At 44.9% G+C, this 51,361-nt stretch carries 26 protein-coding genes and 1 pseudogene; 12 read left to right on the top strand and 15 right to left on the bottom strand.

Annotated features, from left to right (window positions below):
• Nucleotides 1-268 (top strand): annotated as a pseudogene (locus C234_RS17660) (IS982 family transposase); the annotation flags it as partial.
• Nucleotides 269-565: 297 nt separating this feature from the next.
• Here C234_RS17660 and C234_RS0109265 read toward each other — a convergent pair.
• The 3 genes from C234_RS0109265 to C234_RS0109255 form a co-directional block, all read right to left on the bottom strand.
• Nucleotides 566-1,588 (bottom strand): hypothetical protein, encoded by a 1,023-nt coding sequence (locus C234_RS0109265; RefSeq protein ID WP_051290223.1) that lies wholly within the window; start codon nt 1,586-1,588, stop codon nt 566-568.
• A 47-nt stretch (nt 1,589-1,635) separates the two neighbouring features.
• Entirely contained in the window at nt 1,636-3,990 is a 2,355-nt protein-coding gene (locus C234_RS0109260) for a TonB-dependent receptor (protein WP_027325533.1), read from the bottom strand.
• Between the two features lie 147 nt (nt 3,991-4,137).
• The gene (locus tag C234_RS0109255) at nt 4,138-4,464 is read right to left on the bottom strand and encodes a hypothetical protein (protein ID WP_027325532.1); all 327 of its coding nucleotides are present in this window, start codon (nt 4,462-4,464) and stop codon (nt 4,138-4,140) included.
• Nucleotides 4,465-4,666: 202 nt separating this feature from the next.
• Here C234_RS0109255 and C234_RS0109250 point away from each other — a divergent pair, with 202 nt between their 5' ends.
• The 7 genes from C234_RS0109250 to C234_RS16215 all read left to right on the top strand — a co-directional run bounded on the left by C234_RS0109250 (nt 4,667) and on the right by C234_RS16215 (nt 15,489).
• Nucleotides 4,667-6,568 carry an Ig-like domain-containing protein gene (locus C234_RS0109250; protein ID WP_027325531.1) on the top strand — a complete coding sequence of 634 codons (1,902 nt, stop codon included), beginning with the start codon at nt 4,667-4,669 and terminating at the stop codon, nt 6,566-6,568.
• Nucleotides 6,516-7,388 (top strand): DUF3108 domain-containing protein, encoded by an 873-nt coding sequence (locus C234_RS0109245; protein WP_027325530.1) that lies wholly within the window; start codon nt 6,516-6,518, stop codon nt 7,386-7,388. The genes C234_RS0109250 and C234_RS0109245 overlap by 53 nt, the downstream gene beginning before the upstream one ends.
• Before the next feature lie 202 nt (nt 7,389-7,590).
• Nucleotides 7,591-8,799, top strand: coding sequence for a glycoside hydrolase family 88 protein (locus C234_RS0109240; RefSeq protein WP_027325529.1), 1,209 nt, complete (start codon nt 7,591-7,593; stop codon nt 8,797-8,799).
• A 221-nt stretch (nt 8,800-9,020) separates the two neighbouring features.
• Nucleotides 9,021-10,550 carry a sulfatase family protein gene (locus tag C234_RS0109235; protein ID WP_148295198.1) on the top strand — a complete coding sequence of 510 codons (1,530 nt, stop codon included), beginning with the start codon at nt 9,021-9,023 and terminating at the stop codon, nt 10,548-10,550.
• Nucleotides 10,551-10,671: 121 nt separating this feature from the next.
• Complete coding sequence (locus C234_RS0109230; protein WP_027325527.1) at nt 10,672-13,596, top strand: chondroitinase family polysaccharide lyase; 2,925 nt, start codon at nt 10,672-10,674, stop codon at nt 13,594-13,596.
• 283 nt (nt 13,597-13,879) lie between these two features.
• The gene (locus C234_RS0109225; protein WP_027325526.1) at nt 13,880-14,449 is read left to right on the top strand and encodes an RNA polymerase sigma factor; all 570 of its coding nucleotides are present in this window, start codon (nt 13,880-13,882) and stop codon (nt 14,447-14,449) included.
• A gap of 62 nt (nt 14,450-14,511) precedes the next feature.
• Nucleotides 14,512-15,489 carry a FecR family protein gene (locus C234_RS16215; RefSeq protein ID WP_051290221.1) on the top strand — a complete coding sequence of 326 codons (978 nt, stop codon included), beginning with the start codon at nt 14,512-14,514 and terminating at the stop codon, nt 15,487-15,489.
• A gap of 126 nt (nt 15,490-15,615) precedes the next feature.
• On the opposite strand, the gene C234_RS0109215 is transcribed toward C234_RS16215, so the two are convergent.
• From C234_RS0109215 to C234_RS0109190, 6 genes are all read right to left on the bottom strand, one after another.
• A complete protein-coding gene (locus C234_RS0109215) occupies nt 15,616-17,199 on the bottom strand; it encodes a glycoside hydrolase family 31 protein (protein WP_027325525.1) in 1,584 nt (527 codons plus the stop codon).
• Nucleotides 17,200-17,219: 20 nt separating this feature from the next.
• Nucleotides 17,220-18,980, bottom strand: a complete 1,761-nt coding sequence (locus tag C234_RS0109210; RefSeq protein WP_027325524.1) for a hypothetical protein — start codon at nt 18,978-18,980, stop codon at nt 17,220-17,222.
• 17 nt (nt 18,981-18,997) lie between these two features.
• Nucleotides 18,998-20,158, bottom strand: coding sequence for an acyltransferase family protein (locus C234_RS0109205; protein WP_027325523.1), 1,161 nt, complete (start codon nt 20,156-20,158; stop codon nt 18,998-19,000).
• Nucleotides 20,155-21,594: a DUF4832 domain-containing protein gene (locus C234_RS0109200; protein ID WP_027325522.1), complete on the bottom strand. Its 1,440-nt coding sequence runs from the start codon at nt 21,592-21,594 to the stop codon at nt 20,155-20,157. Before C234_RS0109200 ends, C234_RS0109205 begins: the two co-directional genes overlap by 4 nt.
• A 259-nt stretch (nt 21,595-21,853) precedes the next feature.
• Nucleotides 21,854-23,404, bottom strand: coding sequence for a RagB/SusD family nutrient uptake outer membrane protein (locus C234_RS0109195; RefSeq protein WP_027325521.1), 1,551 nt, complete (start codon nt 23,402-23,404; stop codon nt 21,854-21,856).
• A gap of 60 nt (nt 23,405-23,464) precedes the next feature.
• Nucleotides 23,465-26,908: a TonB-dependent receptor gene (locus C234_RS0109190; RefSeq protein WP_034538290.1), complete on the bottom strand. Its 3,444-nt coding sequence runs from the start codon at nt 26,906-26,908 to the stop codon at nt 23,465-23,467.
• 971 nt (nt 26,909-27,879) lie between these two features.
• Between C234_RS0109190 and C234_RS17485 the strand changes: the two genes are divergently transcribed.
• The gene (locus C234_RS17485; protein ID WP_152532484.1) at nt 27,880-28,077 is read left to right on the top strand and encodes a hypothetical protein; all 198 of its coding nucleotides are present in this window, start codon (nt 27,880-27,882) and stop codon (nt 28,075-28,077) included.
• A gap of 777 nt (nt 28,078-28,854) precedes the next feature.
• On the opposite strand, the gene cysS is transcribed toward C234_RS17485, so the two are convergent.
• The gene (cysS, locus tag C234_RS0109170) at nt 28,855-30,336 is read right to left on the bottom strand and encodes a cysteine--tRNA ligase (RefSeq protein ID WP_027325518.1); all 1,482 of its coding nucleotides are present in this window, start codon (nt 30,334-30,336) and stop codon (nt 28,855-28,857) included.
• A gap of 243 nt (nt 30,337-30,579) precedes the next feature.
• Here cysS and C234_RS0109165 point away from each other — a divergent pair, with 243 nt between their 5' ends.
• Nucleotides 30,580-33,660 (top strand): SusC/RagA family TonB-linked outer membrane protein, encoded by a 3,081-nt coding sequence (locus C234_RS0109165; protein WP_027325517.1) that lies wholly within the window; start codon nt 30,580-30,582, stop codon nt 33,658-33,660.
• A 27-nt stretch (nt 33,661-33,687) separates the two neighbouring features.
• A complete protein-coding gene (locus C234_RS0109160) occupies nt 33,688-35,232 on the top strand; it encodes a RagB/SusD family nutrient uptake outer membrane protein (protein WP_248596498.1) in 1,545 nt (514 codons plus the stop codon).
• Between the two features lie 225 nt (nt 35,233-35,457).
• Here C234_RS0109160 and C234_RS0109150 read toward each other — a convergent pair whose 3' ends face one another.
• From C234_RS0109150 to C234_RS0109130, 5 genes are all read right to left on the bottom strand, one after another.
• Nucleotides 35,458-37,119 carry a RagB/SusD family nutrient uptake outer membrane protein gene (locus C234_RS0109150; RefSeq protein ID WP_027325514.1) on the bottom strand — a complete coding sequence of 554 codons (1,662 nt, stop codon included), beginning with the start codon at nt 37,117-37,119 and terminating at the stop codon, nt 35,458-35,460.
• A gap of 15 nt (nt 37,120-37,134) precedes the next feature.
• Nucleotides 37,135-39,891: a SusC/RagA family TonB-linked outer membrane protein gene (locus C234_RS0109145; protein WP_027325513.1), complete on the bottom strand. Its 2,757-nt coding sequence runs from the start codon at nt 39,889-39,891 to the stop codon at nt 37,135-37,137.
• A 38-nt stretch (nt 39,892-39,929) separates the two neighbouring features.
• Entirely contained in the window at nt 39,930-41,768 is a 1,839-nt protein-coding gene (locus C234_RS0109140) for a RagB/SusD family nutrient uptake outer membrane protein (protein ID WP_027325512.1), read from the bottom strand.
• Nucleotides 41,769-41,789: 21 nt separating this feature from the next.
• Nucleotides 41,790-44,987: a SusC/RagA family TonB-linked outer membrane protein gene (locus C234_RS0109135; protein ID WP_248596497.1), complete on the bottom strand. Its 3,198-nt coding sequence runs from the start codon at nt 44,985-44,987 to the stop codon at nt 41,790-41,792.
• 161 nt (nt 44,988-45,148) lie between these two features.
• Nucleotides 45,149-46,387 carry a glycoside hydrolase family 88 protein gene (locus tag C234_RS0109130; RefSeq protein ID WP_027325510.1) on the bottom strand — a complete coding sequence of 413 codons (1,239 nt, stop codon included), beginning with the start codon at nt 46,385-46,387 and terminating at the stop codon, nt 45,149-45,151.
• 234 nt (nt 46,388-46,621) lie between these two features.
• On the opposite strand from C234_RS0109130, the gene C234_RS0109125 reads away from it, so the two are divergent.
• Entirely contained in the window at nt 46,622-50,635 is a 4,014-nt protein-coding gene (locus tag C234_RS0109125) for a hybrid sensor histidine kinase/response regulator transcription factor (RefSeq protein ID WP_027325509.1), read from the top strand.
• Nucleotides 50,636-51,361 lie beyond the last annotated feature (726 nt).

Raw genomic sequence — 51,361 nt, 5'->3', positions numbered from 1 at the left:
CGCTAACATTACGCTGGAAGTTCCCTATCGGCTGAATCAGAAGAACCGGAAAGAGCCCACATCATGGGCTTGCAAGCGGTTTAGAAAACGTATCGAAACCGTATTCTCCCAACTCAACGACACGCTTATGATGATACGAAATTACGCAAAGCAATCCTGCGGACTTTTCACCCGCATGGCAGCAAAGATTGCCGCTATGACTTTCATGCAATATGTCAATTACGCTAATCATCGTCCGATTGGAAAGATAAAATATTCGCTAATTTAATTCAACCAACGGGTTATATATACTCATGGTCGGTGACCATATATAGCTACCGCGGTGGCAATATATAGTCACCGGACTGACTATATATACTCACCAAGGTGAAAATGAATGCTTATTCCGATGTTGATTTAAATGGTTGATTTATAGTGATTTCCCCCGAATTGGAAAAATGGAAGTGAAGTCGTTGCGGCTATGCGTAAAAAAGGTTGGCTATGGGTAACCCGGATGTCACCCATAGCCAACCGCACCGTTCGCTTCGGAGGACGCCCGAAGAAACTTCAATCCGGAGAACTAACTTTAGAGCCAGATACTGCCCGCTTCGCCATCTCCTGATTGATAAGTGTAGGTGTGGAATTCTTTAACAGCTTCCTTCCAACTGATGTTGAAAGTCTTCATGATGGAACGGATCACTTTCTTTCCATCTTCGTCTACCGTTTCTTCGGTTATGGTATCCAAGTTGGTATCTTCTTCTATATCAGAAACCTCATCGTTACGCGACCAGAAAACGACAACGGGCACTTTGACGTTGATATCCCATGTGCCGCGTTGTATCAGACCGCCTGAGGGCTTGTAGAACGGGTCGAACTTATTCGTTTTGGAGTTGATCTTGGAAACGTATCCGTGGTAAAGGCGGATTTGCAAGTCGAACTCCTTGCGGTCTTTGAGGAAGCGGATGGCTCCTTTCATCCCTATCGGGTTTTCGCCTCCCGTGATTTGCGCTTTGTCTAATTTTTTTGTTTTGTCCCAAGGCGTTGTGTCTACATAGAGGTAGTCGATGAGTTTGCTCGGGTCTTGGTCGTCCGCCTCGTCCATGCCGTCGAAAGTCCTTTTAATGTTGACCGGCGTGAAGAAGTGTTGGTGAATCTTCTCTTGTCCGTTCTCCACAAACTGGTTGTTCATCAGTTCGCCTTTCACGTTGTAGTAATTAATAAACATGAGATAGATAGGAGCGGGGGTGAATTTTCCATGATTGTGGTAGTTCCCGCACTGCTGAACATAAAATTTGCTTTGGCTTCCTTCGGCAAGTTTCCAGCCTTCTCCCTGTTTCACCTCATACGTTATCTCCTGTATTCTCTTCATGTATTTGGCAGGAGATTCGGGGTTCTGATGAGGACCTCCCACTTTTTGAATTTCATTCCAGTCGGCATGCAGATGGCATTCCACCAGTTTGATGGTCATTTTCACAGGATCTTCATGAAGTTTGTTTTTTGTTTCGTCGTTAGGAATTTCGGGGTCTTTGCTGCAAGAGTTAAAACCCAACATAAGGAAACTCCCTATGAAGAACATAAGTGCTGTTTTCAGTAAATTTGTTGTTTTCATCTTTTCTTGTTTTATAAAATGAATAAAATAATAAATGGTTTTTGTTTTTAAAAGCTCCATTGCACGGAGCAACGCACGTCGCGGCCTATGTCATGGGCATAGTAGCGCGAGCGGTTGGTGTATTCTTTATACTCTTTATTGAGCATATTGTCGCCCGCCAGCAAGAAGCGTATCTTATGTTTCCTCCCTACGCTCCACTCCACGCCCGCTTCGAAGCCGAGCAGATGGTAAGCGGGAGGCGTATGGTCGATAAGGTCTGTCTTGGGGTCGAAGCGTGTCTGCTTTGCTGTGAAGCGGTGCTTCAGGGTCAGATGCGGCGCGAAGCTCCGCCTCATTGCGGGTGTCCACGTCAGTTGGTGGTCGATACGCATGGGCGGGATATACGGCAAATAGTTGCCGGAACTTTGCTCGTTTGCCCAGATGATCGACGTAATGAGACGGTACTCCAGCGAACGGAGAGGAACGAACCGGAGGTCGAGGTCTGCCCCACGGAAGAACGCCGGCGTCTGTTTGTATTGGAATACGGGATATGATCCGGAAATGACGGTGATATTCTTTCGCGCGGGTTCGTCGTAGATATAATTGTCTATCCATTGCAGGTATCCGTCGATACGAACGTTTAGCTTCTGAGTGCGATAGTTCACGGACGTAATCCATTTGTAGCTTCGTTCCGAGCGCATGGTGGAATCTCCTTTCACAAACATGCCCGAACCCAGTTCGTTGCCGTTACTGTAAAGCTCGTACACATGAGGGGCGCGCCATGCCAATCCTAAATTCGATGTGAGCCACCACTGATTGGATATCTTATATCGGGTTCCGAGACTGTAAGAGAGGTTTCTGAACTTACGCGAACCTCCGTAGGCAACTCCCGTCCAGTCGTATCCTGTGGCTCTTGTCTCTTGGTAGTCTGCACGTATTCCGGCTTCGGCGTCCCAGCGGTTGCGGTGAAACTTCTGTATGGCGTAGGCTCCCCACGATGTTTCGGTGTAATTGGGGATGACAGGAACCACTCCTGTCCCTGCCTGACTGTAGTTGTCGATAAGCATGAATTGTCCGCCTGCTTCGGTTTGCCACGCGCCGTACCCTATGTTCCATCGGACGAAGTTCTGAAACGATTTCAGGTTAAGTCCGATGGCAGGAATGTGCGAGTGGTTCATCCGGCGGATGCGGTTCTCCGTTCGCTTGTCTTTCTGCCACGAACCTTGCCAAAAGAGCTCGCCCCATCTTCCTGTGTCATATTTCACCTTTCCTATCAGCGTTTCGTGCACCACTCGCTGGCGAGGGTAAGTAATGCTGCGCGTAAAGGGATCTACCAATACGGGACGGCCTAACCGGATGCGTTCGGCCAGCAGGTCTTCACTCCCCATCTGTGCGCTCAGCATCACCCCCATCCGGTTGTCGTACCGGCTGTAAAAGCTCTCTATCCTCAAGCGCTCCCGGTCGTATCCGATACCGGCGGAAAAATTGAACTCCCGCGTGCCGGTATTGTTTAGCAGATAATTGGCTGTTGATCGGTCGCCGGAGTTGGAGTACGTGCCCTGCACCCGCCAGGCAATATTTCTGAGAAAGGGTAATGAACTTTCTATCTGTCCCACAAAGGCATAGCGGTGTCCGTTGCTTCCGTACAATGATGTTGCTTTGCCTTTCAGCTCCTTCTGCCGGAAGGGCAACGTTTTCTGATCCATTACGATGATTCCCCCCAACGCTTCCGAACCGTAGCGCACGGCGTCGGCTCCTTTCACCACCTGAATAGAGCCGCTGTTGTTCATATCCACTTCCGGAGCATGGTCTGCTCCCCATTGCTGGCCGGTTTGTCGTGCTCCGTTGTTGATAATCAGTATGCGGTTTCCGTGCATTCCCTGAATTACGGGCTTCGCTACGGTGGTCCCGGTCTGTATGGAACTCACGCCGCTGACTTGCTCCAGCAGAGATGCCAACGATTTTCCCAACGATTGGTCGATGGCGGCCGATGAAAGCTTGTTGCTCACGGTATTTACCGTAGCGCTTTGCCGCTCGCTGCTGATAACCACCTCTGCGAGTCGCTTCACCTCCGGAATCAGGCGGATGATATACACCGAGCCTTTATGCGGCAACGCTTTCAAATCTGCCACTTGTGTCTTGTAGCCTAAGCACTGTACGGCAACCTTACTTTCCGGTTTGAGCCTTTGCGGTAAGGCGGCGTACCCGTCCGGCGAACTGATAAACGCCTCTCCGCCTATTGATATGTATGCTCCGTCGATAGGAGCGTTGGTTTCGCCATCGATAACACGTAGCCTGATTTTTCGTGTGAATTCCGACGTCGGTTGTTTCCACATCGTTTGTCCCCGCAAATTCATGCAGGAGCCAACGATGAGGAAAACGACGAACAGACACACATATCTTATATATGTATGAATAATCATTTTCTATTGAATTGTTTGAAAGGGAGAATGTATTGAAAAGAAATACCGCCTCACCCCAGGGGATAAAACAATAACTTTTCATGCATTTCATGAAAAAAAAGCAGGCAAGGTTTATTTATATAAATCTCCTGCGTGAAATTGAAACAGCTAAACAGTTGCCGGCGGGGCGCGCAGGCTAGGGGAGAGTATGGTTACACAAGCTCCTTTCTCTTCCGTAACAAGGTGGATAAAAGGAACGAATGTTTGTAAATGGTGGAAAATGAAACTTTCGGCTTCGGTAAAGTCGGAAAGCACGAAAAGACAGATCTCGCAATTGTCGGCTGACCGGTTATCTGACCGCTCTGTATGATGGGCGGCACATGAAGCATCATTGTGAAAGTGTGTGGCTTTCACGACAAATAGGGGCATCAGCATTAAAAATAACATCCATGCGATGGCTGCCCTTTGCTTTTGTTTCAGTCTGATACGTTTCATTCCGGTAGTTGATGGCTGTTGCCAATTGCCGGCAAAAGTAAGAGTTTGTGCGGTTTTATGCAATACCTATTGTTAGGTATTTCTTCGTTCGGGTATGTTTTTTTGTGTTTTTAGAAGTGATTCGGATTGCAATATCTTTTGTTTTTTGATAAATTAGCGAGAAACGTACTGTTTATTGGTAAAGAACGTTTATTTTTGCGACATGTTATATCATGACACTCAAAAGATTCAGCAGATTCTTCGCAAGTCATTGCCGGCGATTGCACTGGCGGCTGCATTATATTCCTGTGCCAGCATCGGGCGACCGGACGGAGGCCCGATTGATGAGACTCCCCCGCGCTTTATCGGGAGTACTCCTCCTCCGGGAGCGGTAAACAGTACGAGGAGGAAGATCATCCTTCGGTTCGACGAGTTTATCAAGTTGGAAAAGCCGGGGGAGAAGATTGTTATTTCTCCGCCGCAGTTACAGCAGCCTGAAATTAAAGCGGCGGGTAAAGAGATACGGGTTAATCTGCTCGATACGTTGAAGGGAAACACTACTTATTCGATAGATTTCTCGGATGCCATCGTCGATAATAATGAGGGAAATCCTCTTGGGAACTTTGCCTATACTTTTTCTACCGGCGAACGGATAGACACGATGGAAGTGTCGGGAACCGTACTCGATGCATCCAATTTGGAACCGATCAAAGGAATAATGGTAGGTCTGCATTCCAATCCGGCCGATTCGGCTTTCACAAAGCTTCCTCTCGACAGGGTAGGACGGACGGATAGCCGCGGACGATTCTCTATCAGAGGCGTTGCTCCCGGAGAATACCGTATCTACGCTTTGATGGACGCCGACCAGAACTTTGCTTTTACGCAGAAGAGCGAGGTGATCGCCTTTTGCGACTCGTTGATTATTCCCCGCATGGAAGGGCGTACACGGATGGATACCGCATGGGTGGATTCGCTGACTTATGATACTATTGTAGAGAGAGCCTATACGCATTACTTGCCCGATGACATCGTGCTCCGTGCGTTTAAGGAACTCAACCGTTCGCGATCCCTCTCGAAATCCGAACGGCTCGTACCCCATAAGTTTACGCTTTATTTTGCAGGACAAGTGGATACGTTGCCTGTGTTGAAAGGCTTGAATTTCGAAGAGAAGGATGCTTTTGTCATTGAAAAATCGCAGCGTAGCGACACGATTCACTACTGGGTGAAGGATTCCCTGCTTTACAAACAAGATACGCTTTCGTTCAGCCTCACCTATCTGTATACCGATACGCTCGATCGCCTGCTTCCCCGTACGGATACGCTGAACCTGGTGTCGAAGCAGAAGCCGGTGGTGAAAGAAGAGCCTAAGAAAAAGAAAAAGAAGAGAGGCGAAGCGGATGAACTTCCGCCCGTGCAATATCTGCCGGTGGCTGTGAATGCTCCTCCGTCTATGGATGTATATGGGACTGTCTCTTTCAATTTCCAAGAGCCGGTAGCTCGTTTCGAGCGTTCGTTCATTCATTTGAGACAAAAAGTCGATACTTTGTGGAAAGATTTGTCTTTCGACTTCGAAAGAGATTCGTTGAGTATAAGAAAGTTTAATTTGTACTATGACTGGGAGCCGACTGCCGAGTATGAAGTTTCGGTAGATTCTGCTGCGTTTCGCGGCATATACGGCTTGTCTACAGACAAAATTAAGCAGGTTTTCAAAGTACGTAGTGAAGATGAGTATTTCACGCTTCATTTCAATATAACCGGAGCGGATTCTCAGGCGTTCGTCGAGTTGCTCGACGCCCAGGATAAAGTGGTGCGCAGACGGAGAGTAGTCGATGGAATGGCCGATTTCTATTTCTTGAACCCCGGAAAGTACGGCGCCAGATTGATTAACGACCGGAATGGAAACGGTGAGTGGGATACCGGAGATTTTGCCGGAGGACTGCAACCCGAAGAAGTTTATTATTATCCGAATATTTTGGAATATAAAGCATTGTGGGAGGCCACGCAAAATTGGGATATCCATGCTATTCCCGCAGACAGGCAAAAGCCGGATGAACTAAAAAAACAGAAAGCGGATGAAGACAAGAGACAAAAGAATAGAGAAAGGCGGGAGCGTAACCGCCGCTGACCGTATGCGACGAGTGGCGATAGGTTTGTTGTTATGGTTGGCAGGGAGCTTTTCCTTGTCCGCCAACGCTCAGTGTGAGGCAAAGAACAATGCCTTCCAGTCGGGGGAACAAGTCATGTACGATTTGTATTTTAACTGGAAGTTTGTTTGGGTGAAAGCCGGATTAGCGAGTTTGACGACTAACGCCACCACTCATAACTCGAAATCTGCATATCGGATGAATCTGATTGCGGTGGGCAGTAAGCGCGCGGACTTCTTTTTCAAAATGCGCGATACGCTCACCTGTGTCATGGGTGAAAAGCTCGAACCCCTCTATTTCCGCAAAGGAGCCGAAGAGGGGAAACGATATACGGTAGATGAAGCCTGGTTCTCATATCGGGGAGGGCTTTGTCATATCAAACAGAAACGTACGCATCGCGACGGTGAAGTGCAAGAATCGGAAGGCAGTGACAGCCGTTGTATTTACGATATGTTGAGTATTCTTGCGCAAGCGCGTTCTTATAATCCTGCAGACTATAAACCGGGAGATAAAATAAAGTTTCCGATGGCCACCGGACGCAAAGTGGAGGAACAAACGCTTATTTATCGGGGAAAGGAAAACGTGAAGGCGGAAAACGGGGTGACATATCGCTGTCTTATTTTTTCATTGGTTGAATATAATAAGAAAGGGAAGCAGAAAGAGGTGATTACTTTCTTTGTAACGGATGATGAGAATCATCTTCCGGTCAGACTGGATCTGTTCCTTAATTTCGGTTCGGCAAAAGCTTTTCTTAACTCCGTAAAGGGCAACCGCCATCCGTTGACATCGGTTGTTAAATAAAAGCTGTGTCGGTCTGTGCGTCGTGTGTAGACGCATTTACCCGTTTGTCCTTGCAAGCGCTTTTGAAGAGTCTGCGGAACGGCAATCCCTTGAAATGTACCAAAGTTGTCCTTCAATTGGATTATTTAGGAAGGTGCCTTCTGATTTTATGCTGTATTTTTGTTGCCGGAAAATTAATCACTTAACAAAATATCCGTGTATTATGAAAACAATTCTTAGCACATTAGGAATTTCATTTTTTATTTTGACGAGTTGCGGTGGACAAAAGAAGGTGGAGACTGATTTCATCCAGGACAACATCGACAATGCCGTGGCTCAACACACTCTTCAAACCGATCTGATCGAGGCATCCGGAGAGATCTTGAATCCGAGAACTGTCAAGAAAGACGGAAGTATCTCTTACATTCCCATCGACGACTGGTGCTCCGGTTTTTTCCCCGGTAACATGTGGCTCACTTACAAGCTGACAGGAGATGAGAAATGGTTGCCGCTGGCAGTAAAGTATACCGAAGCGTTGGACTCGGTGAAATATCTGAAATGGCATCACGACGTAGGTTTTATGATAGGGTGTAGTTACCTGAACGGATATCGCGTGGCAGGCAAGAACGAATATAAGGATGTGATTGTGGAAGCTGCGAAATCTCTTTCCACCCGTTTCCGTCCGGGAGCAGGCGTTATCCAGTCGTGGGACGCCGACAGGGGATGGCAAGGTACGCGCGGATGGAAATGCCCGGTGATTATCGACAACATGATGAATCTCGAATTGCTGTTCGAAGCGACTGCTTTTTCAGGCGATTCCACTTTCCATAATATTGCAGTGAAGCATGCCGATACTACCTTGGCGCATCATTACCGTGCCGACAACAGTTGCTACCATGTAGTCGATTACGATCCGGAGACCGGAGAAGTGCGTAAAAGGCAGACAGCGCAGGGATATGCCGATGAATCTGCATGGGCACGCGGACAGGCATGGGGCTTGTACGGGTATACTACCTGCTATCGCTACACAAAGGATAAAAAATATCTGGAGCAGGCGCAAAAAATATACGATTTCATTTTCAATCATAAGAATCTTCCTGCCGATCTGGTTCCTTATTGGGATTACGACGCTCCGAACATTCCTGACGAACCCCGCGACGCTTCTGCTGCTGCCTGTACGGCTTCGGCATTGTACGAACTCGACGGATACCTTCCCGGCAACGGCTATAAAGCGACTGCCGACAAAATTATGGAGAGTCTCGGCTCACCCGCTTATCGTGCGGAGGTGGGAACAAACGGGAACTTTATCCTGATGCACTCGGTAGGAAGCATTCCGCACGGGCAGGAGATCGATGTGCCTTTGAACTATGCCGATTATTATTTTCTGGAAGCGCTCGACAGAAAGAAAGAATTGGAGACTGTCTCTAAATAGAAAAATGGAAATTAATTTCTTGATAAATAGATTTCTTTAGATTCCATCCCTTTGTTTCTCCCCCTTCTGCTTCATGAAACAGGGGTAAAACAAGGGGATGTTGTATTTACAATCTATACCGGGCAAGGTCGACTCATGCCGTGCGGAATGAAGTCTGCGCTTGCCATGCTTTAATAACTCTTTAATCATTCATTATCGTGAATAAACAGATAAACTTTTTAATGAGCGGACTGACAATTTTCGCCGCACAGGGTTGCAAAGCTCCGAAACAGACGGTGCAGGAAACCGAACATCCCAATGTCATTTATGTATTCCCCGACCAATACCGCAATCAGGCTTTGGGTATATGGAATCAGAAGGGATTTCGCGATAAGGTGAACTTTCAGGGTGATCCTGTGCATACTCCCAACCTGAATGCTTTTGCCCGCGAGTCGGTGGTACTTACTTCGGCGCAAAGCAACTGCCCGTTGAGCAGTCCGCACCGGGGAATGTTGCTCACCGGCATGTATCCCAACCGAAGCGGTGTGACGTTGAACTGCAACTCCACCCGCCCCATCAGCTCTTTACGCGAAGATGCGGAGTGTATCGGAGACGTTTTCTCGAAAGCGGGTTACGACTGTGCTTACTTCGGCAAGCTGCATGCCGACTTCCCCACCCCGAACGACCCGGCACGTCCCGGACAATATGTGGAAGACAAGCGTCCGGTATGGGATGCCTATACGCCGAAAGAACGCCGCCACGGTTTCAATTACTGGTATTCTTACGGAACGTTCGATGAGCATAAGAACCCGCATTACTGGGATACCGACGGTGTGCGCCACGACCCGAAGGAGTGGTCGCCCCTGCATGAAGCGCGTAAGGTGGTTTCTTACCTGAAGAATGAAGGCAATGTGCGCGATACGAAAAAGACGTTCTTCATCATGGTAGGCATGAATCCGCCTCACAGTCCTTACCGTTCGTTGAGCGACTGCGAAGAACAGGACTATAACCTATATAAAGACCGTCCGTTGGACAGCCTGCTCATTCGCCCGAATGTAGACCTGAGCATGAAAAAAGCTGAATCGGCTCCTTTCTATTTTGCTTCCGTCACCGGGGTAGACCGTGCGTTCGGACAGATTCTGGAAGCGTTGAAAGAGATAGGGGCAGACAAGAATACGATTGTCATTTTCGCTTCCGACCACGGCGAGACGATGTGCAGTCAGCGCACGGAAGACCCGAAGAACTCTCCTTATTCGGAATCGATGAATATTCCGTTCATCGTCCGTTATCCTGCCAAGATACAGCCTCGGGTAGACGATTTGTTACTTTCTTCGCCGGACATCATGCCTACCGTGTTGGGATTGTGCGGACTGAGTGAAGCGATTCCTTCCGAAGTGCAGGGACGCAATTTCGCTCCTCTTTTCTTCGATGAAAAAGCGGATGTGGTTCGTCCCGACGCGGCTTTGTATATTCAGAATATGGACGGAGAGAAAGATTCGGAGGGGCTGGTGCAGACTTACTTCCCGGCTTCGAGAGGTGTCAAGACGGCACGCTATACGCTGGCATTGTACATCGACCGTGAGACGAAGAAACTGACTAAGAGTCTGCTGTTCGATGATCTGAACGACCCGTACCAACTGCGTAACCTCCCATTGGAAGAGCATGCCGATGTGGTGAAAGAGCTTTACCGCCGGATGGGAACGATACTGAAAGAGATAGACGACCCTTGGTATAAGGAGAAGATTCTCTCTGAGTATATACCTTATGAATAAGACGCTCGCAGGTGTCTGATGAATCTTCTGAAACAAAATCCAAAGCCTCTCTGCTTAAAAGCCTGTTTAGCAAGAGAGGTTTTGGTACATTACAATTCACACTAAAAAGATTATAATTCCGATGAAAAAGTATTGTCTGACTCTGTTGTTGTCTATTCCTGCATTCGTTTCTTCCTTCGGGCAGCTTTTCGGCTTCGAAGAGGGAGTGCCTGCCGGATTCACCGCCGGGGGTAAAGGAGAAGTAAAGACCTCTTATCTTTTTTATAAAGAAGGCAAGCAAAGTCTCCTGTGGGAGTTTCAGCCCGGCTCTACGCTGGATGTAAAGACAGCTCCCCTCTCGTTGAACGCCAAGCGCGAACAGCAGTACGGCATTACGCTTTGGATATACAATGAGAAGCTTCAGGGCGACTCCATCCGGTTTGAGTTTCTGAATCCGGCGGGAGAGGTTTCCTATGAGTTTTCGTACCGCCTTCAGTATGCGGGCTGGCGGGCTTGCTGGATTTCGTTCGAGTATATGAAGGGCGAGAAAAGAGACAAGCAGGTTGTGGCTTACCGCCTTGTTGCCCCCGAACGTAAAGGACGTGTTTTTATCGACCGTCTCACCTTTCCGGAGAAGAAGATGAACGCACGCACTACGCCCGATCGTCAGCTTCCCACCAACAATGGGCTGGCAAACCGCGACTTGTGGCATTGGTGTCTGGTGTGGAAGTGGGAGCAACAGACGTATGACATTCCGTTGCTTTCGAGGCTGAACGCTTCGCAGAAGAAAGAGCTGCAAACGGTAGAGGCCCGCTTGACGGAGTATCTGGATGTAAAGACACCGCCCAAAGGGAGTGTCGATGCTGCTTACCGGACTTTCGAAAAGGCGGGAATCGCACCTTCGGTAGCAGGTACGGGATTTATCGGCGCTCCGATAGTTGCTCCCGACGAGCAGGATAAGAAGAAGGGTGAAATGTCGTGGAACGATATAGAGACTATGCTCTCCGGCTTTGCGTATGATGCTTATTGCAATGGGAAAGAGGCTTCGAAAGCGAACTATTTTACGGTGTTCGATTACGCCATCGATCAGGGTTTCGCATTCGGCAGCGGCATGGGGACGAACCACCATTACGGCTATCAGGTACGTAAGATTTATACCACGGCATGGCTGATGCGCGAAGAGATTTACCGCCATCCCCGCAGGGATGAGTATTTGTCTGCACTGCGTTTCTGGGCTGCGCTTCAGGAAACCCGCCGGGCTTGTCCGCCCGACCGTGACGAACTGCTCGATTCATGGCACACATTGCTGATGGCTAAAACGATTTCCGCCATGATGTTCCCCGATCGACGGAAGCAGGAGCAGGCGTTGCGCGGATTATCGCGCTGGCTCTCCTCGTCGCTGCGTTATACACCCGGCACGCTTGGCGGTATCAAGGTAGACGGAACGACTTTTCACCACGGAGGGTTCTATCCGGCTTATACGACGGGAGCGCTTGCCGGCATCGGACAGTTTATCGCTTTTACGGGAGGCACTTCGTTCGAGCTGTCCGAAGAGGCACGGCAGCATCTCAAATCCGCCTTTATAGCCATGCGCAATTATAGCAATCTGCATGAGTGGGGAACGGGTATCGGCGGACGTCATCCTTTCGGCGGAAAGATGGGGGCGGACGACGTGGAGGCTTTCGCACAGATTGCCTTGTCGGGCGATTTGTCCGGTGCGGGTGATTCGTTCGATCGCGGGCTGGCTGCCGACTATCTGCGCCTGCTGCATAAGCGTGACACTCCGAACGCCCGTCTTTTCAGGGAGAAAGGAGTGAAGCCTGCCGGGGCTCCGCAGGGGTTCTTCGTCTACAACTACGGTTCGGCAGGCATCTTCCGCCGTGCCGGTTGGATGGTGACGCTGAAAGGATATACTACCGATGTGTGGGGAGCGGAGATTTATACCAAAGACAATCGCTACGGGCGTTATCAAAGTTACGGTTCGGTACAGATCATGGGTAAGGGCAATCCCGTATCGCGTGCCGGGAGCGGATTTGTTCAGGAAGGCTGGGACTGGAACCGCCTGCCCGGAACAACGACGATTCATCTGCCTTTCGAGCTTCTCGATAGTCCGCTGAAGGGAACGACAATGGCACACTCCGCCGAGAACTTCTCCGGGAGCAGTTCGCTTGGGGGAATGAACGGCATGTTTGCCATGAAGCTGATGGAGCGTAATCTGGATAACTTTACGCCCGACTTTGTGGCGCGCAAATCTGTCTTCTGCTTTGACAACCGCATGGTGTGTTTGGGCACGGGAATTACGAACAGTAATGCGGAACATCCCACCGAAACGATCCTGTTTCAAACGAAATACAATGGCAAGGCAACGGAGAAACCGGCTCCTTTGCCGCCGTTATCCCTGTCCCGGACGGATGATGATGCGAAACTCCCGCATGCGGGTGAAGATGATTATTGGTTGTACGACGGTTACGGCAATTACTACCATGTAGCCGACGGAACAGTCCGCTCGCAGATTGCCGTGCAAGAGTCCCGCCATGAAAAGACGCGCGCCAAGACCGTGGGTACTTTCGCTTCGGCATGGATCGAACACGGAAAAGCGCCGAAAGACGGCTCTTACGAATATATGGTACTTATCCAGCCGTCACCGGAGGAACTGCAAAAAGCCCGGAAGGAATCTCCCTATCAGCTTCTCTGCCGCGACCGCTCGGCTCATGCCGTTTACGATAAGCAGACAGGCATTACCGCATACGCTGCCTTCGACGATTACCGTCCCGCAGCAGGCAGCTTTGTTACATTCATTCCGGCCGAGACGATGTTGATGTATGTTGCCGAAGCCGGCGGAGTGCGCATGAGCGTGTGCGATCCGAATCTGAACATCCGTGAGAAAACCTATACGACCAAAGAGCCGAGCCGACCGATAAGGAAAGAGATCGTTCTGAAAGGAAGATGGACACTCGCGTCATCCCTCGAAAACGTAAGCCTGTCGGAACGCGACGGGCAGACTGTGGTAACGGTGACTTGCATCCACGGGCAGCCGGTGGAGATGGTGCTGAAGAAAGCGGTGTAATTCATGTGCATATTGATCTGCTCCGGTATACATATATAGTCAGTCCGGTGAGTATATATACTCAGGAATGGAGATGTGCCGGTTTTTGAATTCGCCAATCTAAGAGATAAAACTGCGTTGAACAATCGTGTGAGAATGAACCATATAACATTTCGGGCAAACAGTCAAAGCTATGGAGAGCAATAAGCCGACAAAGATTTAATAAAAATTGCAAAAACGACTAATTTAGAACAGTTTCACTCAATTTTTCATTAATTTTGTTCACATTAAACTATAGTTACGGATGTCATACGATGAAGAAAAACTGATAAAGGAACTAACCAATGATTCACAAAAGGCATTGAGCGAGATATACCGGCTTTATGCCCCACGTATCTATGCTTTCGGATTACGTTACTGCAAATCTCATGAGAAAGTGGAAGAGTTGGTTTCCGATACTTTCCTATGGCTTTGGAACAATCGTCACAACATTTATATGAAGCATTCATTGAAGTCGATTCTATTTCTTCGCATGCGGCATTTTCTCATCAACAACTATCGTGCAACAATCCATTCGCCTGAATACGAGAACTATTTGGAATATCGTGAAAGCATTGCTAACGTTCCCAACGATCCTCTTGAATATGACGACTTCGTACGTCAGCTACATGCCTGCATCAACGCATTGCCCCCGATACAAGCCAAAGTGGTAAGAATGGCAAAGTTTGATATGTTGAATAATCGCACGATTGCAGATCGATTGAACATTGCTGAACAGACTGTCAAAAACCTGTTGTCCCTCGGGCTGAAAGCTATGCGGAAGCAATTACAGGCCGCGAAATATCTGCCGCTCCTCTTATTTTATGTTAATTAATCGAGTAAATCGGTATATCCCACCGCCGGCATTGTCTTTTATATATAAATAACAAGAACAAAATGAACGATAAGCAAAGATTTTTTCTCGACGATACACTTACCGTAAACCAACTGAAAGAACTGCGTAAGGAGGTTGACAGCACGCCTGATGAGATTTTAGGGCAACGGATGTGGGATCAGTGGAGCAGCGAAGAAGCTGTCTCGGGCGTAGTCGAATACAAAAGATTGACGAAGATATGGCAACTCATTGAGAAACAAATATCAGTAGAGAAGTCGTTTTCGTGGCATAAGGCATGGCGGTACGCACAGGTGGCAGCTGTCATCATGCTACCTATTCTTTTCTTTTCCACTTACTATCTTTATCGGGAGAACGCCGCATTCTCTACCAAGAAAACCATCGTCAGCACTTCCTGTGGTGAACGTGCCAGCATCACTCTGCCCGACGGAAGTAAGGTAACGCTGAATGAAAACACATCATTGGCATACGACAGTAAGTCGTTCAATAAAAGCGTCAGGAAAATAGAGTTTGAAGGAGAGGCTTATTTTAATGTGGCAAAAGATTCCGAACATCCTTTCACAATAGGTGCCGAAGGCTTGGAAGTGTATGTTCTCGGCACCAAATTCAATCTTAATGCCCGAAACGAAAGCCTAATATCAGAGCTTATACTGGAAGAAGGAAGTGTACGGCTTTCCGCTTTGAAGAAAGCCAAGAGCGTAATGCTGTCGCCACAGCAGAAAGCAACCCTTGACAAAGCCACGGGAGACATTACCGTAACAGAAACGGAAAATGCACTCGATGATGCCAAGGCATGGAAGCGGAAAGAGCTTATTTTCAGGAATGTACCTTTGTATCAGGTTCTCAAAAGCATTGAGAAGCATTACGATGTGACTTGTAATATCAGTAGCGACATTAACGTAAACGATCGCTTTACCGGCATCATACCGGCCAATAACATCAACGATGTTCTACAGGTCATCGAGACGTCCTACCATTGCAGTACCACTTTAAAAGATAATCACGTTGAAATCTGCCGATAGACTCCCAGTTCAGCTATAAGCCTACTACTCGCTGTTGCAAACAATCAAACGGCTGCTTGCTTCTTTCTTATCACATTATTGCGTTAGATTCTGGTATCTATAGGAGGTATATATAACCCTATCGTGCTACATCCGTTCGAAATAGGGTAATCTTCCAAGTGGTGCATCTATCTTTACCGTACGGCCGCCCTCGTGTATCTTTCCTTCGTCGTCCTTCCACGTACCCCTCGGAAGCACGACATCCCGTACATCCCTTTCATCCACGACGGGTGCCACAAGATACTTCTCGCCCAACATGAACTGGTCTTTTATCAAGGCATACCCTTGGTGCGGGAATACATACTCCAAACTGCGCACAATGGGCTCACCCGTTATCGCAGACTCTTTGGCGCATGCCATGATGTAATTGGCAAAGTCGGCATGAAGCTTTGCCATACGTCTCACAATGTCTAGATTTTCTTTACTAAGGATACGCCACGGTGCAACGGAAAACTGCATCATTGACATCAAGGCATGAACTTCGGCTGAACGCACGATAAGTCGTTGGTCGAACTTGTCGGCATCAACGTTCATGAACGTAAGAAACGACCCGCCTCCAATCATGTCGGGACAGGCATAAGCATAACCCAGCAGTCCTGCAGCAATCATATCAGGTATGAGCAACCGCAAGGCATCCCACGAATAATCCTTGTCACCCAATCGTTGTACCAATTCGCGGCACCCCATCTGCCATCCTGCACGATACTCATTGAAAGTGAACTCACAACCTATTTCTGCCCAAGCGCGGGTGTGGTCTACGGAGATACTGCCCTTTCTGTACGGTACAAGGTCGGAACGGTGATAGAAATTATTGTCTCCACCGTCGAATTTGAAACCATCTATCCCATACTTCCGTTGCATATCACGCAGCTGGGTGATGAAATATGCCTTTGCTTGTGAATTGGTAAAATCGAAGCATGCGCTCTGTCCGTTCCACCATTTGATGATGGCAGGCTCGCCTGACGTATCTTGCAACAGCAGTTTTTGGGCTGCCAGTTCTCTGTACTCCGGCGTGTCTGCCGACACGAACGGACTTACCCAAAGCATAACCTTGAAGCCCATACGGTGCAACTCAGCAACCATGGCTTGAGGGTTAAGGAATTTGTCTGGCTTAAACTCGAAGTTACCGTAATACCGTTGCCAGTTGTCGTCTATCATGATGATGCCGCGGGGGAAGCCATTCCGCAGAATGTCACGGGCGTAAGTGAGGATGTCCTGCTCGTTCTGGTTATACATCAATTCTATCCACGTATTGTATTGGGGCATGGTAAAGAAGCGGTGATCCGGAAGCTTGCCGTTCGGAGCGAAATGTTTGCGTGATGCTGTGAGATATGCCTCACGCAAGGTGTTCCCTCCGTTCTCCACTTTCACTGTCTCATAATCGGACTCGATGCGGATGATTTTGTCCGAAATGCTGAAACGAAACGGGCGATCACTCCATACATAACGTCCCATACTCGAAACAAGAAGAGGGGAAACCTGATTGTTTCTGTTCTCATAGGCAAGATCAAACTCTTTTAAGGGCTCCACATAAGGCATCCTTGAACCTAAAGCCGTGGCACCTCCCCACCAGTATTCTCCTTTCTTGATGGTGATGTCAGTTGTCTGCTGTGCCATTGAGACGCAGCAGACAAACCAGAGAATGAATACAAATTGAAATCTATTACGCATAAAATCTCTATTGTAAAATGTTATTGTGGCACATAATCTAGTGTAAACTGCGAACTACCCTTGGGTGTTACCGTTCCCTCCGGGCCGATATTAATTCCTTCCTTCAGGTCGATGATCACCTTATACATTCCCGCACTGCTCGGGATGAGGAAGCTGCCGTCACCTCCCGATGTGTTGATGTAGGCGCTGTTGACGTTGGTCTTAGGTAAGCGAATGGGGGTTCCGGAGCTGGGATAAGTAACATAAAAAGCTACATCACCGCCCCAACCGAAGTTATAGAATGTAGCTTCGTAGGTTCCTTTCGACGTCCTTACCAACGGAAGCACATTGGCAGTATCCCAAGTCACGGGATTCGACGTACTCGTAAGCGCCCAACTCCACCCGTCCATGTAAAGAACGTTGGGGTAAGCACTGGTAGGACATGCATAGAAAGCTCCACTGAAGACATCCATACGGATAAGGTAGTTGTCGCTCATTGCCTTCAGCGTCCATGAGCGATTGCCTCCCCCGTTGAACAAGTCGGGGTTGGCAGTAAAGCCGGATAGATCAAGCGCTGCGGTGATAGCTTGTTTCTCTCTAAGTGCCACCGTACCTTCATAGATGTAATCAGTACCACTCTTCAGAGCAAGGTTTTTCCCGCAGAACTCAATGGCTTCACCCGCTACACTGCCATTAACCACCACTCTATTATTGCTGAACGATATCGACTTGCCTCCACCGGTAACTTCAATCGACTTGCAGAGGTCGTCCTCAAAATTAATCTTTATCGTAAACGGTCCTCCTGCCGTTATGGGGAAGCTTTTGTTTTTGTCGTCCGTATTGCTCTGCATTATCATCTTGCCATCCCAAAGAATGTATTCGCCCGCATCGTCTCGTATCAGACGGAACACGCCGGCCGCCGTACTGCCCCACATTCCTACTTCCGGATCGTCGCCATCAGGTGCCGTCCATGTGTAGTAGCGTTTGTTTCCGCTTTCAAAACCTTTCATAGCCATCTTCTTACGCTTGTCTGTAATTTCTCCGTCCTGCCAATGTCCTGATATGGAACCAAGGATATAATAACAGTCGGATTCGGCGAGCGGTGCCCAAATGTGCTTCTCACCTGTGCTAAACTCAAAGGTAACGGGATTGAAAGACACCGTGAACGATGCTTCCACATCATTACCTATAACAATTGAATCTTTTGCCATGCAGGCAATTTCTCCATTTTCCATTCCCCAATAAACGCCATTCTTGCTTGTCGTGGTGGAGACAATAGCCTTTACATTGGCAGGGAATACATTCTCGGTTGGCGTTACATACACATCGCCATTCTTGATAAGGTCGAGTATCTGACCATTGCTCAGGATGAGATATAACACAGGAAAGGTAGGAACATCTACTGCAGGTAAGTCAAAAGCTTGCACCAATTCGCCTTTACGCATATTATCCAACTTCACCTTCAAGGTCAGATTGTCCAACGAAGCATTCTTGGGAAGAGGGATGCGGATGTTGTCATCTATATTAAATGATTGTCCAAGTAGGTTCTGTTGTTTTATGGCAAGTGTATCGCCCTTACTGTCCAACAAGGTGAGGACATACTGTTCGAGGTTTATTTCGTCGGTCATCAGTCCTGAAACATTGATATTGTCGCCATAATGCAGCCCGCTTTGGGGCGATACGACAATATCCATAGCAGGTTTAGGACCATTCTTTTCATTCGAGACGTTGTTGTCATCGCTACAACCCGCAACACACTGTATTGCAAAAGCCGTTATCAGAAAATATTTCTTCTTCAACATAATCGTAATTCTTTAGTTCATGCCTTGATAAAAATCTTCATTCTGTACATCCATTTAAGGATTATGAATATAAAAATGCCCTGTATCGTAACAAGGAGTACGGGATAATAGTCTCCCATCCATTGTTCGAAGCCATGGAAAAAGGAGTTGGTAATCGAATCGAAGTTTACTGCTTCACCGAGAAAGTAAGCCACCAATGAGTTCATGCCGTATATCTTGAGCCATCCGAGGCCACGCATCCATCCCTTGATGTCGATGATAAAGTAGGACAATGCCATCAGAATGAAGCATATTCCACTTGCAAACAGCGTCATGGAACTTGACCAGATGTGCTTGATGATCGGTATGTAGGGACTCATCAGCAAGGAAACACCTATCAGGACGAGGCCCGCAATGAGCAGCTTCACAAACTTATCCAGCATGGAAAAGCTGCCTCGCAGGATGCAACCTGCCATATAGCCGAAGAATACCGTAACAACGAAGTTGAGCGAACTCATGATCCAAGTGTAGTGATAGGTCGGATCCCATGTCCAACTGTCACCATTCCATATCACACCATCCCGGAAATGTCCTAATACCCTCCGGTCTATCTCCTCACAGATGTTGGTATCTATCGTGAAATCCATATTGCCCCATATTGCAAAGATCGCGATATATGCTATGAAGAGCAGTGATACCACCACCAACTGTGTACGAAACGAAGTAAAGATATAAAGGAAAGTAACCACTACATAACCCACGGCGATGCTCTGCAACGTGTTGGAAAAGAGATGCAGCTGTCTGATGTCGAATGCCAGAAGGTTGCCTTGAATGATGGCGCCGACGATCCAAAGGACGGCAAAACGCGACAAAATCCGTATATAGAACCGTCGGTTTACCTGCTCCTTACCCGTCTTATACTTTGACATGGCAAACGGAATGGTGATACCGGACATGAACATGAACAAGGGCATGATGATGTCCCAGAAACAAAACCCCTCCCACGGCACATGCGTAATTTGAGCCATTACCTTTCCGCCGAACGAGTCTTCCTCCGGCCCAAGTATAGACAACCACACATAGAGTATGGGCTGCACAAGCACTAAGCAGGCAAGGTCGAAGCCTCTCAGGATGTCAAGAGACAGCAGACGCTGCGGAGTGTCGGTATCGGATGTTGTGTTAACAGTGGTGCTCATCATTGTTTCTTTTGGAATTTAACAGCCGATGTGCTTTGCTTGAGGTCGCCTGTGGCAGCTATTACGATGTCTACCCCAAGGTCATTATACCCCGTCATACTTTCCCATATATCCTTATTTGCCAATCTGACAGCATATTCGGGGCATGAGGCAATGCTGACTTCCGGATCGGGCATGAAGAGGAAAAGACGGTAAGTGCCTACAGGGATATCGGCAGGAAGAGCCATCTTCCGGCGTATATGCGTAATTTGCAGTGGTTTCCACATACGGGGATCGTCAGGAAGCTTAGCCCAATACTCCGTCTTAGTATTGGAAGAACGTAACACTAACTTCAAATCACGGGGGTTATACATCGGTGCATAGCCGATATTTTGCAAAGAAATATTCACGGTAAGGTCGCTTCCGGGGATATGTTTCACTGAATATTCGCCACGGGTGAGCACAATGCGATACCCCAATTTGTTCTTGATCTCAGTTGCTTTGCCGTCAAGTTCCCATTTGTTCAGCACCTTTCGATCATATGCATCGTTAAGGAACGACCACCGCAAGCGTCGCATTTCTGCCACGGCAGCATCTCCCGTCGAGGGTGTGGCTGTGGGTGTAGGCAGGCAAGTCTCTCCGCCTATGGGCACATACAACCCTTCCGTGGCAAGATATGACTTATCCTTCTCCACGTCGGTATACGTTCCCATATTGGTTTCGTCTGCCATAAAGGCATCGTTGTGATGGGCAATGCGGGCGATTGGCTGTCCGCTGAATCCCTGCGTCTCCTTTATAGCACTTGTCGAGCCTAAGAAATCCTGCTTGTATTTGGGTATACGCACTTGTATGCAACGGTCGGCGGGTAGCACTTCGAGCCACTTGTCGAGCAGTTCCTTGTAAGAAGCGGCATTGTTAAGCCCGTTGGAAGAATAATACCACTCGCCCCATGCCCCAATGAAACCTGCCTGCGTGCAAGCTATAATGTCCTTATTGACGGTGAATGCGGACTTCATTTGTTCCATGTGACGCTTGATAATCGTCATGGGAGCGTCAGCTTCTGTTACCGCAGAAGTATAGGCAAAGCGAAGAATAGCCTTCATTCCCACCTTGCGAATAACTTCCATGTCGGCGTTCAGCTTTGTCGCGATGTCGGCCGGAAGGTCTTTATCGCGATATTCCTTGAAGTAGTAAAGCACTTGTACCAGCGATTTCCCTTCGTTGCGTAGCTTCCTGATGCGGCTTTCGGATATGGCATCCGTTGCATTGCTTTCAATCTCCGTGTAGTAGCCACGTTCGGGGTTCGCAAACGTTTCGTTGGTCGAAACATACTTCACTGTCTTCATCTCGGTGGTCGATGTCGGCGGTTCGGGATTGGGGTCTTGCGGGCGATTATCGCCTCCGCAAGACGATGCGAGAGATGTGAATGCCAATAGTAACCCGTAAGAAATTCTTTTCATATCATTTTCTATTTCATCGTTAATTTACACTGTGAATCTAAGGTATCTAATCTTATTTTTGTTTGGCTTGTGTCATTTGAACCTGCAAAAGCCTTTCTTCGATATGCCAGCGTGCTATTTTCTGCAAAAGATAATTTATTTAAGTTGCTTTGCAAAAGCATAAAGCTCCACAACCCATATCTTTTATTCGGGGAACCAAGTGTGCGGTATGATATTCCCGATGCTTGACTTATTTGCCCATTCGCCTGAGATTAAGACGTTATTTGTAGCCTTCGTTTTGCTTCACTTGCCCTTTCCCATCGAGGATGACTGACATAGGTAGCGGATAAAGCTCCTTGTATTCTTCTGCATAGGGGGTCTGATTGATGGCCTTTATCCAGGATGCGAACTTGTGATAGCGTATCAGGTCTGCCCTGAACTGCCCATTCTCGCACCAGAACTCATGCCAACGTTCCAACAGCAAGGCATTGAGCACCTTATCAGGCGTGTTGTGTTCGGCATACGTCAGGTTGCCGAGCTTTGCTCTTGCACGCACCACGTTGATGAGATCCACTGCCTCCTTCAAGTCGGAGGCGGTGGATCCGGCCTTTTGGCTCAATGCCTCAGCTAAAGAAAGGTAGACGTCTGCATAACGGAAAAGGATGAGGTCGATATCGGAAAATCCGCCCGAGCCCTTCACCTTTGTATCGTAGCCCATCTTCAAGGCTATCGGACCGGCAGCCAAAGGCGATTGGGGGGTATCCTTATCGACGGTCTCCCCGGCGGAGTTAACGTAGGAAGTGAGGAGCTTGGAGCGACGAACGTCATTGCTTTCAAACGAGTCGTAGAAAGCCCATGTGCTGGTTATCGTACCCCAACCACCCGACATTCCGTTCTGCTGGAAATCGGTGGGCAACGCCATCATATGCCACTGGTTGTGTCCGGGACCATTGTATGAGCATGGAAGGGCGAAGATGATTTCCTTGTTGGCGGCACCTTGTCCGCCGAGTTCGAACATTTTGGCGTAATCTTTTTGCAATTGGTAGCCGTATTCCGGCTTCATTAACTCGCGTGCCAATGTCTCCACCTTGTTGAAGTAGTTCTTGTCTGTAGGTGTTTCGTGCAGATACAGACGGATGAGGAGAATCTTTGCCAATCCCTTGCTGAAGCGTCCGTACTCTTCCTTGCCAGGATAGGGCAGGTGCTCGGATGCGAAGAGCAGGTCGTCTTCGATGAATTTTATCATCTCTTCACCCGAGAGTCGGGGCAGAGCCTGTTCCTGCAAAGGGTTTTTCAACACCTCGAGAGGAGCTATGACTAAAGGACCGTACATGTCGTAAAGCACGTATGAGAGAAATGCCCTGGCACAGCGCACCTCGGCTTCGTATACCTTCTTCTTACTTTCACTCAGCGAACTGTTGGCAATGTCGTCCAATACCAAGGTGCAACGGCTTATTTTGTTGGCGTAACCTCCGCTGTAATCGGTGGTGTTTCGTGTGTAGTAGAACCATGTAATCTCCTCGCTGTCAGGGAAGAAGTTCAGCTCTGACGCCATCTTCTGTGCCCCGAAGGTACCGGTGAGAATGCCCGTTGTACAATCGTTGATAAACATCACGCCCCTCTCCGACGGTGTAAAGATACCATCCCACCAGTCTCCGCGGATGGGATAATAGCAAGATATGACGAGAGCCTCAATATCGCTTTCTGACTTAGGGAAGTTCTTGGGATTGATTTCCGAATAGTCTACAGGCTCGAGGTCGGCACAACCGTTCAGCATACCCATGCAAGCCGCTCCCAACAAAACTACATATATGAATTTAAGTCTTTTCATGATTATGAACCTTTAATATATTCTTTCTTGTTTTTCAAAAGCCATTTTCCTGTCATGGCATCAGAACGTTACATTAATTCCCAAACCATAGGTACGTGCATTGGGATATGTCGCTGCGTAATAGTCGGTCTCCGGATCCAGCCCTTTGTAGGGAGTGATGCAGAAAAGGTTGTTTGCACTGAGCGATATGCGTACCTTGGATATGGCCTTCGTGCGTTGCAGCCATGCCTTAGGCAAGTTCCAGCCCAACGTAATGTTGGCAAGGCGGATGAACCAAGCATTCTGATAATACCAGTCTCCATACGTGTAGTTGGTGCTCCAACCGTTGAACGAGCACGGATATTGAGTGGATGGATTGTTCCACGTCCACCTTTCCTTGATGATACGCAAGGCATTGTAGCCGTAGCGAGCTATATCGCCGCCACCAAGTCCATAGGCCATCTCGGTGGGGTCTTGCATCTTGCGGTCGAACATCCCGTTGAACTGGAGGCTCAAGTCAAAATCCTTATAGCGGAAAGTGTTGGTGAGCCCTGCCAGCCAACCCGGGTCTTGCGAGCCGATCAGCACGTTGTCGGCATCGTCTATCAATCCATCGGGTGCTCCAGTCAGTATGAATCTGCCGTCTTCGTCGACCATTGGCTGGTTGTTGGCATCCCTCTTGTAACCGTTCAGGTCTCTGATAACTACCTCACCCGGTCTCAATAAGGGTTGTGCGGCAGGAACTTCCTCACCTATCTGAAGGATATGGTCGGCTACCCGGGCGTAAATGGGACGGATAGGATCGTCTACTCTCTCGTACACACCCGGCTTCCAATCGGGCGTACGCTCCTTCCATCGGTCTTTATACTTGGTAAAGGTGAGGTCGGTACTCCATTTGAAGTCCTTCGTTTCTATGTTCTTGGTGTTCACGGTTATCTCGATACCCGTGCTTTGAGTCTTGCCTACGTTAGCCATGACACTCGAAATCTCGTGGTAAGAGTTGAGCGGCTTGTAGTTGAGAAGGTCGGAAATGACCTTATGATAGTACTCCACGCTCGCCAGAATGCGGTTGTTCAGGAATCCCATGTCCAATCCTATGTTCCATTCGGTAGTCGTTTCCCATTTCAAATCGGGGTTCTCCAACTTGTCGCGGAACACCCCTATGATCTGCGTTCCGTCTTCTTTGTTGTAAGCCGGCGATGCATAATAGCTCGCAAAGGCATTGGTTCCGATGTCCGAGTTTCCGGTCTGTCCCCAGCTGAGACGGAGCTTCAGCATGCTCATCCAATCGGCCTTCTTCATGAACGCCTCTTCGCTCACGGTCCAACCGAGTGCCACCGATGGGAAGTAACCCCATTTGTGGTTCTTGGCAAAGACACTGGCACCGTCGGCACGCAGTGTTGCCGTGAGGTAGTAACGGTCTTTCAGGATGTAATTTGCACGCAGGAAGTAAGACTCCATCTTATTCTTTGAATAACCCGAACCTACGACCTTCGTTCCCGTTCCAGCTCCCATGTTGTGGTAGAGGAAACCATCGGTGAGGAAGTTGTTGTTGCCGAGGTTGGAGGGTTCATACTCGAACTGCTCGTAGGATGCTCCCAACAAGAGGTTCAGCTTATGCACGTCTGCAAACGTGCGGTTATAATTGGCTGTGGCTTCGAGCAGATATTGGTTGTTGTCTATCGTGTAGATGTCGGCATTTCCCTGCTGTGCCTTACCCCAGAGTGTGGTCTTCGGTTCATAGGTCTTGCGGCTGATGTTGGCACGGTCGATACCCGCGTTGAAGCGAAGGGTAAGTCCATTCACAGGATAAGCCTCCACATAAACATTGCCAAGCAGGCGGTCGGTGCGTCCCTTGTCTATGTTATTGAGGAGCGAATAAGGGTTGGGTTGGGTTCCTAACAAAGGATTCACGGGATATTCGCCGGTCTCCGGATCATACGCCTTGATATGCGGCCCCATCTGTACAGCTGCACGAATAATACCCGACTTCTCGTATTGCTCCGAGCCTAACTGTGTATTGTCATTGTCTATGCGTGTAAGCGTGAGGTTGACACCCGTCTTGAAGATACCGAGGAACCGCTGGTCGAGGTTACTCTTGATGGTATAGCGTGACATTCCTGAGTTTTTGATGATACCCTTGTTGTCGTAATAGTTGAACGAAACCATGTATTGTGTATCCTTCGAGCCTCCCCGGATGCTGAGATTGTGCTCCTGTATAGACCCGTTGCGTGTGATAAGCCCCAGCCAGTCGGTCCCTGCTCCTGTCCCAGCGATGTCTGCTTCTGTGTAGGGACGCATATAGGCCTGCCCGTTTTTGGGTGCTGCGATAGCCTCTTCCAAGGTGCGATTGCCCCATGGGCTTACTTGATTTTCCCATATCCAATATTCCCATGTCGACTTGTTCTTCTCCACCATCCACTCCTTCAGCGACAACATGTCGTAGTTGTCCGAGTATTCCTGGAACGAATAGTTGTACGAATAATCCACCTGTGCCTTGCCTTCCTGCCCTCTTTTCGTCGTGATGATGACCACGCCGTTGGCTGCACGTGCTCCGTAAATAGCCGTTGCACTGGCATCCTTCAACACTTCCACGCTCTCAATGTCGTTTGGATTGAGGAAATTAAGAACGCCCTGTGTTCCCGGGTCCATGCGCTGGTTGATACCTTTGGTCTGGTCTATCTTGGCAATAGGAAAACCGTCGACGATATATAGCGGGTCGTTATTGGCATTGACTGACCCTGCACCACGCACCAGAATATCGAGACCACCACCCGGTTGTGCCGAGTTTTGACGCACATACAGGCCTGCCGCCTTGCCGGCAAGGGCGTGAGCTGCCGATGCAACGCCTGCAAGTGCCACCTCACTGCCTTTGACTGAGGATATGGCACCCGTCAGATCACGTTTTTTCATCTTGCCGTAGCCCACGATAACGACCTCGTCCAATGCTTTGTTGTCTTCCTGCAGGCGTATATCCACGGCATCTTGTGCCTTCACCTCCTGTGTGATGAAGCCTATATAGGAAATGACCAGCGTGCTGCCGGGCTGCGCTTTCAACGAGAACTTGCCATCCATGTCTGTCACGGTTCCGTTCTTCGTTCCTTTCTCATGCACTCCAGCGCCGATGATGGGTTCTCCGTTGGCATCATGTACCACGCCCTTCACGGTCTTTCTCTGCCCGTCACGTTGTGGTAACTTTACCTCGTCCCGAACCTTGTCGGATATGACAATTGTCTTTTCGGAAACGATTTTATACTGCAGATTGCGTGTAGGCAAAACCGAGTTGAGCACTGTCGACACCGGGACATTGGTGTAGGAGATGCTGACATCGCGACTATCACTGATAATCGCGTTACGATAAGAGAAACGGTAAGTGCTCTGTTTTTCGATAGCACTGAACATTTGCTTGAGTGAAACGTTCTTCAGATTGACGGTTATTGTCTGCCCTTGAGCATACGAGCCCAAACTGTTGAAACAGAGCAACAGCATCAATGCACAGTACTTAATTTCATGGCGCACGTTCATTTTAATTTCTTATTTAAGGTTAAACATAATCTCTCCATTTTCACGATATTATAAAGGTTTAAACAACAATATGAAGGTATCGTACTGCAAACATACTGAATTTAACATCTATAAACATCGAGCCTCTATTCCTTATCCTTTGCAACCTCAATCTTATTCTCAAGCATATAAACCCGTTCACCCAATAAGTTGTTGGGATTTATTCTTTACTTAAAGTTTAAATCCGTATCCTTTCCCTCATGGAATATTAAGGACTATTCTCATTGCCAGAGTTGATACTGTTTTGGAGGATTTTATCTGATTTTGATATTCTATGGGCTGAGGACAAGCCAGCTTGATTCGCATCTACCTTTAACGGCGATTACTGAAAAAAAAACCGCCGCCTTTGAAAAAAAGCCCGCGGGCTTTGCAATCAAACACGGCGGGCTTTGAAAAAAAGGCGGCGGGCTTTGAAACGGGACACGGGGATGTTTAAACTCCTTCTCGGATGATGACTCTTATATTGTGATGTGTTTGAAACGAGACATGGGGATTTTCGAACGAACCGGCGGAATGGTTGTCGATCACGGATTTTGCCGCGGTGTCTTTTTGTTGTTCTATTGTCTTAATATATTATTAGTTTTGTGTTTTCTGTGGGAGCTGATTTTTAAAGAATTCCGGAGTTTCTTGGAGACTTTTGAAAACGCCAAAATGCCAAAACGCCTATATGACTGTTTTTTTATTCAACTCTTTATTGGTATGGTTGATTACGTTATTGATTATTAGTGTTATAGTTGTTTTTATCGGCTTCTTCGGAGTAGCGTTTTTCCACTGTCCGTTTTCATGACTTGAAGTCCCTTTTTTATAACGAAAATTGAGGATTAATGGTAGAGGTTTCCGACTTTCATGTAATGAATATTTGATGTGTTGTGCGGCTGTGCCATGAGTGAGCGTGTAATCGGACGACATTGTAGTACCGAAGCATGAATGGTATGGCATGCCCGACTTCATCCTCCAGGCACTTCGGCTTCCACCTCTGCATCCCATCAGATGAATGGTATGGCGTGCCTGACTTCATCGCCGGAACAATTAACTTATTGGGGCAGCTCTACTGTTGGGATATCAAGAGAGGAGCGAATTTTATTAATACGATACGAGATTATGGAGAAAGAAAGAGCCCGGCGGCTTAGGTCGGATTCTTCTTTTTCTTAAGAATATTTTAAACAAAAATTAGAGGAGAAGAAGAACGGAACCGGTAAGTGCTCTCAATTCCGGCAGCCTCCGGATTCTATGTTATCGTTTGCAAAACAGTCATATAGGCGTTTTGGCATTTTGGCGTTTTCGAAAAAGCTTCTCCGGCGGCAATATTGTTTGCTTTCTGATTTGTTAATTCTTTGATTATAAGATGGTATGTGATTAATTCTCTCTTTGCCGAGGAAGAAAATCTTTCCGAATGAGGTAAAAAGTTTGCGTTATATGGCTTTGGGGGAATACCTTCTCCGGAAGGCTCCGAATGTCGGATTGATCAGTCGAATATGACCTTTTTGGAGACGATTGTTTTTGAGAAAAAGTATTACGTAGTTGAGGGGTGTAAAGAGGAACCGATGATGAAGGATTCGCAAAGCGTACCAGAAAAAAGAAAGAATGGGATGCCAAAACAAAACTGAGCGCTCGGGAAAGTTGCGGATTGTAAGAGACACGCGTAAAATGGCCCCGTCAAACTTCATTTTGAGGTAATGATAGGGCTATTTTTACGCATCCTCATTCAACTCCAAACGGTATAGCCTCACTCGATTTCCGTTTCTAATATCCGGTTTTCGGTTAAGCGCTCGCTTCAAAGAGAAACAGCCTGCCCCTGTTGTTTCTCAAACTGCTTATCGGACGGGCTCCTGTCAGTCCTCGCTGTCGGTAAGGCTCAAGGAAGCTAAGCAGTATGATAATTGCCTGCTGCGGCTTCCGCAATGCTGTTATTTATTCAGCTTCCACTCGAATCCGTCTTTCGTGTCTTTGATTTCAAAGCCGAGAGCGGTAAGCGTGTTGCGGATTTCGTCCGAAGTAGCCCAGTCTTTGTTGGCTTTGGCTTTCATGCGTTGTTGCAACAACATGTCCACCACTTTTCCGTAGGCTGCTTCGCGACCGTCGGACGACCCTTTCTCTTCTCTCAGTCCCATTATGTCGAAGCAGAAAAGGTGGAAAGTCTCTTTCAATGCTTTCAGATCGTCGGCGGAGAGCGTAGCGTTGCCGGCAATCACGTTGTTGATGATGCGTGCGCCTTCGAAAAGCTGCGCGATCACCATCGGCGTGTTCAGGTCGTCGTTCATCGCTTCGTCGCATTTGGCACGCAGTTCTTTCACGTCGATTCCGGCTGAGCTGGCGCTTGCGGGAGCGATCTTTTCCAGTGCCGAAACGGCTTCCATCAATCTCTGCAATCCTTTTTCGGCAGCCTGCAACGCTTCGTTGCTGAAATCTACTGTGCTGCGGTAGTGTGCCTGAAGGATGAAGAAACGGATTGTCATCGGAGTGTATGCTTGTGAGAGCAGCTTATGGCTGCCGTTGAAGAACTCGTCGAGCGTGATGAAGTTGCCGAGCGATTTGCCCATCTTCGTCCCATTGATGGTAATCATATTATTGTGCATCCAGTAGCGCACCATATCGTCGCCTTGAGAAGCCACCGACTGCGCAATCTCGCATTCGTGATGCGGGAACACCAAATCCATGCCGCCGCCGTGAATGTCGAAATGTTCGCCCAGATATTTTCGTCCCATGGCGGTGCATTCGGCGTGCCATCCCGGGAAGCCGTCGCTCCACGGCGAGGGCCAGCGCATGATGTGTTCCGGTTGTGCTTTCTTCCAAAGGGCGAAATCCGCCGGATTGCGTTTCTCGCTCTGTCCGTCCAGCTCGCGGGTGGTATTCAGTACATCGTCCAGATTTCTTCCCGACAGCTTGCCGTAGTGGTGGTCTTTGTTGTATTTCGCCACGTCGAAGTATACAGAACCTTCGCTTTCGTAGGCATAGCCCGCATCCAGAATCTTCCGCACGAGCTCTATCTGTTCGATGATGTGTCCCGAAGCGTGTGGCTCGATGCTCGGGGGCAACACGTTGAGCGCCTCCATGGCTTTGTGGTAACGGTTGAGGTAATGCTGCACCACCTCCATCGGTTCCAGCTCTTCGAGCCGCGCTTTCTTGGCTATCTTGTCTTCGCCTTCATCGGCGTCGTGCTCCAAGTGCCCCACGTCGGTGATGTTTCGCACGTAGCGAACTTTATATCCCAAATGTGTGAGGTAGCGGAAAAGCACGTCGAACGTGATCGCGGGGCGGGCATGTCCCAGATGGGCGTCTCCGTACACTGTCGGTCCGCATACATACATGCCCACATGCGGAGCATGGAGAGGAACGAAAAGCTCCTTCTTTCTATCTAAAGTGTTGTAAATGGTCAGTTGATGTTCCATAATGTTGGTTGTTTACTCTATTCAAAAGCGCAAAGTTAGCATAATTCTCTGATATATACGATAAATGAGTTTCGATGTTATTTCCTTTATCGGCTTGTGTATGTGGAGTATGTATGATTTTTGAATTATTATGTACGTTTTTACTACTTGTTGTGCAGGCTCCTGAATACATTTGCAATATCGGATAAAGTTCCGATTGAATGTAATTTTAATATGAACCTTTGTAATATTAAGTTTATTATTATGACAAAAAAAAGATTGTTTTGCAGCATAATGAGCATGTTGCTTTTTTGCATGTTATGCGCGCAAAGTGCTTTCGGGCAAAAACTGGCGGTCACGGGCAATGTGACCGATAATAACGGTTATCCGGTGATTGGCGCTTCGGTGCTTGTGGAAGGAACGACCAACGGTACGATTACCGACATGGACGGCAATTTCAAACTGTCCGATGTTCCTGCGAAAGGAAATCTTCAGGTATCTTTTATCGGGTACAAACCTCAGACAATAAAAGTAAACGGGCAAACGAAGTTTGACATCAAACTTCTGGAAGATACGCAAACACTCGATGAGGTGGTTGTGGTAGGCTACGGCGTGATGCGTAAGTCGGACCTGACGGGTTCGGTGGCTTCGGTGAAAGCGTCGGATGCCATCAAAAGCACTCCGGTGGCCAACGTGTCGGATGCCTTGCAGGGGCGTCTGGCGGGTGTATCCATTGCCGGAGGAGGCGATCCTTCCAAATCGGCTGCCATCCGCATCCGTGGGGTGAACTCGGTGACTGCCGATGTGGAACCGCTGCTTGTGGTAGACGGATTCATCGGCGGCAGCTTGAAGAATATCAACCCGAACGATATTCAGTCTATCGAGGTGCTGAAAGATGCTTCCGCCACTGCGGTATATGGTTCGCGCGCTGCGAACGGGGTGATTCTGGTGACTACCAAGAATGCGAAAGAAGATAAGGTGGTGATCAACTTCAACGCTTTTGCCAATCTCAAAACGGTGCTCGATAAGCCTGATGTGCTCAGCGCCGGCGAGTTTGCGGAGTTGGCCAACGACTATGCGAAAGAGTTTTTTGCAAACAAGCCCCGCGCTCCTTATTATACGGAAGAACAGATTGCCGACTTCAAGCAAGGCAAGGGAGGATACAACTACGTCGATCATATTTTCAACGAGCCTGCCGTTGCACAAAACTATGATTTGTCTATTGCGGGCAAAAGCGGCAAGACTTCTTATCTGGCTTCTTTCCGCTACGAAAATACAGACGGTGTGATCAAGGAATCGAACTACCAACAATACAACTGGCGTTTGAAGCTCGATACGGAACTGAAGAAATGGCTGAGTGTCGGCTTGAATCTCTGGGGCGATTATAGCGAGAACAAGGGTCCGCGCATGACTCAGTACAACGGTCTGCTGATGACTGCCATGAACTTTGCGCCGACCGTACAGCCCAAGAATGAAAAAGGCGTTTATAACAACAGGTTTGCCATCGACGGTGGTCCGGCTTATAACCCGATGGGGCATATCTGGGAACTGGACGAGAAGGTGAAGCGCCTGGACAATTATCTTCAGGGGTATGCCGACTTTAAGATTATGGAAGGGCTGACGTTCCGCAGCCAACTGGGCATCACCTTTACGAACAATCTTTCGAACGCAGCTCACAACGAAAGAAGCTACGAGTACTTTGCCAACAGCCAGACCAGTGCGATAGCCAATTCGGCATGGACTTTCAAGTTCCTGAACACCAATACGCTGAACTATACGAAAGAGTTCAACAAGAATCACCGCATCAATGCTACGGCAGTATTCGAGCAGGCACACAGCAACCGCTACCAGCATAAAGGCGCAGGACGCAATCTGACATTTCCCGATCTGCTGACGTACAATGCGCTGGATGCATCCGAAATAGGCGATGTTTCGTCCGACCTTGTGAAGCATTCGCTGATCTCTTATCTGGCGCGTGTCAACTACGTACTGATGAACCGTTACATGCTGACGGCTTCTGTGCGTGCCGACGGCTCGGCGGCTTTGGCTGACAAGTGGGATTATTTCCCTTCGGTGGCTTTGGCTTGGGACATCAAACAGGAGAAATTCATGGAGAAATACGATTGGATGGATCAGTTTAAACTGCGTGTGGGCTATGGTTCGGTAGGGAATCAGGCGGTGGAGATGTACCGCATCTTCTCTAAAATGGTGGCGAGCAAGAACTCCGACGGCAGCACTTCCTATCGTCTGGACCGTCCGGCGGCAAGATTCCTGCAGTGGGAACGCAACGACCAATGGAATGCGGGACTCGACTTCTCGTTCCTCGGCGGACGTATTACCGCCAGCATCGACCTGTACGACAAACTGTCGAAGCGTGTGCTAATGGAAGTAAAACAGCCCATTTATACCGGTTGGAACACTTTGTTGCGCAATGCGGGCGAAATCAGAAACAGAGGTCTTGAGGTTACGCTGGGAGCTACTCCGGTACGTACGAAAGACTGGGACTGGCGCACCGACCTGACGCTCTCGCACAACAAAGGTACGTTCGAGCAGATTCCCACCATCACGAAGATGCAGACACAGGGAAACGGTAAGTTCGAAAGCCTTATCTTCCGCATGATCGAAGGCGAGAAGCTGGGAACGTTCTACGGCTATACGTACGATGGCGTGTGGAAGACGAACGAAGTGAACCAAGTGGCAAATATTCAGGGAAATACCGCCAATAAAACAAATGCGGAGGTGTATGGAGTCATCCCGGGACAGGCGAAATACCGCGACCTGAACGGCGACGGCAAGTATACCGAAGAAGATATGAGCATTATCGGCTGCGGACAGCCAATGTTTAACTGGGGATGGAACAATACGGTGAACTATCGCAATTTCGACTTTACAGTGTTTGTTGTCGGCTATCACGGATTCGATATTTATAATGCTACTCGTCAGGCACGTTTCAGTATTTTGCCGGGTATCAACCTCGACAAGCTGACTCCGAACCCCGAATGGAAGAACCGCTGGACTCCTACGAACGAGAACAGCGATATCCCCGGATTTGTAAACGCCACCAAAGACATTCGCGATGCCATCAGTTCGCGTTTTGTGGAAAACGGAAGCTTTGTCAAGGTGAAGAGTGTGACGCTGGGCTACAGCCTGCCGAAGAGCTTCTGCCAAAAAGCCGGAATCAACAACCTGCGTCTGTATGCTTCCGTACAGAATCCGTTCCACTTCACAAGTTACAGCGGACTCGACCCCGAAGCGGCGCTGGGCACTCCGTTGAGTCAGGGAGCCGATTGGGGAGCCTACCCGAACGGGCGTAACTTTTTGTTCGGCCTTAATTTCTCATTCTAATTTTAACCGTATAATAAACAGAAAAACATGATGAAGAAAAATATAATGATGACATGCGCGGTGGGAAGTTTGCTGTTGGCAACCTCTTGTGTCGAACTGGATCAGCTACCGCAATCATTCCTTACGGAAGAAGAATACATCGAGACTCCTCAAACTCTGGATGTGGTGGCAAAAGCCGTGTCAGGCGTTTATAAGGATATGTGGAACGGGAACTACGGCTTCAGTTGCCGCATCCTGCGATACAGTACGGCTGCCGGCGATATTGTTCCGCTGGTCACCAAGCCCAACAACGATATGCTGTATCTCTACAACATGACTCCGACCACCAGCGGAAGCGTGAAAGACGTCACCGCTCTCTGGAAAAACTTCTGGGATGTAATCAGCAGCTCGAACAAGATCATCGGCGGCACTCCCATCCCTGAGGATCAGGCAGAGGCGGCTAAGTATAAAGCTGTTGTGGCGGAAGCACGGTTTATGCGTGCGCTGGCTTACTTCCACCTGGTGCGTATGTTCGGCGATGTTCCTTTTATTGCCAGTTCGGGGGAAACTTTCGAGGATAAGCTGCCTCGTGTTCCGGTTGCGCGCATCTATGATGAAATCATCGTTCCCGATCTCACCATCGCTTGCGCCGATCTTCCTGCGACAAGCCGTACGGGCGATGCCGGATCTCCTTCGCAGTGGGCTGCCAAAACTTGTCTGGCGGACGTAAACCTTACGATGGCGGGATGGCCTTTGAAGAGAGATACTTATGCCGAAGCTGCGCGTCTGGCCAAAGACGTTATCGAAAAATCGGGGCTGACCCTTACCAAAAAGTACGGGGATCTGTGGAAAGAGGATAAAAAGCACGAAGCTAACGAACATTTGTTTGCCATCATGAACAGTGTGGCGTATAAAACTCCGAGCCAGTACGGTAAATCGTTCTATCCCAACACCCATGCCAAGTATCCGGGATGGGGCGACTATTTCGCGAATCCCAAATTTGTGGAATCTTGCCCCAATGATGACCGCAAAGCATGGAATTTTGAGCTTGCATGGGATGAGAAAGTGGGCGGAAAGGTAAAACACGTCACTTATCAGGAAAGCGTCAATAAACTGCCGCTTATCTCGAAATACCGCGACTATAACGAAGTGAACAAAAAAGGGGTGTTGAGTCAACTATCCAACGGCCTTACCACAGTTTATCGCCTGGCGGATACGTATCTGATTTATGCGGAGGCCTCTACGCTGGCCACTAAAAAAGTGGATGATCTGGCTGCCCGCTGTCTTCGCCAGTTGCAGGAAAGAGGCAATGTTCCCGAAGCGGAACGTACCCAAACGACCGATCCGGAAGCGTTCGACAAAGCGGTGTTCAAAGAAAGAGGTATCGAGCTTTATGCCGAAGGCAAGCGCTGGTTCGACTACATCCGCCGTGAAAAGGCCGCCGAAATAAAGGAGTTTCGCTATGTGGATGAAGTGTCGGGCATCACCGATCCGTTCGCACAGTCTGTTTATAAGAAAGAAGGACATTATTATCTGCCCATTCCTCAGGACGAAGTGCAAATGGCCGGATGGGAAAACAATAAGGGTTATTGATTATTTCCTTTCGCGTCTGCCGGGCGGTTACAGTTGGTCCGCGCATGTACGGGAAAGTCGATAATGATATGAGTAAAGGCACACGGCCGGAGCGGATTCTTCGCGAATCCGTCCCGGCTGTGTTTTTTACGGACGTTATTTTTCTGCAGACTTAAGATAGTTTCGGCTTCAAAGTTGAGCACATTTACTGAATATCCCTACTTATAAAGACGCTGTTTACAACAATCACCATCCTGGATTTTGCTTCAGATTAGGATTCTTGAAACGTTCAGTGTTGGATATGGGATAGAAATACATATTGTCCGTTATTTTGTGAGTCTCAAGTAATATTTTTTCATAATTAAATGTATCATCGTCGTTCTTTGTTATTTTTACACCGTATATATTAGCTGTCTTTTCAAGTTCTTTCCAACGGCGTACATCCCAGAAGCGATGTCCCTCAAATGCCAGTTCCACTCGGCGTTCATTTTTTAAACGTTTCACAAAATTATCTTCGGTAATACCTGATGGAAATCCCGGTAGTTCAACGCTTGTGCGTCCACGAATCAAATTTACCGCTTCACGTGCACTCATTTCATAATTAGCATCTTTATAGTCAGGATCATGAAAAGCATTAATCATGGCTTCTGCATAATTAAGCAGAATCTCACCATAACGGAACAATACCCAATTATGTTGCTTTTTCGTAACAGTACTACCAGCCTCGAAACTTATCGAATTATTTACATATTTTTTTAAATAATATCCTGTTTTTGTTGCATTCTGCAGAGGGATCCCGTTAGCTCCTCCTTCCCATATTTCTATAGGATTTGCAGGCCATTTCATTTGATTGCAGACAATTGTATATTTCATACGTGGATCGCGATTATCATAGGGGTTTGATTGGTTATTCCATACAAAAGGCTCACCATTAGCCATGTCATACGCTTCCATCAGATTTTGTGTTGGACAAGTCGATGTGTTTCCTCCTTCCACACCTATGGGGAAATTAGCTCTCTCAAAGTTGCCGGTCTCTCCTACTGGACGATACAATATGACTTCTGCTTTTTGGTTATTAACTTCATTAAATATTTGGAGGTAAGAAACTAAGTCCAAGCCTAAATCATTCTTTTGTTTGATAATATCATAGGCGGCTTCTGCCGCTATTTCCCACTTTTCTTCGCTATTATCTGAAAATAAAGGGCTGGCCATATATAAGGTAACGCGTGATTTTAATGCCATGGCGGCTGTTCTTGTGATACGTCCTTTTTCTTTTGTGCTGAAATGATCATAATTTACAGGTAAGATATGGGCAAGTTCCGAGCATTCATCCACAATAAATTTGGCAACTTTCTCACAAGTTTCAGGTTTAACATTGTTAGCCTCATCTTGGGTCAAAACATCCAGTACAAGAGGAACATTATGATAACGCTTGATCAATTCAAAATAGAAATATGCTCTAAGAAAACGGACTTCATACTTGTAGTTGTTGAACTCTTTCATAATATCCTCATAATCATCTGCATATTTCCATTCTTCAAAAATCAAGCCGGCAGTTTCTTTTAAATAAAAGTTAGCTGCACGAATTCCTTCATAATAATGTCCCCATACATTATCTACCAGGTTATTGGCAGACCAAGTACCATCTACAAACCGTTGAATGTGGGAAGACTTGTAAATATGGACAGCATCATCTGTAGCCGTATCTAGCATAGCTCCATCTATGGAACAGAAATCGGCTTTTAAAAAGCCATACACATTTGTTACTAGTTGCTTAACTCGTTTATAGCTATCAAGCACTTCCTGTTTTGTGAAGTTATCAGACTCATCACAATCCATGAAATCACATCCTGTTGTCATCAATAAGAACAAAAGCAGTAGAATATTTTTTATTTCTATTTTTTTCATTTTTGCCTCTCCGAATTAGAATTGTAAATTAAAACCAAAAGTATATTGTTTCATTGCAGGATGGCTGGTCCCCAATGCCTCTGGATCAGCAATATCAATACTGTCCAAACAAAATAAATCATGACCACGAATGTAAAGCTTCAAGGATTTTATGGCATTCCATTTACGCAACCACTTATCAGGAAACTGATAATAAATTTCTAATGTGCGTAGCTTTAAAAAAGAAGCATTTGTTACCCACAATGAATTATTATTATAATTATTCTCTGAACTTAATGCGGTTAATCTGGGCAGTGTTCCGTTTGGGGTATGTTCACTCCAGCGATTCTCCCAATAATACTTGGAGATTGTATTATTGTTTATTAACGGGCGATAGATACTTCTTGTATCTAACACTTGACTATAATTGGTTACTCCCTGGAATTGGGCTGAAAAGCCTGCACCTTTGTATTCAGCTCCTAAACTGAACCCATAATAAATCTCCGGACAAATAGTATTATAGCCTATTGGCACCTTATCATATTGATCAATCCGTTTATCATCATTCTGGTCTTTGAACCTTAAATCACCAGGACGTACATCGGACAAATATTGTTTTATTTCACGCTTGTCTATTTCTTCCTGGCTTTTATAAATTCCCTCCACTTCATAACCGAATATTTGACCAACACGATGGCCTGTACGCTTCAGATAATTATATGGACGATACTCTTCATTCATATTAATAATCTTACTGCGATTGAATGAAATTTGTCCACCCACCTGATAGCTGAACACATCTGCTTGTTCATTCCAATCTACCATTAAATCTACTCCATAATTATCAACGATTCCATCATTACGCTTGGGAACAGTCATACCAAATACAGAAGAAATAGCATTGCCACCATCCACCAATATATCAGTCCGATGGTCGTAATAACCATCAATGATAAATGAAAGTTTTTTCCATGCCATGAAGTCTATACCTACATTTAATTTATGTGATTTTTCATAAGTTAGTCCATCCACAGCAATTTGTTTCTCTTTCATTCCACTCTGACTACTCGGAGTATCTTTAAAATAATAACTGCTTCCACTTCCCATATAATATTTATACAAGTTTACTCCAAAATCTGTTCTTCCGGCTATACCATAAGCTACTTTCAACTTCAAGAAATTGATATCTTTCCCTTTCAGCCAGTCTTCTTCCGAAAGAATCCAGCCAATCCCTACTGATGGAAATACTCCCCAACGATGATTCGGTTCCAAAACGCTGGAAGCAGAACCAGACAAAGCAAGGTCAAGCAAATAGCAATTCTTATAACTATAATGTGTCTGCATAACCATATCCATGTAAGCTCGCGAGGCATTCTGTCCGTCACGGTTCATCTTGTCCATGGCATATAGCATGACAGAACTTAGTCGATGTGCTCCCCATTCTTTTTTGTAGTTTATTTGTGCATTAAAATTGAAACGACGAACGACTTGTCCTGTATTGCTAGTAAAGTTTAAAGAAGACTCATTACGTAATATGTTATATTCATCTTCCTTTCCATCCCAACCCTTTGTTGCAGACTCATAAGCGAAGTTTCGTATATTTGAGTCCCAATAACTGGCATAACTGTCAAGCCCGACTCGAACAGAGGCAGACAGTCCGGGAATAAGAGCATTTAAATCCTGTTGAATATTCATATCGGCATACAAAGCACGATTTTGTGAACGCGCATATCCCTTACCGGAAATGAGGGCTATGGGATTGTTAGAATACATAATAGAACCTCCCCATATTCCATTCTTTGTTTTAATGGGAAATGCCCCTGAGGGAACTTGATACAAAGCCGTAAAAATGTCATCTATTTGTGTGCCGGGACGGTTATGTTCTGAGAAGTTACCCAACATACTCAATTGTGCTTTTGTTGTTTTAGTAGCTTGTATATCAAGATTAGTTCGTATATTTAATTTAGAAAATTTAAACTGAGTGGAATAATCTTCATTGTCATTTGCTGGTTTCAAAATTCCTTGGTCATTAAGATAATTCAACTGCGCATAATATTGAATTTTTTCATTGCCCCCTTGAATGGAGAAATTAGCATTATGCCCATAACTATGGTTCCGCAAAGCCTCTCCCCACCAGTCTACATCCGGATAAAAGTCAGAATAGGTTCGATCTCTAAACGCATCTAGTTCTCGTTGAGCATAGCGGGGGGTAAGACCATCATTCCTTAGTCCTTCATTTAAAGCCTGTGCATAGGTATATCCATTTACCATTTCTGGTAAACGAATAGGAGTCCCCATGTTAAACTCGTAATTAAAATTAATCGTTGGTTCTCTTACTTTTCCACGTTTAGTCGTAACATAAACTACGCCGTTGCCTCCCCGTATTCCATATAAAGCCAAAGCAACGGCATCTTTCAAAATGGTAACAGTTTCTATTTCTTGTACCGTCAAATCCGATATAGAACGTACTAAACCGTCAATTAGAACCAACGGACTTTTGCTGTTCGTTGTTCCCAACCCGCGTATATACATTGTGGGACCATCTGCCCAAGAGCTCCCGGCATTTTGTAAAACATATAATCCCGCAATAGTTCCAAACAACAAATTGGAAGGATTAATGCTTGTTTTGTGAAGCAATTGTTTTTCCGTTATCGTTCCTCCCGCAGTTGTAGATTCTTTCTGATCCACTGTAATCCCCCGTCCGTACTGCTGTTGTATGTTGTCTGTTTTTTGTGCCAACATATTTACTGACACCAACAAACTTATCATGACTAATTTTATAGTTTTATTCATAGTATGTTTTTATTTATTCATTGAATGATTTTTCATTATCACCACCCTGGGTTCTGTATCAGCCCGTACCCTTTATTCACTTCTTTATCTGGGAATGCACTTAGATACCATTTTGCAGAAAAGCCTCCAGGTTTTTGCCATGCTCTTTCCGGCAGTTGTGGGAAATCGAATTTATATGCTCCGGTAATTTTATGGCGGTACACATTGATTCCATGCAGATGCTTAGTAAAATCAGCTTCACGTTTCCAGCGAATCAAATCGAAAAAACGGTTTTCTTCCCATACAAACTCACAGGCACGTTCACGAAGAACAGCTTCACGAAATTCAGTTTTTACATCCTTCTCCCCTTTCAAGATAAGTTCAGGCAAACCAACTCGCTTTCTTATTGCATTGATGTATTGATAAGCTTCATCCGTTCGATTGCATTCATTCAACGCTTCCGCGTACGCAAGATAAATTTCGGCCAAACGCAAATAAGGCCAATGAATTACACGGTTGGTATATTCACCTTTCCGGTCAAGAGCAAATTTGCGCCCAGCAATACCTGTGGCTAGACTTTGGCTGTCTAAATAACCTTTTAAGCCCCAGTCCGCACCCTTTGGATAATTCTCTTTGTCTTTAGAATCTACTTTATAGACTTTAGCCTTTCGCCCTTGAAAATCGTCACCATCCAACAAAATTGTTTCACATAGACGAGGATCACGATTAATAAAAGGATTTGCTCTATGAACAGGATTATCCCAATCGAAATCATCGCCGTTTGCCATTGGGAACATATCGAAACATTCTTTTGTAGGACACCAGGCTCCCCAACGCAAACTTTGCATCAATGTATTGATGTTATTTGTCCTAAAATGCCTACGCACAGAAATTAGGCTTTCAGTAGTACCTCGTGTATAGTATGCATCTTGAAAAGCCTGTCGGAATGTATTCTTTGTTGCCGTTTCTTTTTGTACTAAAGCATAAAAACCGCCTTGATTCAAAGCTCGAAAGAAATCTTCTCCCGCTTTTGCTGCATCTTTCCAGCGCTGTTCACTATACTCTCCGAACCAAGTTAATAATCTGTCAGAAGCCTCTCCTGGGAAATAAGGTTTATCAGAATTAAACAATGGGCTAGCAACAAATAATAGTACTCTCAATTTTAATCCCATAGCGGAAGCTCTTGTCATACGTCCACTTTCATTGCTCAGGTCATCTTCGGGCAAAGCCCAAGGCAAATCTTTACATGCAATAGCCTCATCCAATAATCGAATGGTAAAATCTACTGTCTGCTGTAAGGTTGAACGAGCCGGCAAATCCATCTCTTTAGGTGTAATGGCATGATCTACAATAGGCAATGCTCCATAGTGGCGCAACATTTCGGAATATTGCACAGCGATGGTAATTTTAGCTTCTGCTTTTAAGCGAGATTTTTCTTCTGCAGTCATGTCAGGTACTCTGTCCACATTATTTATAAATATCCACGCATGGCGAATTCCTTTCCATGGGTCACGCGCATACATGTTGTATTTGGTTGCATGACTTTCTCCTGCCGAGTAATCCTCACTCCCTGCGTTGTAAAGTCCTGGATAGTATAATTTGTCCGCTCCTGCATAACCGACATATGATTGTGCCAGATCTGTTAATGATTCTATTGATCCTATCCGCATTGAGGTTGAATTATTATAACCGGTCGAAAAGCCATAAGGCAATTTCGAATAAGCATACCATAACACTCTTCGGGCGTATTCTCCTGTAGAAAAAATAGTGTCAATAGTAACATCTCCACTAGGCGGTTTTTGAAGAAACTTATTTCCCAAAGCAAAATCTTCACATGATGTAAAAGTCACATATAAGAAAAGTAGCAACAGATGAATATATTTTCTTGTTTTTTTCATAACTATTTCTGTTTTAAGTAATTAAAAACCCACTTTTAGCCCCATATTTACTACCATTATTACTGGATACATTGTATTACTACTTGGATGGGATTCCGGATCCACTATTTTCAACTTGTCAAATGTCAACAAGTTGTATCCTGTTGCAAAAACTCTTAAGCTTCCGACATTTATCTTGCTCAGCATTCTTTTCGGGAAGTTGTAACCTATCTCCACATTCTTCAAGCGTAAGTAGGAAGCATCACGTAACCATAAATCCGAATCTCTGTAATTATTTGTTTTGTTAGTAAACGAGATGGCCGGTGCTTTAGCGGAGTTCCCTTTTTCCGGCGTCCACATATCATTTATCATATATTGCATCAATGAGCGAGTGTTAGTAGCTCCAAACGGTTCCCGAAAAATGTCATCCAATAGACGGGAAACTTTTGTGGCTCCAGCCCATGTTATACTAAAATCAATCCCTTTATAAGAAAATCCCCAATTAATGCTTCCTGTAAGAAGAGGATATGAAGGATAGCCGATAGCGGCGACATCGTACTGGTTTATTTTATGGTCGCTGTTTAAATCCTTGTATTTAACATCGCCAGGTTTGGGAGTATATCCTGTCCCGTGGTCTGGAATTGATTTTCCACGTTCAGTCGCATAGTTTGCTACATCCTCTTCCGAGAAAAAACCGTCATATTTATACCCCATTTGTTGCCCGACTGGCTTGCCGGTTCTTCTCATATAATCATAAGGGTAAGGAACTTCATCCTGAAAAACTATCTTATTTTTAGCATAAGCCAGGTTGAACCCTAAGTTGTATCTAAAATTATGAATCTTATTTCGCCAATTGATGCTTAACTCATAGCCTTTATTATCTACCTTTCCTATATTGGCAATGGGTAAGTTTACTGCCAAGTAGGTCGGTAAAACTTTTCGGTTAGTGAGAATATCTTTACGATGCTCAATAAAATAATCAAAATTTACTTTTAGTTTATTACTAAATAAATAGATATCAACTCCGTAGTTTTGTTTGGCAGAAGTTTCCCAAGTTACATCTGGATTACCCATTTTACTTTCCACTGCACCTTTCCAAGCAGAAGAAATGGTGTTCCCAAAAAAATAATTGCCGGTCGAAGGGTTATAGGAGTCCGGTAGATAAAGGAAACGGAAGTTGCCGCTCACACGGTCGTTACCTACTATGCCGTAAGAGGCGCGAAATTTGAAATAACTCAACCATGGTTTTAAAGGCTGCATAAATTTTTCTTCAGTTAAAACCCAACCAGCCGAAGCCGCAGGGAAAAAACCGAATCGTTTGCCTGGCGCAAAGTTTTCCGATCCGTTGTAGCCCACATTTATTTCAGCCATATAACGAGTCTTCCAGTCATAAGTAGCGCGTCCTACCAACCCAATATAACTTCGGGGAATAGATTTAAATACCTCAGGGTTGCTATCCGGATAATATTTCATTGTTTGGTTATACATCGCCAAAGTAGAAACATGATGATTTCCAAAATCGCGTTTGTAGTTAACGGCAACCTCCATATACCAATCTCTACTTCGGTTTGTGCTCTCTGAATACTGAAGATTAGTTTTATCTCCAACTTTGCGTAAATTAATCGTACCTTCTTCATTGACTATCGTCTCATAATGAGGAGTAGAAGTTTTACGTATTTTTTTTAAAGTTACACCACTATTATAAGAAGCCTTTATATGGGCTTTTAGTCCATTAGTAATGAAGTTTAGCTTTTGTTCCAGCATAAAGTCAAAATTCAGGACATCGCCTGCTGAAGTATTATATCCAGAACCATAATAGGCATAAAGTGCATCTCTGACATCTCCGGGTAAATTAAACTTCTTAGTATCAGGCCATATCCATTTGCCATCCACAACACCTACCCCTGACATTGGAATTGCCCAATAAATATCACGAAACAAGTATTGGATATTATCCTTTCCTTCATAGTTTGGCGTACGTTTATTGTTTACACGTCCTCCTAAGTTTATACGCATCAATGTATTTTTTGTAAGACCCAAATCGAGATTTATACGATAATTGTAACGGTTATATCCAAAATTAGCATCATACTCTTTTTCAAACGATTTGAAAAGCCCATTTTGCGTGAATACTCCCAAAGAAGCAAAATAACGTGCATCTTTTGTCCCACCGGAAATTGAGAAATTGTGTTGTGTCTGCAAAGCAACATCCTTGACTAGCATATCCACCCAATCTGTATCCGGATAAATTAAAGGATTGCTGTGATTCCGGTAAGCCTCAATCGCTTCGTCGGTAAAAGCAAAATTACTTTCTATCCCATCTCGGCGCTGGGCATCTACATATGTACTTGCGTAATCATAACTGTTGGCAAATTCTGGTATACGAGTAGGCATCTGTAATGAATAAGAGGTAGAAAAATTAATTTTTGGCTTTCCTTCCTGCCCCCTTTTCGTTGTCACCAGAACAACCCCATTAGCACCACGCACACCGAATACAGCAGTTGATGAAGCGTCTTTTAAAATAGAAATATTTTCAATTTCATTCGGATCAAGTTGATTGAATGAACGCTCAACACCATCTACCAATATAAGAGGTGAAGACAAGCCTTCTGTCAACGAACCGACACCACGCACATATATTGTCGCATCATCTGCTCCCGGTTGTCCGGTACGTTGTACTGTAGAAAGTCCTGGCATTTTCCCTGCTAGCGCGTTGGAGATGCTTGAAACTGGAGACTTTAAAATTTCTTCCGTACCGACAGATGAGATGGCACCTGTTACGGAAACTTTTTTTGTTACACCGTAAGCTACCACTTGTACTTCTTGCAACTGCAAAACATCTTCTGTTAATTCTACCTTCAAAGTAGACTCGCCTCTATAAATGATTTCTTTATTATTATATCCGATATAAGATATGAGGATAGTAGCTCCGACAGGAATCTCTAACTTGAAATTTCCTTTCATATCGGTAATCACTCCCTTATTGGTACCTTTTATCACAACGCTGGCTCCTATAATAGGATCATCTTTATCCACCACCGTACCGAGAACCATTTTGCTTTTCTGTTGTGTAATAGCATTCTCAACAGTTATACCTTTCATCACATAATTCTCTGAAGAAAAAGCCTGTTGACCGGATATAACAGAAACAGCTATCAGACATATCCATTTTTGAGGAATTTTCATCCGAGTGAAAAAGTCTTTCATTACATTTAAATTTAAGTTAGTATAATGATTCATTAAAATCTATTATTTACTACATTCCGTAAATATAAATTGAATTCTTTTAAAAAAAGAGGGCTTCAGGAATATAGATAGATAAGAAAGCAGATAAACTATATTGGTATACTTTTCGCATTGTTCATGTGCTAAAAGCCGCTTTTCTGTACTTAATAACACTATCATATTTTATTCGTTTTTCGGATAACATGTGTCATGTTATTTTGCTCTATGTCTTTTTTTCGTTTTAATGCTTCCAGATAATAATAATCCGCATAATTTAAAGGAACATCAATTTCATTTCCTTGTGGATAACTCCCAACAGAATGCATCAATAAGAAGTTATGATTCTTACCCATTTGGTTTCGATAAGCCGGTGAAGACAGGGAATACATAATTTTATCTGCTGTTTTTTTGTATTCCGCTTTATTCGAATATATGCTTAGTTCATACAAAGCTGCGGCAACAATGGCAGCGGAGGAAGCGTCTCTGATTTCATGGGGAATATTTACAGCATCGAAATCCCAATAAGGAATTAAATCTTCAGGTAGATTGGGATGTGTGAATATAAATTCATATGTAGCTTCTGCTTGTTTAAGATATTCCGTTTGGTGTGTATACCTATAACACATCACATATCCATAAATACTCCAGGCCTGTCCGCGAGCCCAAGCGGATTCATCTGAATATCCTTGAGCAGTGCAGCGGCTCCGTATCTTACCCGTTTCCATATCATAGTCAACAACGTGGTAAGAACTTCCATCCTCACGAAAATGATTTTTTAAAGTCATATCAGCATGTGAAACAGCGATATTATAAAATGTAGAATCGCCGGAAAGAGAAGTCGCTTCAAAAAGTATTTCCAGATTTACCATATTATCAATGATGACAGGACACTTCCAACCTCTTTTTGCCTGCCATCCTGTGTGAGCGCTCCATGACTGAATTACCCCCGCTTTAGGGCGAAAACGGGTGGATAAAGATTTGGCTGCTTGTATAATGATTGAATCATATGCTTCATGTCCCATACGCATGCCATTCAAATAACTGCATCCGATAATGAAACCTATATCATGATGAGACGTTATATACTGTTGACTTTTTAATGCTTCCGTATATTTCTTAGCCAGTGTTTTCCATTTCTCATCGCCTGTAAGATTATACAGATACCAAAGGCTTCCAGGGAAAAAACCTAAAGTCCAATCCCATGACTGGGAGGCATATACTATGTCGCCTTTCGTGTTTACTGTACGAGGTGTCCAAAGCTTGTCATTCTTTTTAAGTTCATCTATCAACATTCTGTATTGTACTACTGCATATTCGATATTCTCTAAAAGAAAATTATTTTGCCCTTCCATTCCTTTGCACGCATCAATAAAAAGGAAACATAGTCCTATACAAATTAAAACAAGGTTTCTCATAAACAATCATTTATCTGTTATTTAGATAAACAAAAATAAGTATGTAAGGGCAAAGAGCAGGATGATATATGTACAAAAAAATACAAGGGATATACAAAAATCTGATCTTAAACCAATATGTACAATAATAGCATCTAAAATGGACAAAACTACCCTCTACGAAACGATTATAAGCATACACTTGTACTAAAAAAACTGTATATTTGTAACTTAGATAATAATATCTAAGACACTATGAAAAGCTATATTTTACTTGTTCTTTGTTTTATATATATTCAAGGAAAAGCACAAAGTATATCATTTCTCCATCTGACAACTGATGATGGTATGCCTAATAATTCTATATCCTCCATTTATCAGGATGAACGTGGGTTTATGTGGTTTGGTACCCGCAATGGAATTGGTTTATACAACGGAAGAAAAATTAAAGTATATCAAAAGGAGAAAGGTGTTTCTAACACCATTCTATACAACGACATATATCATATTACAGGTGATAAGAATGGACATGTTTATGTCATGACCAACAGAGGAATATCCGTTTACGATATAGAAAAGGATTCATTTAGCATCATAACCAGAAATAATATAAGAGCTCAATTTTACTATAAACATCTATATGCCGCTACCTCAAAACAAATATTTAAATACAATGGAGAAAAACTAGAGTCTTTTTATAAACTCCCAAACAATAAAGGATATATTAAAAAACTCTATGTACATAGTGATTCCATCCTCATAGGAAGTGATCAGGGATTATATATACTCACGCCACAAAGAGAATTATCTCACCCCATTCCAACAGGAAATATTTCCGATATTTTCAGAGATAGTAGTGGGGAATACTGGGTTACAGAAAGTTCTGGACATGGAATATATCGTATTCGAGGTAAAAAGATCAGTAACTTTCGGTATAAAAGAGAAGATCCAACAACTATTAGCTCTAGTTTTACTCACAGGTGTTGCGAAGATAAAGAAGGAAACATTTGGATAGGAACCTTTAACGGTCTGAATAAATATGATAAAAGTACCGGAAAATTCAGTCGGTATTTAAAGCGGGAACAGAGTAAAAGTCTGAGCCATTCATCAATTTGGGGGCTATGTTGTGATGAGCAAGGGAATATTTGGATAGGAACTTACTCAGGCGGGGTTAACTTCTTTAATCCACAAAAACAGATTTATCGTGAGTTTCTCTCTTCCTCTAAAGAAGAGGAAGGGCTAAGCTCTCCTATCACCGGACGTATGCTAGAAGATAAAGAAGGGAATTTGTGGATTTGTACGGAACGGGGAGGAATTAACAAGTATAATCCTGTTACACAGACTTACAAACGTTACATAAGCAATAGTAGTGCCAATGATTTGCCTCATGATAATGTACGTGCTATTTACTATGATTCTTTACAGCAAGTATTATGGCTTGGTATACATTTGAAAGGATTAAACAGGTTGGATATGAATACAGGGCACTTTATCCAATATAAAAATGAAAAAGAAGATAAAAACTCTCTTCCCTCAAATCTTGTTGAGGATATCATTCCCTACCAAAAACAATTAATACTGGCTACAGCAAATGGAGTTACATTATTTAACCCAGAAAATGGAAAAAGCAAAGCTCTATTTCAGGATAAAACCGCACTTTATAATACAAGATCTACGATAGGCTTAACTTTTGACCATGAAGGAACACTGTGGATGGTGAACAATAATAATGGGGTATGTTCTTACCATTTTGGCACTCATAAATTCTCTGTATATAAGCACAAAAACGCCAATGAGCATAGCCTTAGCAGTAACAGCGTCAATTCCATTTATGAAGATAGCCGGAAGAGACTATGGTTCTGCACAAATGAAAATGGTATAGACCTATATAGAAAAGAGACTGACGATTTCATTAATTTCGATATGCGTAAGAATGGAATTGCCAGCAACGTAGTATATAATATGTGTGAACTGTCACCTGATAAATTGTTAGTAACTACAGATAAAGGATTTTCGATATTGGATTATCAGCAAAAAAAATTCAAGAATTATGATGAACTGCCATTAACTTGTATTAGTGAAAATGCTCTTTATAAAAGTCGGAAGGGAGAGATATTTATCGGAGGAACCACCGGGTTTATTTCTTTCTACGAGAAAGATCTTGGAGAGACTCCACGGGCTTACCATATATATCCATATCGTCTGATTGTGAATGGAAAAGATGTCAAAGTAGGAGATTCGAGCGGTATATTACAAAAAGATATTACATGTACTTCCAAAATTGTTCTCAAATCTACACAAAACATATTCAATATTGAATATACATCTACAGACTACATTCCTTTTAATAAAGATAAACTCATTTATCGGCTGGAAGGTTTCTCTAATACATGGAACATATTAGAACTGAATAGCATTACCTATACAAATTTGGCTCCCGGGAAATATACCTTAGTTGTTAAAGCTGAAGATGTAAATGAGATGCTGGTGCCTCCAAGCCGGATGCAGATTGAAATTTTACCTCCTTTTTATCGTACGGAATGGGCATATCTATTGTATATTATATGTGTTACTATAATTGCATACTATATTATAGATACCTATCGTCGCCGTCTTAAATTACAGGAATCTCTTAAATATGAAAAGAAACATATCGAAGATATTGAAAAACTGAATCAGATTAAACTGGGTTTCTTTACTAATATCTCACACGAGTTTCGGACTCCGTTGACACTTATTATTGGGCAAATGGAAATGTTATTACAAATACGCTCCCATGCTCCTAACGTATACAATAAAATTCTGGGAGTATATAAAAGCTGCTTGCAGCTAAAAGAGCTTATCACCGAACTTTTGGACTTTCGAAAACAAGAACTAGGACATATGACTATTAAGGTAAGCAAACATAATATAGTTGATTTTATATATGAACATTATTTGCTTTTTCGAGAATATGCAGTACAACGCCATATCTCTTTTAACTTCGAAAAAAGTAGTGATAATATTAGTGTTTGGTTTGATTCTAGACAGATGCAAAAGGTTATGAATAATCTTGTTTCTAATGCATTTAAATATACAAAAGCCGGGGATTCAATATCTATATCAGTCAGAAAAAGGAATCAAGAAGTACTGGTTGAGGTTACGGATAGTGGTTCGGGAATTGCGGGAAAAGATATTGATAAAATATTTAATCGATTCTATCAGGCAGATACATATGCTTCATATACGGGTACAGGTATCGGACTAGCTCTTACTAAAGGAATTATTGAATTACATCATGGGAGTATTGATGTGTCTAGTGAACTAGGGGAAGGGACAACCTTTTGTATACATTTGAAAACAGGAAAAGAGCATTTTGCAGCCGAGGAAGTTTATACTCCTGCTAATATCTTCTTATCAGACGATGCTTGCCAACCCAATTTAATCTCCCAAGAAATGTTATTACAGGAACAAAAGAATGTAAGTTATGAAAATGTATTAAAGGGGAAAAAATACAAAATATTGATTGTAGAAGATAACAACTCACTTAGGGAAATGTTAGTCAGTATCTTTAATACATTTTATGATGTAATTACTGCTTCCAACGGAAAGGAAGGACTGGAAAAAACTTGTTCTGAAATGCCTCATATCATTCTTAGTGATATCATCATGCCTGAAATGTCCGGAACCGAGCTTTGCAAGGCAATTAAACAGAATTTTGATACTTGTCACATACCTGTTGTTTTGTTGACGGCAAAAACTGCAATAGAACACAAGTTGGAAGGATTGGAAATGGGAGCGGATGACTACGTTACAAAACCATTTAATATTAATATTCTATTATCGAGGTGTAATAATCTGATAAATAATCGAATGGTATTGCAGGAGAAATTCAGTAAACAACCGCAAATAAATACACATATTTTGACTACAAATATCCTGGATAAAGAATTCATGGATAAAGCTATGGAAATTATTGAGAATGAAATTGACAATGGGGAGTTTAGCGTTGATCGACTTGTATCCCAAATGGGAATTGCTCGAACTAAATTGTTCACTAAACTAAAAGCAATAACCGGCCAAACACCTGGCGAGTTCATCATGACTATCCGTTTAAAACGAGCTGCATATATGCTGAGAAGCAATCCTGAATTAAATATCTCTGAAATATCTGACCGGGTAGGATTCAATACTCCTAAATATTTTAGTAAATGCTTTAAGGGGAAATTTCATACAACCCCACAAGCATATAGAAAAGATGCCCCTAAATTTAGCAAAGATTTTATATAATGAGATGTATACGTGAATTCGGGATAAATATATAGTTAGAATAAAACCAACTGTTGATTCTGTTCTATGAAATATTTTTTCGTTAAGACTGAATCATTCATGGTTGTTGTCCAAAAGATTGATGCAACGGCAACCCGTTGGCGATCAATCAGGAAACGTTTTGTTTCTGTTTTGTGCTTTCTTCTCAGGTAATCTATATCTCTACTTTTGCATTCTGTTTCTAAGTTTTTATCTCGCCTATTGATTATGTGAAAAAACTCTCTAACTTTGTTATTGATAACTGGGAGGTGTGTCAAAATGCACACCTCTTTTTTTATGCACAAAGCCCCGACTTTCACAAGCTGGGGCTTTGTTATTACCTAAAGTGGAAAAATCGGAGTATGCTGTTACAGTGGTCTAGCTGAAAGAAGCGCCGAATATTATGTAAATTCCATTTTTTTACAGATCTTGATTATCAGGAAATTACAAATATCAGTCAGGCTGATTTCCTTTGAAAAACGGAGCATGCTGTTACACTCCGCTCAAAACAGTTAAATAGTGTTATCTGAATCGGAGCATGCTGTTACACTTTTAGGAAGATAATGCAGGCGCCCACTTCTCCACAAAATCGGAGTATGCTGTTACAGTTTTGATGAATTTATTATCTTGAAGGATAAACAACCCCTTCAAGACTATGGCTACACAACCTAAAAAAATGAATATCATCAAGCAGGTCCTTACGGGCCA

The organism is Bacteroides pyogenes DSM 20611 = JCM 6294, assembly GCF_000428105.1.
Classification (GTDB): Bacteria; Bacteroidota; Bacteroidia; order Bacteroidales; family Bacteroidaceae; genus Bacteroides; species Bacteroides pyogenes.
This window is presented reverse-complemented; position numbering and strand designations above follow the sequence as displayed.

Coding starts and splice junctions, on each gene's coding strand:
- C234_RS0109215 (WP_027325525.1), bottom strand. CDS start 17,199: ATGCGTAATAGATTTCAATTTGTATTCATTCTCTGGTTTGTCTGCTGC.
- C234_RS16215 (WP_051290221.1), top strand. CDS start 14,512: ATGAACGATAAGCAAAGATTTTTTCTCGACGATACACTTACCGTAAAC.
- C234_RS0109160 (WP_248596498.1), top strand. CDS start 33,688: ATGATGAAGAAAAATATAATGATGACATGCGCGGTGGGAAGTTTGCTG.
- C234_RS0109165 (WP_027325517.1), top strand. CDS start 30,580: ATGACAAAAAAAAGATTGTTTTGCAGCATAATGAGCATGTTGCTTTTT.
- C234_RS0109125 (WP_027325509.1), top strand. CDS start 46,622: ATGAAAAGCTATATTTTACTTGTTCTTTGTTTTATATATATTCAAGGA.
- C234_RS0109230 (WP_027325527.1), top strand. CDS start 10,672: ATGAAAAAGTATTGTCTGACTCTGTTGTTGTCTATTCCTGCATTCGTT.
- C234_RS0109200 (WP_027325522.1), bottom strand. CDS start 21,594: ATGAAAAGAATTTCTTACGGGTTACTATTGGCATTCACATCTCTCGCA.
- C234_RS0109210 (WP_027325524.1), bottom strand. CDS start 18,980: ATGTTGAAGAAGAAATATTTTCTGATAACGGCTTTTGCAATACAGTGT.
- cysS (WP_027325518.1), bottom strand. CDS start 30,336: ATGGAACATCAACTGACCATTTACAACACTTTAGATAGAAAGAAGGAG.
- C234_RS0109130 (WP_027325510.1), bottom strand. CDS start 46,387: ATGAGAAACCTTGTTTTAATTTGTATAGGACTATGTTTCCTTTTTATT.
- C234_RS0109240 (WP_027325529.1), top strand. CDS start 7,591: ATGAAAACAATTCTTAGCACATTAGGAATTTCATTTTTTATTTTGACG.
- C234_RS17485 (WP_152532484.1), top strand. CDS start 27,880: ATGGCATGCCCGACTTCATCCTCCAGGCACTTCGGCTTCCACCTCTGC.
- C234_RS0109235 (WP_148295198.1), top strand. CDS start 9,021: ATGAGCGGACTGACAATTTTCGCCGCACAGGGTTGCAAAGCTCCGAAA.
- C234_RS0109150 (WP_027325514.1), bottom strand. CDS start 37,119: ATGAAAAAAATAGAAATAAAAAATATTCTACTGCTTTTGTTCTTATTG.
- C234_RS0109225 (WP_027325526.1), top strand. CDS start 13,880: ATGTCATACGATGAAGAAAAACTGATAAAGGAACTAACCAATGATTCA.
- C234_RS0109255 (WP_027325532.1), bottom strand. CDS start 4,464: ATGAAACGTATCAGACTGAAACAAAAGCAAAGGGCAGCCATCGCATGG.
- C234_RS0109135 (WP_248596497.1), bottom strand. CDS start 44,987: ATGAATCATTATACTAACTTAAATTTAAATGTAATGAAAGACTTTTTC.
- C234_RS0109195 (WP_027325521.1), bottom strand. CDS start 23,404: ATGAAAAGACTTAAATTCATATATGTAGTTTTGTTGGGAGCGGCTTGC.
- C234_RS0109145 (WP_027325513.1), bottom strand. CDS start 39,891: ATGAATAAAACTATAAAATTAGTCATGATAAGTTTGTTGGTGTCAGTA.
- C234_RS0109260 (WP_027325533.1), bottom strand. CDS start 3,990: ATGATTATTCATACATATATAAGATATGTGTGTCTGTTCGTCGTTTTC.
- C234_RS0109265 (WP_051290223.1), bottom strand. CDS start 1,588: ATGAAAACAACAAATTTACTGAAAACAGCACTTATGTTCTTCATAGGG.
- C234_RS0109250 (WP_027325531.1), top strand. CDS start 4,667: ATGTTATATCATGACACTCAAAAGATTCAGCAGATTCTTCGCAAGTCA.
- C234_RS0109245 (WP_027325530.1), top strand. CDS start 6,516: ATGAAGACAAGAGACAAAAGAATAGAGAAAGGCGGGAGCGTAACCGCC.
- C234_RS0109190 (WP_034538290.1), bottom strand. CDS start 26,908: ATGAACGTGCGCCATGAAATTAAGTACTGTGCATTGATGCTGTTGCTC.
- C234_RS0109205 (WP_027325523.1), bottom strand. CDS start 20,158: ATGATGAGCACCACTGTTAACACAACATCCGATACCGACACTCCGCAG.
- C234_RS0109140 (WP_027325512.1), bottom strand. CDS start 41,768: ATGAAAAAAACAAGAAAATATATTCATCTGTTGCTACTTTTCTTATAT.